The sequence below is a fragment of the Allorhodopirellula solitaria genome, from assembly GCF_007859855.1.
In the GTDB taxonomy this organism is placed as follows: domain Bacteria; phylum Planctomycetota; class Planctomycetia; order Pirellulales; family Pirellulaceae; genus Rhodopirellula; species Rhodopirellula solitaria.
In genome coordinates this window covers 173,015-230,685 of record NZ_SJPK01000009.1, presented here as the reverse complement: position 1 = coordinate 230,685, position 57,671 = coordinate 173,015, and the positions used below count along the sequence as shown (strand labels likewise).

Here is a 57,671-nt window from a genome sequence, read left to right as displayed (position 1 = left end):
AAGTAGCGTTACTGCATCAATCGGCCAGCCTCCCCATCGCTGATAACCGATTCCAGCGAAGAAATCGAAAAAACCGGCGCCGCTGCCATGATCCCACCAGCTTACCAAGACGTTTCCGCTCACCTGTCATTTCTCGCATCCTAGATGACTGCCGCTGCAGAGCGAGAAGAACCCGGCATGTCGTTGAGGCCTCGTGGCGGCACGCCAATTGCATGCCCGATGCCGTACCGCAGAGGACGTGTTTTCACGGCCCAGCCTGTGAAACGCCCTGCCGGAGAGAGCCGAGTGTGGCTCGGAAAATCGACGATGTGCATGACAATCCACCCTGAGAGCCCGTTCGAGAGGGCGATCTCTTGTTTGGGTAGGCTTTTACGATGAGGAGCGACGAGATGGACGAACTTCCAGCTGTGATCGTAACCGGCAGTTCTGGGCTGCTCGGTAGCGCCGTTTGCGACCGGCTCGCTGGAGCGGGCTATCAGGTCTTCGGGTTCGACCGGGTGGGATTGCCCGAACCGCCCAAGAATCACGAGCGGGTTCGGGATATCGAATGCGATGTCACCGATTCGAGTTCCGTTCGTGCGGCGATGAGCAAGGTCGCTGAATTGACTGGCTCGAAACTCGCCAGCGTCGTGCATATGGCGGCGTACTACGACTTCTCCGGAGAGGACAGCGATCTTTACGACAAGGTCACCGTCAACGGCACCGATCGGTTGCTCAACGAGCTTGAAGATTTTCAGTGCGATCAATTTGTCTTCACGAGCACCATGTTGGTTCACGCTCCCTGCTCGATCGGCGACCACATCCGCGAGGACGATCCGCTCGAAGCGAAATGGCCCTACCCTCAGAGCAAGGTCAAAACGGAACGGTTAATACGCGATGGTCACCCGGGCGTGCCGAGCGTGTTTCTCCGTATGGCGGGTGTGTACACCGACTATGGTCGCCAGCCCACCATCGTCCAACAGATGAAGCGCATTTACGAAAAAGATTTTCAAGGCCATTTCTTCCCCGGAGATAGCGATGCTGGCCAATCTGCGGTTCACCTTGACGACGCTGTCGAATCGATCGTGTTGACGGTGGAGCGGCGGCAATCGATTGAGCCGAAGACCGCTATCCTGATTGGGGAAGCGGATCCTCTTTCCTACGGCGACCTGCAAGACCTGATCGGCGAGGAACTCTATGGGAAAGAATGGGCCACGTTGTATGTGCCGCCCACCGTCGCCAAAGTCGGAGCGGCCGTGACCGATGTACTTCAGGGCGGTGACGCGTTCATCAAACCGTTCATGGTGAGCATGGCGGACGATCACTACGCCTTGGATATTACCAGAGCCAAGGAGCTACTGGCGTGGCAGCCCAAACACAGTCTACGAGAGACCATCCCCAAGATGACGGGGTTGCTGCAATCGGATTCGGAGGCATGGTTCCGTAAGAATGGGTTGAACTGATGTCGAATCAAATCTTAAGCACGCAAGACATCCACGCGAACGTTCCCCCGTACCGCTACAATCCGTCTGCGTGGAGTCAGCGGATTCCGATCTGCGTCTTGGCGCTCGTCGCCGCACTGATCTCGGTGCATCTTTCGCTGTTTCAGTGGGGGCTCATCGATAGCGTCTACGACCCGGTTTTCGGTGATGGCAGCGAAAATGTGCTGAAGTCTGACACCGCGACAACGATGTACGGTCTGCTGGGGATCCATGACGCATCGCTGGGGGTTCTCGCCTATCTTGGCGACGCGATCTTGGGGTTTGCTGGCTCAACCCGGCGATGGCAATACCGTCCGTGGCTGGTCATTCTCTTCGGCATTGATGTGATTCCACTCGGTGTCGTGAGCGTTGTGCTAGTCCTCTGCCAGGCATTTCTTGTTGGCTCATGGTGCTTTCTCTGTTTGGTCACAGCGGCGATTTCGCTGTTGCTGGTTTATTGGGCGTGGGACGAAGTGCGAGTCTCACTGACGTACTTGTGGTTGATCTGGAAGGAACATCATGACAAACGTTTGCTGTGGGACGCTTTCTGGGGCAGGCGGAACGAGCGGCTTGACGCGACAGCCGAACGACTTCTATCGCGAGAGGTGGACTGATGTGGGGACGAGTAGTTGAAATCATGACCGCGGTCTGGTTGGCCGTGAGCCCGTTTGTCTTCGGTGTGCAGGACAATGGGACACTATTGTGGGCGGACATCGGGATCGCTTCACTGATCTGGCTGTTTTCGGGGCTTTCCTACTGGCGGCCGACACGTCACGCGCATTTACTGATCCTATTAGTGAGTGCCGGATTGGTGCTTTGGGGACGCTTTGCGGAAATTCCTCCCACGCCCGCCCATCAAAACCATATCGTCGTCGGGTTGTTCTTGATGATGATCGCCGTGATCCCTAACCAGGCATCCCTACCGCCGCAAGCTTGGCGTCATGGGGAATCTCAAGCCTGATCGTGCCGCCTGCGAGACGTGGAGTATGTCCCTTGTCCGATATGATGCACCCCAATGATATCGCGAACCTGATCACCATCGCCATTGCGGCGGCATGCGGTGGCGTGTTGGGGTTGGAACGGGAGTTGGCCGACAAGCCAGCGGGCGTTCGCACCCACATTTTCGTCTGTGCTGGCTCGGCGTTGCTGATGATCTTGAGCCGCGAGATCGTTGATCAGTTTGAGGTTCGCTATCCCGACTCCATGCTTAGCCCCGATCCGATCCGGATTCTACAAGCGATCGTCGTCGGAATCAGTTTCTTAGGCGCCGGCACGATCGTCCATCAGAAAAACCAGGGCGTGGAAGGGCTGACGACCGCAGCGACGATCTACCTGACCGCGGGCATTGGCGTCGCGATTGCAGTGGAACGCACCTTTCTAGCGGTCTCGCTGACCGTCTTCGCAGCATCTGTGCTGTATATACTGAAGTGGCTGACCGATCGCGTGACCGACGATCTCGAAGAGGGAGAGGATTCGAAGGCGGATTAAGCCAGCTGATGCTGCTCGCGCTCGAGCAGTTTTCCGCTCCGCTCAGGCGTCGCCGGCATCTCAAGCCTCGTTTGCCGATCGCGATCGATGTTGAACCAGTCGGTAGACCCACCATGCGAACATGGCAGCTACGACGGCCGTGCTGATCCAACCCAGCGGCCCAGCGAGTTGGCTGTAGTTGTCCCCTAGCCACCAACCCAGTCCCGCCAACAGTGCGGTCCAAATCACGGTGCCCAGTGCCGTCATCACCGTGAACCGGCCGATGGGCATTTGAGCGAAACCGGCGGGGACGCTGATTAACGTTCGCAGTCCCGGGATCATTCGGCACACGAACACCGCCACGGTCCCCCACGCATCGAACCAATCTTCTACGCGATCGAGGTCCTGCGGGGTGATCGTTAACCAAACGCCATGACCTTCAATCCACCGCGCTAACCGATCCTTGCCGATCCATCGAGCGAGGAAATACCAGAGCATCGCCCCAATGAACGATCCGCAACTCCCCGCAGTGACGACGGCTGCGAAAGACATCTCGGACTGGCTGACCGAGTATCCTGCCCAGGGCATGACGAGTTCCGATGGAATCGGTGGGAAGATGTTCTCCAGCAGCATGAGCGCGGCGACACCCAGCGCGCCGTAGTGCTCGAGAAATTCACTAATCATAGAATGCATAGGGCCTCCGCGTATTGAGAGTCTCCCAGTGCAGCAGACGGCGCGCCAGTTGCGTCGGTCGTGCGCAGGATGGGAAGCGTCCAGAACGGTTCTTCCCACGGCGATCTCGGCTTCCTGCATCACGAAAGCTTCCTCATGCCCGATCTCACCGAAACCTCGCTGGCGATCAACGGACTGCTATTCGCTGGCGGTGCGCTGCTGGTATGGTTGGCGGGAACGAAGCTGAGTCAGTATGTCGACTTGTTCGCTGATCGCACGGGGCTCGGCAAGGCGTTCGCTGGAGCGCTGCTTCTCGGCGGCGCCACGAGTCTGCCTGAACTGGCAACGACCGTGACGGCAGCATCGAGCGGTGCGGCAGAACTCGCTGGCACGAATCTGCTTGGTGGCGTCGTGATGCAGATCGCTGTGCTCGCGCTGGTTGACGCATTCGTGCTCCGCGGTCGGCCGCTGACATTGTTTTCACCACAGTCCTCCTTGCTGATGGTCGGTGTGATGCTGATCGGATTGGTCGCTCTCGCCTCGGCCGCTGTCACCAGCCAAGAGCTCTTTTCGGTGGCGGGAATCGGCTTTTGGCCGGTCGCGCTTTTCGCAGCCTACGTGTTCTCGGTTTGGGTCATTTACCGCTACGAAGGCGATCCACGTTGGGAGCCGCGTGGAGAGGTGGCTCAGCCACCTGAGTCCGCTCGCGATCTCAAGGACGCTCACGAGCAATCATTCCAAAAGACGTCCACGGCAATGCTGGTTGGATATTTCTCGATGGCTTCGCTGGTCGTTTTGGTTGGCGGCGTGACCGTGGCGAAAACGGGTGAGGCCATCGCCGAGCAGAGTGGGCTGGGGCAAGGCATTGTCGGCGCGACCCTGGTCGCTTTCGCCACCAGCTTACCCGAGGTTAGCACCACCTATTCTGCTGTTCGCTTTGGCGCCTACAGTATGGCGGCAGCGAACATCTTGGGAACGAATAGCATGGAGATTGCCCTCTTTCTGCCTGCGGAACTCGCATATCGAGATGGCCCCATTTTTGACGCGATGCCGAACTCCGCAGCGTTCCTGGCGGCCTTGGGCATCGTCGTGACCAGCCTCTACCTGTGGGGGATTCTCGAACGACGGGACAAGACCATATTGGGGATGGGTGTGGATTCATTCGCCGTCCTCGTGGTCTACGCTTGCGGACTGCTCGTTTACTGGACACTCTGATTTTTCACAGAACGCCAACCTGGGAAGAACGCGTTGGTCCGCTCGACATACTCGCGATAGCCCGGCTTGGACTCTTCGAGCGATTTTTCCAGGAGCGTCACACCGGAGACGCGCATGAGGAATATTGACATCACGATCGGACCGATGATCGCCCAACCCACGTGGCTGGTGGCGTACGCCGTAAAAAACAATCCCCACCAGACGAGAAAGTCACCGAAGTAGTTGGGATGGCGCGTGTAGCGCCACAAGCCCTGATCCATGACTTGGCCGGCGTTCGTCGGATTCGCTTTGAATCGTGCCAGTTGCCAGTCGCCGACCGCTTCGAAGAACAATCCAACCGAGAAAAGGATGACGCCGAACACGCTCATCCCAACACGAGAATCGTCAGCGCCATCATAGAGAGATTGCAGCGGTAGGGAGACGACCCACATCACGGCGGCTTGCACACCAAAGACTGTCAACAAACTCACCCATGGGAATGCGTCTCCCCACTTCGAACGCATCTTCTGATAGCGTGGATCTTCGCCCTGACCGTGATTTCTCCAGCCGAGGTATGCGCTGAGCCGCAAACCCCAGATCGTCGTGAGTACCGGTACAAGCAGGCTGTCGCCGGGCTCCGATCTCATGGCGTAGGCGGTCCATGCAACCAAGACGAACCCCAGCCCCCACACGATATCGATGATGCTGACGTCGCGTCGGTAGAGACTGACCAGCCAAACGCTGACCATCAGGACGCCGATAACAGCGGCGCAGTAGGTGAAACTAACGATCACAACATTTACTTTTCGAACAGGTAATGATTGACATACCACTGCGTGCCGTTTTCAGTGGCAAACAGTTCTTCGCAGGCCATGAAAAATATTCGCCAACGATGCAGCCAGCGGTTGGCATTCGGACGGCCGTAGGTCTTCGCCATGATCGGCTGAAGCGATTGCATGTTCGCGTCGAGGTTCGCCAGCCAGTGGCGGCAGGTCTTCGCGTAATGTTCTCCATTCCACTGCCATTGGTCGGCAAGCCCGAGTGCACCGCTGGATTGGGGCAGCCAGCCATCGCTGGGCATCATGCCGCCGGTGAAGAAGTGGCGTCCCATCCAATTCCTCTCCCCGTCGGTATCAAACAGATAAGGCGTCGTGCGGTGGCAGAACAGGTGCACGAACAGTTTCCCTTTGGGCCGCAGCCAGGCATGAATATGGGACATCAGACGCTCATGGTTTCGCATATGCTCGAACATTTCTACTGAGACGATGCGGTCGAACGTCTCAAGCGACCGAAACGCATTGACGTCGGCTGTCACGACACTGAGGTTGGTCAATCCGCGTTCTCGAGCATGGGCTTCGATGAACCGCCGTTGTGAATGGGAGTTGGAAAGCGAAGTGATCCGGCTGCTGGGAAACCGCTCCGCCATCCACAGCGACAGCGAACCCCACCCGCATCCCAGTTCGAGTATGTCCATACCATCGGCGAGTTCTGCGTGGGACGCGGTGATCTCCAACGCGTTCGTCTCGGCTTCGGCCAATTCGGTTGTTCGAGTGTCCCAGTAGCAACAGCTATACTTGAGTTGCGGACCGAGCACGTGTTCATAGAACGACGCGGGGACTTCGTAGTGCTGATCATTGGCTTCATGGGTTGAGACTGCGATCGGTTGAGCGGCCACTTCGGTACGCAGACGCTGCGCCGCATCATCGGCGTGGACGGCATCGAGATCATCGAGCCGGTTCCTGAGCAACCGGCGGATCCCGCGCCTCACCAACCAATCGGGGACACGGCCTTGCTCGGCTGTCCCGGCGAGTCGGGCGAATAGGTAGTTGGGCACTACCGAGGCGAGGTTCCACGGTGGATTCATCGTGCTGGTTTGTCCCAAGCAATCTGAACAACTCTCACTGCGTGTTCTCGAAAGGCGGCTTCGCAGTAACATAAGTAAAACTCCCACATCCGAATAAAGCGATCATCAAAGCCGAGTGAGCGAACGTCAGCGAGACGATTTTGAAATCGCTCGCGCCAGTGCGATAGCGTCTGCGCGTAGTGCGGCGAAATATCCTCGATGGAGTCCAGCCGAAATGACGTCGACCGCCCCACCGAATCCTGGATTGCCGCAATCGAAGGCAGGAATCCACCGGGGAAAATGTATTTTTGAATGAAGTCCACGGAGCGACGGTACGATTGATAGCGCTGCTCAGGCATGACGATGGCCTGCATCACGCATCGTCCCCCGGGCTTGAGCAGACGGCTGGATTGACGAAAGAAATCGTCTAGATGCCGTTCGCCAATCGCTTCGACCACCTCGATCGAAACGAGCTTGTCGTAGCGGCCATTGAGGTCGCGATAGTCGCTTGCGAGTGTGTCGATACGCTCGCTCAGGCCAGCACGACGGACACGATCACGTGTCATCTCGAACTGCGCCTGCGAGATCGTCGTCGTCGTCACCTGGCAGCCATACTGCTGAGCCGCATGTAGGGCGAAACCGCCCCATCCCGTTCCGATTTCGAGCAGGTGATCGGTGGGTTGCAGTTTGAGCTTGCCGCAAACCCGATCGATTTTCGCTCGGGAGGCGTCGTGCAGCGGCGTGTCCGCACTCTCGAACCAGGCCGACGAATACATCATCGTGGGGTCGAGAAACATCTCAAAGAACTCATTGCTGAGGTCGTAGTGTGCTGCGATATGCCGGCGACTGCCCCGGCGAGAATTATTGTCGAGGCGAAACGCCAATCGCCGCAACTGCCCCGCCGCCGACGCCAAACGCGTGGTGATACCCGACGTCCGTCCAAGGTTGCGGCAGAGTATCCGCAGAAACGTCGTGAGATCGTCCACTTCCCAGTGACCGCAGAGGTAGGATTCCGCCAACCCGAGTGACCCCTGCGTCGCCAGCAGACTGTAGAAAGTTGGATCGTGAATTTGCCATGACACAGAATGCGGGGATTCCCAGGAACCAAAGACCTCGTTGGATTGAGGATCCGAAAATTGGACTTGCCCACCCTCGAGTGAGGAAAGCCAGTTCAACATCTTGTGTCTGGTCAATCGCTGCATCCAACCGAGTGTCGCAGCATTGCGTTCCGGGCGAACGCTAGGAATCGCGCCAGCATTCCAATCTGTTCGAGGTCGTTCCGTGGTGGTTCCGCTCGACATCGTGCTTGCTTTCGAAGGGTTGCTCAAGGAGTAAGATTGAAAAGTGCGTGGGTAGGCCATGACCTAGCCCTGGTGATCGTGCAGGGAGCCCGAGCGATCGTTTATCGACTGACGGGCTGCCGATGGCGGTCGACGACTGTCGCCGGAGGGGTGCGGGTAGAATGGAGTCCCCTTGAGCCACAACCGAAAGGCTTGCCAGTAGATACCTCCGACGACTTGGCTGGTCATCAATGGGAACCGCGTTAAGGTCTTGATCAGCTGTCGAGACGTGAGAGGTTTCCGTTTGAGCAGCATGGTTGCATCGAACAGACAGCCGTCTCGATCATGGTCTTCTAAGTGGATTGATAGCTGGCGCGATGGTTGGCTCAATCTCCATCGATACTCGAGCTGCATCGGAAGGAACGGCGACACGTGCAGTTTTTTGTTACAGCGATGTCTCTGGATGCGACCGACGCCGCGCCAGGGGATCACATAGCTGTGCCGTTCACGCCAGGGCGTGTTGGTGACTTCCGCGACGGTTGCAGCGAGCGTTTCTCCGTCTTCATGAAAGCAGTAGTAGAGAGAGATCGGGTTGAAGACCAAGCCGGCATACCGCAGGTGGGCGAGCATCCGCACCGGGCCTGCAAAGTCGATTCCCGTGTCGTGATTGACCCGTTCTCGGATCGCATCGGCGAGCGAAAGTGTGGGATCGCCGAGAAAATCAGCGCGGTGGTAGCGGACCAAGCTGAACCGGCGAGTCGACAGCCAGGGCGGCGCGCAGAACACTCGGTCGACTTCGTCAAGATCGAGGTAAAAGAAGAAAAGTGGGAAGCGAAATTCGTGCTCCCTATCACGGAAGCGTCGATGCCGAATGGTGCCCTCGTAAAGGCAACTATGCGTGATATTCATGATGCTGCGTCCCTGTTGGCCGCAACCGTCGCAGGGCGATGGAGGGTTGCCTGGTCGGATGACCAGCCGGGGATGCCGAACCGGCGACAGACAGCTAGACCGCTGACGACTCCGTCTTCGTGGAATCCGTTTCGCCAGTACGCGCCGCAGTACGATGTTCGTCGCCGACGAATGACGCTGCCATGTTGTTGTTGCACAGCGGCACGCTCCGTCGTGAACACGGGATGGGAATACCGGAATCGACGCAACACGTGAGCTGGATCGATCATGTCCTCCGCATTCAATGTGACGCAGAGGGAATGAGGGGATCGAACTCCCTGCAGGTGATTGAGGAGATAGGTCACGGTTGGTCGCGTCTCGGGACGTCGGAATATCCGGTAGTTCCAACTCGCCCACGCCCGTCGACGCTGCGGTAGGATCGATGAATCCGTATGCAGTACGGCGGTATTGTCACTGTACGGGAACGACGTCAGTAGCTCGGTTTCGAGTTCGTCGGGATCGTCCAGCAACCGCAACGCTTGATCGCTATGGCAGGCAAAGATGACTTCGTCAAATGCCTCGCTCCCGCCCACATGAGACACGATGACTTCGCTCTCCATGCGCCGGACCCGACTCACGGGGTGGTTGCAGCGAATTTTATCACGAAAGGGCGAGATGAGCTTGTCGACGTAGTGTTTGGATCCGCCCGCGACCGTTCTCCAGATCGGTCGGTCCGTCAGGCTGAGCAGACCGTGATGGTGGTAGAACTCGAGGATAAAGCGGATCGGGAATTGTAAGAACGCCTCTCGAGGGCACGACCAGATCGCGGCGCCCATTGGCAACAAGTACTGTTGCGCAAAGGCAGCCGAGTAACCGCCCGTCGTCAGATAGTCACCGACGGTCAGGTCGTCAGGCAGAGTGCTGAAGTCACGCGATCCGTTGCGGTTGAAACGGCCGATGTCTCGGAGCATCTTCCAAAATGTGGGCCGTAGCGAGTTCTGCCGCTGGGCAAAGATGCCGTTGAGGGAGGTGCCGTTGTATTCCAGACCGGATCGATCACACCGGACACTAAAACTCATCGAAGTGGGCACCGTATCGACGCACAAGTCCCGCAGCATCTGCGAGAACACGGGATAAGTCCGATCATTGTAGACGAGGAATCCCGTGTCGACGTCGTAGCTTTGGCCATCGAGATCGATGCTGACAGTGTGGGCGTGGCCACCGACATGCCCCGCCGATTCAAACACGGTTACATCGTGGTCCCGACTGAGCAGACGAGCGCACACGAGCCCTGAGATTCCGGATCCGATGATAGCGATGTGCAAAACTTCTCCCCAGCTACTGGTTTCTGATCGGGTCGGACTCTCTCTCAACAGTAGACGTGGCGTTGCGAATGACCACGTTTTTGAGATGATTTTGTCCTGCTTCGCTGCCTGAACTGGTCCAGGGGCGGAGCACGCAGGAAAAACTACGAGTTTCTCAGTGGTCATCGAGGAACGGGGTGATACAAAGAGGCCAGCTTTTAACAGCACATCATCTCTCCACCCGGAGGCACTCGTGGCCGACGCTAAAATCCCCTTCATCCCACACGCTGACTTCGAGTCGGCCTGTGAGCAGGATTTTGCCGAGATCGACTGCGCACTCTATGTGGAGGAGGAGGACCGAGCGCTTAGGGATGCGGGTGAGGCCGCCGCAACGTTTTTGACGGCGGTGGAGGAATGTCGCATCCTGACGTTTGAGGGGGAGCAGTTCCTATTCAAGCGATTGAACTTTCTGCGGTTCCGGGCCCATGCACTCACGTCAACACTGCGGAATCAGCGTCGGCCTCGGAAAACCAAGGTGGAGATCCAGCGGTTACTCGACGAAGCGAACGACACGAGAGAGGAGATCGCTCGCTCAAACCTGCGGCTGATCGCTTTTGTCTGTCGGAAACGGTCGACCTCGAGTGACGAGTTCGATGAGTTTGTCGCCGAGGCCAATACGATTCTGCTCAACGCGATCGACAAGTTTGACTTCAGTCGAGGCTATCGTTTCAGCACGTATCTGACGCATGCGGTCCAGCGGCATCTCGCTCGGCTGATTGGCCGTGCGAGCAAACGCCGCACTCGCGAGCTCAGCGACGGTAACGAAGCTCTTTCCTCGGCCGCTTCGGTACCCGACTCAGATCAGCCCTCCCAATCCGATGTTTTGGCAGCGGCGACCGTCGTGCTCGATGGGATGGAACAGATTCTCGACGAGCGTGAATGTTTCATCGTCCGTGGGCGGTTCGGCTTGGATGGTTCCGAGAAAGGAAAATCTTTGCGAGCGTTGGGGGATGAAGTCGGAATCAGCAAAGAGCGAGCGCGACAGATCCTCTACCAAAGTCTCGAAAAGTTAGCTCAAGTTGCCAAACCTTTTGAATCCATGTTCGCAGTGAAGTAGCCATGCATTATCAACCTCGCAGCTGGATGAAGGCAGTTTTGCTCTTCGCCGCGCTCTCCCATTTCGTTTGGGCTGGGCTGGCGATCTGCATGCCTGATGGGATGTTCGCTTGGTTCGGGCCCGATCAGTCCTCGACACCTTCGATCCTGTGGCAGTGCATTGGCGTGCTTGGGCTCGGCTTTCTAATTGCTGCACGAGATCCCTATCGTCATTGGCCGATCGTGCTGATGGGTTTGCTCGTGAACTCGTTGGGCGTGCTGGGTTTTACGATCGCTTTATCGACAGGTGAAATACCGGCACGGACCGGTTGGGTGGTTTTGGTGGCCGACCTTGTCTGGCTCGCTCCGTTTGTCGTTATCCTTTGGGGTGCGATCCAGCATCATCACGCGGTTGGGTCTGCGTACGAGACGCCGGAGGCGGACATTCCCCTCCAGGAGCTGCGCACCAATACCGGGCAAAGTCTCGATCATCTCGCCAACACTCAGCCTCAGATGGTTGTGTTCCTGCGGCATTTCGGATGCACGTTCTGCCGAGAGGCCTTGGCTGCTATTTCAGCGCGACGTCAGGAGATTGAGGCGACCGGCTGCGGCATTGTCCTGGTGCACTTGGATGAGAGCGACGGGCGGGAGTTTTTCGCCCAATATGATATGGAGGATGTCCCGCGAATCTCCGATCCTAATTGTCGTCTCTATCGCCAGTTCGGCCTCGACTTGGGCGAGTTTCGCCAGCTATTCGGGCTGCAGGTCTGGTTGCGAGGGATCTTCGCGGGGCTGTTCCAGGGTCACGGATTGGGCTGGCCGCACAGCAACTCGTTTCAAATGCCGGGCGTGTTCACCTACTACCGGGGTCAGGTGATTGAGGGGTTCCAGCACGACCGAGCCTCCGACCGTCCCGACTACGTGGAGCTTGCAAAGCGTGCCGCTTGAACAGACAAATCGCGAATGATCTCTGGCTCGTCCACACCCTCTCTAACCGATATCGAGCAGGTGGGCTTCCATGGTGACTCCACCTTGGATGAGCTTGGAGATCGGGCAATCTTTCTCCGCTTGCTTAGCCGCTTCGACGAATCGCTCGGGCGACGCTCCAGGAACAATTGCATGAACAATCAGATGTGATCTGGTAATGGCGAGTCCACCGGGAGTCTTCTCGAGCGTGACCGTCGCTTCGGTTTCGATCTTGCCCACAGCGAACTCGTCGCCGCTGAGAATCATCGACAGAGTCAGTGAAAAGCAGCTGGCGTGAGCAGCGGCGAGCAACTCCTCCGGATTCGTCGTGCCCGAGGTTTGGTTTCGAAAGTTCGAAGTGAACGGCATCCCCGCGAACGTCTCGTTGTCGCCTGACAGACTGCCATGGCCTTCATTGAGTCCTCCCCGCCAGACGGCGGCTGCCTTGCTTTGCATCTTCGGCTCCCAATTCTTTGCGCTCGGTCAACTGTGGTGAAGAATTCAATATAGCAGCTTAGCAACACACGACGAATGAGTGTCGGTTTTAGTAGTGGACGAGGCGACGAGTCCTGCCGCTTTGGACTCTCCGCCTCGTCCCCTACGACCGAAATTGATCACGCGATGCTTATTCGGTGACGACGGCGTAAGTCCGTTTCCCTTGTCGTCCGATCCACAACCCCATCGGGGTTTGGCCGCATGTTTTCAAGCGGCGGTTCAGCGCGGCTGGATCCACGTCCCCGCCGCGTACCTTGATCACCTCGGGATAACCGTCGTGGGCTCGAAACCACCTCCGCAGCTTGCGGTCGTCACAACCAACGACATCGATTACCCGGGCAGCGGTCGCCATCTCAGACCAAGGTGTCAACCCTGCCGGATCTTCACAACTTAGAAATCCACTCGGCCCACCCACCGCTTGCGTGCCCGTCGCTCCCGCGAACGCTTCGGTCAATCCTGCGGCCCGGATCGCTGCGTCGGGGTCGACCATCCACTGGCCAATGCCCGTACCGCCGACGCCCTGATTGCTGTGAGCCCCGCCATGTTCCGAGGTCCGGCTGATGGCGTCTCTGTCAGTGGCGAACACACTTGCGATGCCGTTTCGGATCGAGATTGCCGAGCGACCTCCGGCTGACATGTTTTGTTGGCGAATCCAGGCATCGTCGAGCACCGCGCCGGCGATCAGGGTTTGCTCCCGGACGCTGCCTCCCGCCGCGATCCAGGTCCGGTGAAACTCGCCGGCATCGTCCTCGGGCACCTGGGTAGCGGGCGCTAACTTGACCAGCCCGCCACGACACGACTGCAGCAGTTCCGTCACACGTCCCCAGTCCGGCACGAGACCATCGAGGGCGGTATGCCGTTTCCCATCGGCGCGACGATCGGGGTCAACGTGGATCCAGTCCTCGCTGTCGATCATGGATGTTGGTTCAGCGGAAGTGACATCGGTTTGCGACAGCGACGCCTCAACGTCTGCCGCTTGCAGATTGGTACTCGCAAACGCCAACACATCCGCGTGGAGGTCCATGCCCACGGCGGGGCCACGCCGCGCCAACGCGATCAGGTCGCTGCCGAGTCCGCAGCATAGGTCAGCCACGCGGCCACTCCCCATCCAGGATGCTTTCAGGGCTGCGACCGCGTGATGAGTCGATTGCTGCAAGGAGTGTCGCGTCACCCACCAAGCGGTTCCGGCGTGCGGGGGTGGACCGAAGGTGCGAATAGCTTTGACCTGCAGCGAGGCGATATCAAACAGCACCGCACGAGTGGCGGATGTGAGGGAATCCGGTTTTGATTTCGAGCTCGGATCCTGGCTCAGTTCGGCCAACCGGGAGCACATCTCCGGTGTGATCTCGCCCAGCACGCTATGGCAGAAGGAAGGAGTTGACATTACGAGCACTCCGCCCCGCTGCGAAGAGCCTGCAGTCGCTCACTCGCTGAGGCAGCGTCGGGAGAATCCGCGATCAGACTCATCCAGCGAGCTTGCCGAACGTTGATCGGCAGCGGTGCACGGGCTGGCAATCGGCGGGGCCGCAATCGGTTGACGATCGCCGACGCCAACTCAATCAAGCCATCGCCAGCGTCGTCGCCAGTGGCTGCGTCGACGGTTCCATTCGCTGCACCAGAGTCCTGCGGCGTGGCGATCGTTTTTATCGACCGCTGCGGACGGTCGGCGGAGAACATGCCGTCCTCGATGCAGTCGGCTTTGTTGAGGACCGGGATGACTTCGCCCGAGCTGTTCAGGCTGTCGATCGTCTGTTCGATGGCATCAACGCTGTCGGCGGTGGAGGGATCGATGACGAGTAGGACGAGATCGGCAGCTGCGATGGCGAGGGCTCCGCGGCGGATGCCCTCCTGTTCGATCACGCCGCCTCCCGAGCGGATGCCGGCTGTGTCTCCCAAGCGGATTGGAAGGCCGCCGATCACGGTATCACAGTCCACGACATCGCGCGTCGTCCCAGCTTCGTCGTGGGTGATGCTACGTCCATACCCAACCAATCGGTTGACCAAACTGCTCTTGCCGACATTGGGCGGTCCCGCCAACACCACACGGTAGGGTTCCGTCAGGTGCCGGCCGAGCGATTGCCGCTGAGCGATTTCAGCAGCGGATGTTCTGAGCTCGTCGATCGAATGGGGCTCGCTGCCGATGCGATTGATCCAGCCCACCGTCCAGTCCAACAGGGCTCCCCGGTACTGCTGCAACGCGATCGCGGCGTTGGCCCGCGTCGTGCACTGGCTGAGCACCTGTTCGGCTTCGACGATCAGTGTCTCATCAGGTTCACCCTGGCATCGAAGCACGTGCTGCTTCCATGCAGCTGTATCGACGGGGGTGGCGCCGAGTTGGACGAGCGAATCCATGATCCGCGATACTGCGGCGGCACCGCCGTGTCCGTGGATCTCAAAATGGTCCGCGGCCAGTGGTGTTACGACCACGGATTCACCATCACGCTGCTGGGGTGTTTCGTTCTCGGCCGCGTCAGGCTGGGGACGCCACGTCCCGTAGCGGATCTGACCGGCGCGTCTCGGGGTCTGCGTGGCTGCGCAGTAGCAGGCCGAGATGAAGACTGCGGCGCGAGGTCCACACACTCCAATCACAGCAACAGCAGAGCGACCAGCAGCCGTTAAACGGCTGACACAGGTCTCGCTCATGAAGAGGAGCCTGTGTCGGTCGGCGAAGCTGCGGCCGGCAGCATCGCCCACAACCGATCATCCCCGAGCGATTCCGCGATCAGTTCAACGCCATCGAAGGGTTGGTCATGAGAGTGTTCATTCGGAACGGCGACGGTGACCGCTCCCGCCGCCATCCCGGCGGCAGCACCATTGCCACTGTCCTCGAGCACGAGCATTTTGGCAGGGGCAATCGACAGCAATTCAGCAGCCCGCAAATACATCTCGGGGTGTGGCTTGCCGTGAGTGACGTCATCACCGGTTAATACAAAGGTGAGCCGGTCCTGCCACGTGGTCGTTGGCAAGATCATCTCAACAAATTGCCGCTGGCTGCTTGTGGCCACGCCGAAGGGGATGCCTGAGCGACAGAGGTGATCGATGAATCGGTCGAGGTTGGGCATCGGCCTGATATGATCGAGCAACAGCTCGGCGTAGACCGTATTGGATTCCGCTAACAAAGTGGCGGGCTCGTCATCGAGCTGATGAAATGCGATCATTTCGCCGATCGCGCTGAGGCCCACGCGGCCCATCATCTGTTTCTGCAGATCACTACTGAATCGAAAGCCGCGACGCTGCAATATAACATCGCCGACCTGCCAATAAATTCGCTCTGTGTCGAAGAGCAAACCGTCCATGTCGAGAGCCACCCCTTGAATATCGCGAGGGGTCGCTTGGGACTTGGTATCGTCGGGGGTGGCTGCCGCGGGCGTTTGGAGTGGTTGATGCTTATTCAAAGTTCCATCTCATCGAGTGTATCGACGAGCCGATCGAGTTCATCTTTGGGTTGAGAATTGCGTGCGTCCTGACGTTTTTTCAGGACTGAGTCCACGCCGACGGTGCCGCGTCCAGCGAGCAGCAACTGTTCATCACGCTCACGGGCCGCGGTAGCAATCGGATCACCCGACCCAGCGGGGGCGCCAAACAATTGCGAGAGATCGATCTTGAATCCCTCGTCCCCTTCGGTCTCGGCACCCGCGATCGCTGGCGCCTTGTGTTGGGGAAAGATAATTGCGTTCTCCGGGCACACCCGGCTGCAGGCCGGGCATCCCTTGCGACAGTTATCAGGCTGTTCGACCAGGATGCTCTCCGCCCCGTCGAGCCCGTAGACGCCGAACAGACAGAAATCGACGCATTCCATGCAGTTCGTACAGCGACTGTAGTCGATCACAGGATACCAACGTCGGCCCGTCGTTTCTTCGACCGATTCGATATTCCCGCCCACGATCGGCAGCGTGTGGGCTTGGGCAGGCTGGACGCCGAGGATGCGCTGTATTTCGGCGACAAAATCCGATGTGTCCTCGGAGGCTCTCAGGTCGATGGAAAAAATATTTCGTTCGGCGCGAGGATAGAGCTCCGTCATGCGGAGCACCCTATCGGGCTCGCTCGACGCGGGGGCGGCCGGATCGCTCGCTGGCGGAGATTGATCCGCAGTCTCGGCGGCCGCGTCCGTATCCGAGTCGTCCGCTGAATCGTCGCTGCCGAGCACGACGTCACCAACACGCCCATCGACGCCGTTGCGGTCGAGTACCCAGTGTGCGGCGCGGGGGAATATCCAGCTCGCCAAGATGATGTCGCCTTCAATTTCTCGCAGACGGGTCACTGCCTCACCGTTCTTCGGCAAGTCGTAGAGGTGGGGGACAACGATGACGTCCATCTCAGCGATCTTGCCACCCGCATCAGCGATCGCTTCCTCTAATGCCCGTTTCGCGGGATTTCGGGACTGGCCCTTGGAAACGACCAAGGTAAAGGAGCGGGTTTTCTCAGCAAGAATCATGATGAAATCAACGGAGGAAGGGCGGCCAACACCACCGCTCTATCGTGACCGCTCCCGAGTCAATGTTCAAGCCACCCCCGATTGCCGAGTTTCCACCAAGCTGGCCAGTGGCTCTATCAACGCAAAAAAACCTATCCGAGAACCGTGAACAGATCCGCCGCAAGCGGCGTGAGCTGTTCTCGGTTTCCGGATAGGCTGTTGAACAGTCTTCCGCTGCTACTTAGAACGTGAAGATCGCATCCATGCCGAAGATGGCTTTGTTGCGTGCAAAATCTTCGTTCACGCCGGTCCTGTCATAATCGACGATCCAGCGTACTTCTGGACGAATCTTTACATTGGCGGTGAGGTTGTAGTTGATGCCAATGGTTTGATTGAACAGGTCGGCATTGTTGAGGCCGGGGTTCGCGGCACGCACTTGCGGTGTCGCCCAGTTGAAGTACTCCGTCCGACTGCCCAAGGCGAGACGATCATTCACCTGATAGATGAAGTCGACATTCAACCCATACGCCCGCCGCACCAACGCGTCCGCCGCATCGTTTGTATCGAGGTAGTCGAACTGAATCATGTTCATCAGTTTATCCGTCAACTGCGTCGTTGCGATGAAGCAGTGGTCCGTGCCGCGTTCGCCAAAGTTAGGACTGGCAACATCGTCGTTGAAGCGTCCCATACAGGTGGTGTAGAGCAAGCTGAAGTTGTCGGTGAACTGATGGCCGATCCCGCCCAAGAATGCATCACCATTGTCTTCAAAGCCGCTGTCCCAACCCGTCACCCAGCCGCCGTACAAGGTGGTCTTGTCATCGTTCATCGTGTGCGTTGCCAGGACACCGGTATGGGTGAATGGTTCGGCGTTGTAGAACGTGAACTCGCGGCTGTAGAAGAAGTTCCCGGTCGCTGCGACGACTTCGTAACCCTCGATGGTAAAGAAGTGACCGACCTTCACCGTCGTGTTGCCGTAAGCGACTTCGCCATAGACCTGTGGAAGTGCGTGGCCGTATGCGCCGCCATTGTCCCAGGAGTTGTCGTAGCTATTGTTGGCCACGCCGAATGCCTGCGTGTCAGGACCATCGGTGCCGTAGACGTAGTCGATCCGACCGCCGAAACTCAATCCGTCGGTGCCATCGGTAACCTTTTCTGCATATAGCCATTGCTGTTGCAGTTGCACCCGGTCGGCATAGTTGTTGAAGTTCGCTGGTGCGCCGCCAGTTCCAAGGATACCGGCACCCGCGTTATTGCTGGTGTGGTAGCCGATGTTCGTCCACCCGCCGGCTACCCAGCCGTCGTGTTCGCCGAACAGCGTCCAGGGATCGTCGAGTTCGCTGTCGCCACAGAAGCTGCCTCCATAGCAGGCCGCCGAATCGCAGGCGGAATCACACCCGCCGTCGCAGGCGGGGTCGTCACAACCGGCCAAGGCGAAATCGCCAAGCTGGTAGGCCGGTTCAACGGATTCGCATCCGCAGACGGGTTGTCCGCAGTCGCACTGGGCGGCATGCGAAACAGGTTGAATGTCAGTTGGCTGTTCAGCCCGAGCGTGGCCGGCGGGAATGCCACAGGCGACGGCGGCGATGATCGCTAGTTTACGAAGCTTCATTGCTATTTATTAACTCCCCAAAGTCCATAATGGATAGTAGTACAAGGTTCGATAGCATGGATCTAAATCGCTATCTGATGCCGCCTACAACAGAGAGAAATAACCGCCATGGGTTGCCATTGCCCCAGCTCTCGTGTTCGCAACGACGTTCGTTTCGCCGCTGCAAAGAGGCTGGGTAGCTCAGCTCCATGCATCGGTGCTGCTGCGGTAGGTTATCGGTGACGAGACCACTCGACTCGCGATGGAAGTGCAGGAGAACTGCTGATTTAGCGTCTTTTCGACCGCCATGCGCGAATTGAGAAAAAGACGGCGATTGGGCCGACTTTGCCGATTAAGGAGAATGGTTGGGAGGATATCTGTGGCACGGGAGGCAGCATCCCCGTCGATGCTCGTTTTGAGGTGCGATCAGCTGCATTGCAGCTCACCCACGCGCCGAGAGTGCGGCGACATGGTGGCCCATCGAAGTAGCTCCCCGAGCCGACGAACCGGGCCGCCGGCGTTGAGAAATTTCGCGTTGGGCTTGCGGTCTTGCCTGCATTTTTGATACCGCAGGTTGTGAATTGATCATATTGCGGATTTCTGGGGTGTTTTCTCCCCAGCGCAGTTTTCAAGGGAAGTCTGATTTCTCGCCATGGAAGGCCAGTCAGTAATGTTTGCAGGACGTCATTTATCGCTGTTTGCCGTAATCGCGATCGGCATCGCCTCCTCGTTGGGGCTGGGCCTCCCTCTATTGCCTGGGCTGTCGACAGGTTCCGTGGCAACGGCGACGGAAGCCCAATGGATTTGGGCTGGCGGAACGACGCCGGACCAAGCCATCGAGGTCGGGGAAACCTGCTGGTTCCGCAAAGTTTTGAACCTGCGAGAACGGGGCGAGGGCTTTGTGGAGATCGCCGCCGATGACGACTACGAAGTTCGTGTCAATGGACGCGTGATCGGAAAGGGCCAGTCCTACCGCGAGATGCAGGAAATCGAGATTACGGACTATCTCGAGGCAGGTCGAAATGTGGTCGCCATTCGCGTTGAGAATACCAAGGGCTCCACCGCAGCCCTGGTCGCACGCGTTTCGATCCGTCCGGAGACCGAAGACAAGTGGTACACGTTCAGTTCCGACCCCAGTTGGCGGACGAGCCTGGATGAGCAGGGAATGTGGGACCACCCCACCTTCAATGATCGGACGTGGGTATCGGCGTCTTCGTTCGGCGTGCTGGGCGAAACAGTACCCTGGGATCGCGAACAGAAAGTTGCCGTGGCCTCGGAAACGGAACACAGCGAGCGATTTCAAATCCAGCGCGGCTTTGGTGTCCAGCGGGTGCTCAACGACGAACAAGTTGGCTCGGTGATCGCCATGGCATTCGACGAGTTCGGGCACGTGGTGCTGTCTCAAGAGCAGGGGCCGCTGTTGATCGCGGTGGACCGCGACGACGACGGCGTTCCCGAAGACGTTCGCACCTACTGTGATAAAGTCGAATCGATCCAGGGGATCCTACCACTCAATGGCGAGGTCTTCGTTACCGGCGAAGGTCCCGATGGGACGGCACTGTACCGGCTCAGCGATAGCAATCGCGACGGCAGCCTGGAAACGGTCAAGACGTTGATGAAGTTCCGGGGCGAGGGTGGCGAACATGGTCCGCACGGTCTACGTCTCGGCCCCGATGGGATGATCTACGTGTCTTTAGGAAGCTACGTGCAACCGATCGGCAAAACGGGCAAAGGCGAAACCTTACGCGACATTTATGAAGGCGATCTGCTGGCGCGATTCGAAGACCCAGGCGGACATGGCCGTGGGATCGAGGCCCCTGGCGGTACCATCATTCGCACCGATATTGAAGGGAAAGTTATCGAACGCGTCGCCGGTGGACTGCGCAACACCTACGACCTCGCGTTCCATCCCTCGGGCAGCCTGTTCGTGCATGATGCGGACATGGAAGCGGATATCGAGACCCCTTGGTATCGACCGACCGCGCTGATGGAAATCACCGAGGCGGGAGAGTTTGGATGGAGAACCGGTTGGGCCAAATGGCCTGAGTACTACTTTGACCGCTTGCCGAACCTGCTCGATACCGGTCGTGGCAGCCCCACGGGGATCGAATGCTATGAACATCACATGTTCCCCGTCCGCTATCACGACAGTCTCTTCCTGGCGGATTGGTCGGAGGGACGGATTCTCAATGTGCGGTTGAAACCGAATGGTGGCGGCTACTCCGCTGACAGTGAAGTCTTCCTCAGGGGCACACCGCTCAACGTGACGGATCTCGCAGTGGGTGCTGACGGTGCGTTGTATTTCTGCACCGGAGGTCGCGGGACCGCCGGCGGTGTTTACCGTGTGGTCTATCAGGGCAAGGTGCCCGATGCGATGAAAGAGATGGGCAGCGGAATCGCCGCCGCTGTTCGCCAACCCCAACTCGATGCAGCCTGGGGTCGGCAAGCGATCGCGACGGTTCGTCATGAACTCGGTGATGACTGGGACCGTCAAGTCGCAGGCGTTGCCTATAGCGATGAGAATCCTGCGGCCTACCGTGTTCGAGCGATCAACCTGATGCAAATGTACGGGCCCGTGCCGAGCGAAGAGTTGCTTCTCGAACTCTCGCAAACCGAAAACGAAGCGGTCCGTCGCCGTGCCACCATGCAATTGGGACTGTCTCCTTCTCCCGGAGCGGCCCGGCGCCTCGAAGAATTGCTCAGCGACAGCGACGCGCGAGTGATTCGTACCGCATGTGAAGCGATTCTTCGTAGCGAGCAGTTCCCCGAAGACGCCAGTGCGTTGCTGCCTCTGCTCGCGAGCCGTGACCGGTCTGTCTCGTACGTCGCTAGGCAGGTGCTGCAGCGGATGCCCGTGAACACTTGGAAGGAATCCGTTCTGAGCACCGAGGACACACGCATCGCTCTGGTCGGCATGTTGGCCCTCGTGGCTGCGGATCCTTCCACCGAGACCGGTGACGTCGTACTGCAGCGAGCAGGCGAACTGATGAAAGGGTTCCTCAGTGACAAGGATTTTGTCGATACGCTACGGTTGTGCCAAGTCACTTTGAGCCGTTGTCAAATCGAGCCGACCGAGGTGACTTGGCTGCGAGATCGCATTGCCGCTGAGTTTCCTTCAGGCGATTCCCGTATCAATCATGAACTGATTCGCCTGGCTGCGTACCTGCAAGCCGAAGCGATCGTTCCCCGAGCGATGGAGTACATTGAATCGGACGCTCCCAAACTCGATCGCGTTTTGACCGCGATGTGTCTGCAGATGATCCAACGAGATTGGACTGCCCAAGAGCGTTTCGCGATGCTGAAGATGTACGAACGCATCGCCAGCGAAGACTCCGAAGGGTCGTTGCCGATGTACATGGTGAGCGTCACGCGAGACTTTGCCCAGCATCTCTCCGATGACGACGTGCAGGCGATCCTGGACGAAGGAGCTCGTTGGCGAAACGCGGCGCTCAGTGCCATCTTCCGTCTGCAAAGACCGATCGACGACGCGACAGCTGAAAAGCTTCGCAGCCTCGACACCCAGCTGATGGCGGAACCCAAGATTGACGATGTGCATCGTCGCTTGCGGACTGGCATCATTGCGATGTTATCGACCGCCGCCGATGAGGAATCGGGCGAACACCTACGCAAAATCTGGCGCACCGAACCGGAACGCCGCGCCGTTGTCGCGTTGGCACTCGCCCAGAAACCGGGCGGAGAAAACTGGGACTACCTGGTTCGTAGCCTGAATATTCTCGATGGCCCGGCTGCCGAGGAGGTCGTCTCGAAGTTGCGGGGCGTTCCCATCGCAACCGATGACCCCATGGCCCTTCGCGCTCTCGTGCTGATGGGACTGCGGGCTGAAAAGCAACACACAAGCTTTGAGAAGGTGGAGCGACTGCTCGAGCACTGGACGGGCATGCAGCGTCCCGAGGAGGCAGCTCCCACCATGAGACTATGGCAACGTTGGTACGCGAAAACATTCCCCGATCGGCCCGCCGCAGAACTGCCGAGTGTGGATGAATCGAAATGGGATCTCGACCAACTGCTCACTTACCTCGATTCGGACGATGGGGAAGCCGGCGACGTGCATGCGGGCACAACCGTTTTTGAAAGTGCCCAGTGTGCTACCTGTCACCGCCACCAAGGAATCGGTGAGTCGATCGGGCCCGATCTGACCAATCTCGCTAAACGTTTCACACGTCGTGAGATTCTGGAGTCGATTTTGCATCCCTCCCATGTGGTCAGTAACCAATATGCGAGCAAGCAAGTCCTGACTGTTTCAGGCCAGGTCCACGTGGGCATGGTCAGCGACGTTAGCGATGGGGTGCAGGTTCGTGACGCCAGGAATGAAGTCACGTTCATCCCCGATGGCGAGGTTGATTCGGTGACCCCCAACGGCACCAGCATCATGCCTAGCGGTCTGATCGATGACCTAACCCAGACTCAGGTGCGAGACCTGATGGCCTATCTCGGCTTGGTGCGTCCGATCGAGATCGCGACGCGTCCGTAAACGCGTCAACGCGATTGAAATCTTCGCGAGCCGACCGGTTCAGTTGCCGTGGGTCTGCAGCGTTTGCATCCACGCGTGGACCCGATCGGCATCCAATTGGCCAGCACGCCGCTCGGCCGGATTAACGCTCGGGACACGATCAACGCTGGGGACGCAGACATCACCGCGGACACCCCAGCACCCTGCAACCACGGGCTGCTCGGCGAACTCGGCAACCTGATCGAGCCGGACGGATCCCGCCAGGGCAACCCACACCCCGGCCGCGTTGGCTCGCCTCAAGAGCCTCACCAGATGATCGTGGGTGAGATGATCGAATAGCGACCGACCGTCTTTGCTGAACGTGTCAATCAGCATTCGCGTTCGACCTGCCGCAATCACGAGCTCGAGCACCTGTTCCACTTCGACGCAGGCAGCGGTGTCAGCATCGGCATAGGCGACGGGGACCAGCTCAACACTGGCGGGGAGCGGAAGTTCGCTCCAGAGATCCGTCAGGTCTGATGCTGCCCGCAATCCGCTGGGGCCGACTTTGGCAAACCGGAAAGTCGCAGGCACGCGGCTGGCCAATCGCAATGCGGAATCGGACTCACCGAGGGCGGCCGATAGGGACGCGTCGGGCAAGGCTTGCGCTGCGGCCTCCCACACGGCCGCGTCGACCGGAGCAAGCGGTCCCCGCCGTGGCTCTTTGAAATCGATGATGTCGACGCCGAGCGCCGCCGCAGTCTTGGCTTCGTCCAGATTACGCACGCTGACCAACAGTTGCCAGCGGCGAGGTGGGGCGGCGAGGGTGGAGTCGGCAGGCATCGCAGCAGTCTAGGCTGCCCCGCTCCCCACGTGAATCCACCCCGTAGTGGACGAGGCGACGAGTCCTCCCTTCCAAACATCCCGAAGGGATGGCAGAAAATAGCCGCAGGTCAGCGCAGCGCCACCTACGGGGGCTCGTTGGTCGTAGAACGTCGACCCCGAAGTGGGTCGCAGACCTCGTCTTGGATGATCTTCAACCCCGTTCGGGGTTGGCTCCTGCGTCTCGCGACTTTTCCGGTGGTGTTCGCTTGCGCTCGACCACCGGCTATTTTCTTGAACGCCTTCGGCGTACAAAGTCTTGTGGGTAATCAACAGGAGGCGCCGGGGCCTCTCGTCCACTACCGAAGGCCGATGCTTATCGCCGGCCGGGACGATTGTTCGTGTCGATTTGGCCCCAGTATCCTCCGATGATGTGAGGGTACTCGCCGGGGGTCACATGATAGTGAGGGCCACGATCAGGGTCTTCGTGAAGATTGAAATCGTTCAGCGGGTTGTTCGTCGCATCCTTGGCGAGCAAGCCTTTGGACTCGTAAGGCCCGTAGACGGGGAAGCCATCGAACGCGAACCCGATCACACTCGAATGCGATTGCCCTTCGTCACTCCAAGGCGTTTTCACACACACGGGGTACTTGTGATAGTGGTACTGCTGCCGTGGACTCGGGTGGCCGCAGCAACGATCGAGACGCCACACCGCATCGGTTTCGAAGATATGGTCAAAGGGATTGAAGAAGATGACACCGTTGGTGGCGACACCGATCGCACCCATTGGCAGCGCCTGGTTTGCGTTTTTCGCGTCCATGGCAATCGCATCTGGATCACGTTTGGGGTTTAACGGGATGTGCCATGTGTTTGCCTGCTCTTGGATGTACGACGGATTGCCGTCGAGCATTCGCCAGCGGTCAGGGAAGGTTGCCGTCGGATGGTTCGGCAGGTTTCGACTTCGCATGACAAGGTGGTCGTCGGTGAAGGTAATGACAACCGCATAAGGTTTGTGCTTGTCTTCGGTGACTTCGTCGCCATTGAAATCGAGGTATCCGGTACGCAACCAAGAACTCATGTTGCCAGCAAAGGGAGCATGGTAGCGATCCGTTTTATAGAGAAGCTGTTCGGCATTGGTGTGGTCGAACTGCTGCGGCGCCTCTTGTTCTCCATTGTGCGGGTGGAAGTACCAGCGACCGCCGAGTGCGATCAGTTTGGATTCATCTGGCTGAGGAAACTCGTGGATCGCCGGCTTGGTGGCCTGATAGTTAGCGGGAACATTGATGGGTTCGATGTCCATCGAGTTGATCCAGAACTCGCTCTTGCCGCCTTGGTTCTTCCCCTGTGCAAAACCGACACTCAGTCTCAGCGTATCGACTTTGGCGAACGGTGTGCGGAAGTCCATCGCGTAGGTTCGCCACATCGCGTGACCAAGACTCTCGTTGGTCGCGTGATCGAAAAAATCTTCGCGTTCTTGCATAACCTGTGGGTAGATTCGCTCGGTGATGGAGTCCAGCGAGTTGGTGCCGTTCTTTTGCAGAAACTCGACTTTGAGATACAGGTCGTCTTGATCGACAGCGAAATTGTCTTGAGCGAGTCCTGAAATGTAGAAGCGATACCAGCGTTGGCTGGGCGAAACCTGATTGCTCTGTAGGTAGGCAACGCCCGCGAATTTGCCGTTGCCATCGACGTCTTCGCTGGAGAGCAAGCGGATTCCGCGTCCGTTGGCCTCGACCCGATGATCTCCGAGTACGCCGTACCTGGCGTCGCCGATGAGTGTTGCCGCGGCCAGCGATTCACCTTCCTGCAGGTCGTCGGACGTTGGATTCGACCGGTTCCGCTCAGCCACGAGTGTCTCGATCGCATCCTCGGCGGGGCCATCTGTTTGGACAACTACGCGGTACTGTGTCAGTTGAGATAACAGTCGCGAGGCAACCTCGGGCTTTGCATCGGCCAAGTTTTGAGCTTCCGTTGGGTCCACACGCAAGTTGTAGAGTTCCGTGTCCCCGTTGGCAAACTGAATCAATTTCCAGTCGTCGCGGATGATGGCATGATCGTTTTCGGCGAGCACGATGGTTCGCGAACTCGGCTTGCCACTGACCAACTGCGACCAGAGACTGAATCCGTCGAGCGGTTTCGCCGCTGGGATCGTGGTACCGGTGGCTGCAGCGAGTGTTGGGAAGAGGTCGTGGATGGCACAGAGCTGTTCGTTTTCGGTTCCAGCTCGGAGTCCGGGAGCGCGGATCACGCAGGGGACGTGGATTCCGCCCTCGTAGACCTGGCGTTTCTGCCCGCGAAAGGGATCGTTCGTTCCAGCTCTTGCCGCACCATTGTCCGATGCAAACACGACGATGGTGTTGTCGCGTAGTTGTTGGTCGTCAATCGCGTCAAGAATGCGGCCGATGCCTTGATCCATCGAGTCGACCATCGCCGCGTAGGTTGCTTCGGTTTCGCTGAGGTTGTTGCGATACTTTGCGACGAGGTTCGCAGGCGCTTGAAAAGGTGAATGAGGAGCACTGAAGGAAACGACAATGCAAAATGGTGATTCGGAGTCGGAGGTGCGGATCTGGCGTACGGCTTCATCGGCGAGCAGATCGGTTGCGTAGCCCGATTCAATGACATCTTTTCCATCGCGTTGCCAATCGACCTGGCCCCGTCCAGTGGTGTGCTTGTAGTAGTCGATCGATGCGTCGAGGAAGCCGTAGAAGTGATCGAATCCTCGTCGGATGGGATGCGCTTGATCGCCGGCGAGCCCCAGGTGCCACTTGCCGATCAGGCTAGTTTGGTAACCGGCGTTTTGAAACGCGGCGGGTAGCAAGGTTTCGCTCATCGGCAAGCCCTCATCGCGAGGTCGCACGGGGCCAGAAATTCCGTAGCGTTGCGGGAACCGGCCCGTCAACAGCGCTGCACGCGAAGGGCTGCAGGCCGGGTAGGCATAGAAACGGCTCAGCCGCACGCCGTCCCGGCACAGGGAATCAATGTGAGGAGTTTCAGGAACGCCTCCGTTGTATCCAACATCTCCCCAGCCGAGGTCATCGGCGAGCAGGACAAGGATGTTCGCGTTCGTGGTGGAAGCCTCCGCTCCGAGCACGACATGAGGGGTCAGTAGTGTCGCTACAAACAACACCAACGCGGGGATTTTGTGACTCGGTTTCATTCGGGTTGGCCTCAGATACAATGGGATGAGCGTTTGGCATCCGTTCTGAAACCCCAGCGTTGTCGACAATCTACACACCAACCGAATCTTTTTTGTGAATACCAGCGTTGGAGATATCGAGCAGCAACTCAAACAGGGCGATTTGTCGCTGTTTGCCGATGCCTTCTCGTACCATCGACCCCGGTTGTGGCAGATCGTCCATTTTCGGCTCAGCGATCAGGTGCGGGCTCGCGTGGATGCTGATGACGTTTTGCAGGAGGTCTATTTGGATGCCGAGAAGCGGCTAACTCACTATGTGGAAGGCGATTTCCCGTCATTGTTTCTTTGGTTACGGCTGGTCACCGGGCAAACACTCAGCCGGGTTCACCGCCGACACTTGGCCACCGAATCGCGGTCGGCACGCCGTGAATCGAGTCCCCGTGAGGGGACACTCGGGGGTGACACTTCGTTGTGCCTATCCCGACGTTTCGTTGCGCATCTGACGTCGCCCAGCCAAGTGGCGGTGAAGGGAGAGTTGATCGCCGAGATCCAGCGGGCGCTGCAGGGAATGAGCGAGATCGACCGCGAAGTCGTCGCTTTGCGTCACTTCGAAGAACTCACCAACAGCGAAGTGGCGACGGAGCTTGGGATCACGTCCAAGGCCGCCAGCATTCGCTACGTGCGGGCGCTCGAACGCCTGCGATCGGTCCTGGAAAAGATTGAGACCCCGTGATTTGAAAACAATTCGTGATTTATCTGTAGATCCTCGCCAGCGGCGGGGTTTCACCAAGGCAACCCCTCTCATTCAAACGCCTATGGAACCGATCATGAAGCGTCTATCGTTACTCACTGTTTTCTGCGCATTGTTTTGGTTGTCGAACCATTCTCTCGCCAACGCACAGCCCCCGGGCGGGCGAGGCGGTCAAGGGGCAGGCCGGCAGGGCGGCGGGCCGGGTGGACCGGGCGGTCGTGGTGGCCCGCGCGGGCAAGGTTCGGGTGAAACACGAACACAACCGATGTCCCCGCTCCTTCGATTTTTTGATGCCGACGGCGATGGCGAAGTTTCTTCTAGCGAGATGGATGAGGCCGCCACAACGCTGCGAAATCTCGATCGCAATCGCGATGGGAAGCTGACCGGAGAAGAGTTGCGACCCGCCGGAGCGGGCGGATCGGCTGAGCGACAAGAACGCGGACGCGGAGCACAGCAAGGCGGGATGCAACGTGGCCAACCCGGTGGAGGTGGACGTCCCGGCGGTGGCGGTGCCGCCCGCGGTGGGCGTCCTGGAGCTGGCGATGTCGCCGGTGGTGGGCGTCCCGGTGGCGGTGGCCCACGCGGTGGTGGAGCTGGCGGCGGTGCACGCGGCGGTGGAGGCGTTGGTGGACGCCCCGGCGGCGGTGGTGGAGGCGGTGGCCGTGGCGGCGATCCGGCTCAAGAGGACGCGGCCTTTGCCGAGCAGCTGATGTCCTTCGACGAGAATCAGGACGGCATGCTGGCGAAGTCTGAACTCCCTGAGCACATGCACAAAGCCTTCGCGATTGCGGACGCCGACAAGAATGGCATGCTCGACGAAGCCGAGCGACTCGCGCTGGCGAAGCAGTTTCGACGCAATCAATTGAATCCGACCGACGATGTTCCCGTCAACGCGCCCGCTCAACGGGGAACTCAGGAGGGGCAAGCCTCACGGGGTGGTCGGCCCCGTGATCGCGAGCGTCCTCGTGACACAGAATTCAAAGAGAAATTCCCCATCGGATCCGAGTTGCCGGCCGATCTCCAGGTCTACAACGTCGATCAGGAACTCGTGCCCATCAATAGCATCTTCGAGTCGAAGTACACGGTGATCGTCGGTGGCTGCTTAACATGCCCCGAATACCGAAATTCCTATCCCGAGATTGAAGCGGTCGCTCGTGACTTCCAGGATCGAGGTGTTGATTTCTACTTTCTATATCAATCCCTCACCCACCCAGAGAATTGGGGGTTCGTGCAGCCGTCTTCGATCGAGGATCGCTTTGCTCAAGTCGAACATGCCGAGGAGCTGCTGCAGACCGAAATCCCGTGGCTGACTGATACGATGGAAAATAAGCTGAAGACCTATTTTGTCTTGACTCCGAACTCTCAGTTCGTGTTCGACCGGGAGGGCAAGGTGGTGCATCGGGAGTCATGGGGACGTGGCTCGAGTCTTCGCGAATCGCTGGAGACCTTGGTCGGCAAGCCAGCAACGCTAACGACCACCGATGACTTGAACCTGCCCCGTTTCGAACGCCACCTCACGTCCCGTAATGACATGCTCATGGAGCGAGTGAGCGTGGAAGGGAAAGCGGTTCCATTGCGTGTCGAGTCGGGCGGGGAAAGTAGTCCCGTCGCCGCACTGCGCTCCGATAATTTTACGCAGACCAATCGTTATGCCAAACTACGACCCGAGGCAGACCAACAATTGATCGAGACCGGAACTGGCAAACTGTATCTTGGGTTCCGCCAAGACCCTGTGCTGGGAGCAAGCTGGAACAATTTGGCCAGCCCTCCGGAGTACAAGATCGTTGCCGAAGGTGCGACGGTCTCACCCGCAACAGGTCAGTCAAAGCGTTTGGAGGTGGAATCGGATAACGAGCCACGCGAGTTCCTGGTCGACGTGCAGAATTGGGAAGCGGGCAAACCGATCTCGGTGAAGCTCCAGTACTTCGCGTGCAATAAAGAGAAGGGTTGGTGCCAATCGGTGCAACAGGAGTTCACGGTCTGGTTGGACGAAGACGAATCGGCTGGCATGGTCAATGGGCGCAGCCATTTTCCCGGTGGCCGCGGTAGCGCCCGTCAGGGAGGCCAAGGCCGCTTGGGAGCGGGCCAGAGGTCGGGCGGACGCGCCGACCAGCGGCCCGCGGGCCGGTAGAAATCGTCCAAACACGATGAACTTCACTACACTTACGAGAACTTGGACCCGTTGACGAGCCTCTCCCGGTCGGCCGGTTTTGCTTTCAGGTTCCTTCACTCTCCTGTGACGCGGCATGCAATTACCCGACGCAATCGACGACGACACCTATTCATCAGTGGATGTTTTGGCCAGCGATTTTGTGGCCCGTTATCGCAACGGCGAACGCCCTACCGTGGAAGAATACGCCAATCGTCATCCCGATTGGAGCGAGCCGATTCGGCGGATTTTCCCGCTGGTGTTATCGGTCGAAAAGGTCAAGGTGGACCAGCAATCTGGCAGTGACGGCAGGGCAACACTCGCTGGACGAACACTGGAAAGGCTCGGTGATTTCCGGCTGGTGCGCGAAATTGGCCGGGGTGGCATGGGGATCGTTTACGAAGCCGAGCAAGAGTCGCTTGGCCGCAGCGTCGCGATCAAGGTCTTGCCGAAACAGTCTCTGTTGGAAGAGGACGCTCTGCAGCGATTCCAGCACGAAGCCAGCACGGCGGCGGCGATGCACCATTCCAACATCGTGCCGATCTTCGGCATTGGCCAATGCGATGGTACGCACTACTTGGTGATGCAACTCGTTCGAGGCGTTTCGCTCGAGAAGCAGATCGCAGCTGAGGAATCGCCACTGGATGGTCGCACCGCTGCTAGGACCGCTGCCGAGATTGCTGACGGACTTGCCTACGCGCACGCCAACGGCGTGCTTCATCGCGACGTGAAGCCCGCGAATATTCTGATCGATGGAGAAGGCCTCGCGCAATTGACCGATTTCGGACTTGCCCGGAACACGCAAGACGACCCGACCATGACGCAAACGCTCAGCGGAAGCCCTCGCTACATGGCCCCGGAGCGGTTCCAAGGTCGGTCCAACGAGCAATGCGACGTCTATGGACTGGGGGTGACGCTCTATGAAATGTTGGCAGGTTCTCCCGCGTTCGAGAACCTTACCCCACAACAGTTGCCCGAAGCCATCAAGCATCAGCTCGTCAAACCGCTCAAGAGCGTTCGCCCGGACGTTTCTACCGATTTGCAGACGATCGTCGCCAAAGCGATGAGTCCTGACCCGGTCCATCGATATCAATCCGCATCCGATCTACGAGATGACCTGCATCGCTTCTTGTCCGATGAGCCGATTCTCGCTCGCCGTACGACTGCGTTTCAGCGGTTCGTTCGTTGGTGTCGCCGCAACCCAAAGCTCGCTGGAGTCTCGGGCATCGCCATTGCCTCGATGTTGGCAGCAACCACCGCATCGTCGGTCGGGTTTGCAATGACATCTGCGGCCAACGAGCGGACCACCGACGCCCTCACGCAGGCTGAGCAAACCGTCGATCTCGCTCTGCGATCACTCGATGGCGTCGTGGACGTGGTTTCCGTGCCAGCGTCGGCGATGGGGGATATGGATATGGGAGAGCTCGATGCGACGCAATTTCTACTGAATCCGTCGCCGCATGCCGCCCGGGTGCTCGAGAGCATCCAGCCGCTCTACGAGCGGCTTGCCAACCAGTCTCCTACGCGTCCGGATATTGTCGAGCAGATGACCCAAGCGAGCCTTCGGCTGGCACAGATTCAACAACAACTCGGACGGACCGATATCGCGATCAAAACGCTCAAAGAGAGTGTCGCTCTTTTGGAGAGACGTGGTGATCTGGCAGGTTTGCCGATCGGCGAGAAACAACTCCTCCTCGTTCGTCTGCACAACGAGCTCGGCAAGGTCTACGCGTCGGAACTGGAGTACGAAAAATCGGATGAAGCCTACGGCATGGCGATCGAAGTCGGCGAAGCGGTCTCCGATCCAGACGAGCGAGTCACGCTCCAGCTCGCCAATGCCTACGTTTCACTCGGTGATCCGCCTGCCCAACGCCGTCGCCATCAGATCGATTCGCCAGTTTCATCACGAATCCAGCGGGATCGATTGGCAGCGGGCAAGGCGATTCTCGACGAATGGAATCCATCAACCCAGGACGCTGGTGAGGTCGCCGTGCTGCGGGCTCGGATTCACCTGATCGAGTCGCGACGAGCAAAACGGCCTGTGGTTCGAAGGTCCGAGTTGCTCTCGGCAATCGAAATCCTACAGGAACGACTTGCCCAAACACCGGACGACTCTCGCATTCGCTTTGCCCTGGTGGAAACTCTCGCTAGCGTCAACTTGAGACGACAGATCGGTTCGCAACGATCGATCCAAGAAGCTCAAGAGCGACTGCATCACGCACTGAGGGAGTTGCGACCGCTTCGATCCAGCAATCCCGAGACAGCACTCTTTGCAGTCTCCGAAGTTCACATCCTGCACAAGCTATCCAACCTTGCTCGCATGCAGGGGAATGACTCAATCTCGCTAGAACGGCTCGAGAAGGCGATCTCGATTCAATCGTCCCTGATCGATGCGTCACCCAACAGCATGCCCCATCGATGCTGGCGAGCGCTGCTGTACCGCAGTCTCGCCGAGGTGCATCGACGCGAGCACCACACGGAACTTGAGCGGGAAGCCATCGCGACCGCGCTGGCAGATCTGGACGCGATCGACTCCGAGTTGGCGTCGCATCCGTTCGTCGTTCAGACTCGCCAGGCGATTGAGGAATTCGCCAGCGAAGAAAAGTCCCCCTAAGTATCCCGAAAGGGATGATAGAAAATAGCCGTAGGTCAGCGTTGTCGACCGAGTCAATGCTGGCTTGACTGAACTAACGGCAGATGGCGGCCGAGTCGATGAGTTGTTCATTCACTACAAAACCAGATCTCCTGTCAGCTTGCCTGACAGGAATCTACGTTTTGCGATTAGAAGACGGGAGCGTTCACCCCGCTCCCATGTGGGCTTGCCCCGCATGATAGCAAAGTTTGTCGAATTGGTTTCCTGCCAGACATGCTGACAGGGGAACTTGTGGCGATGCCGCGGCTTTCTAATTTCAAAACGTCGCTTCGGCGTGTGACAAGTACACGGGGGGAGCAAGCCCGTGGGTAATCAACAGGAGGCAACCAGTTCTTTCGCTCTGCGTGATTGATTGGCTTTTAGCGAAATCGAACGGTCAGTTCGGAGCCATGGGTCGCGAGCATGACGATGGCAGCCATTGAGTTCTTCGCGACGGCGAACGACGATGCGACATACGCGATCGAGAGGCGATAAACGTCGAGTCTATCGTGGTCGCAGAAATTGGTTCGGTCACGGATGTTCCCCGACTCGAGTAGGAGTACGAGTACCGGCTGACGCCTGAGTACGAGCACGAAGATGTCACTTCGTGCCAGAACGTCGCCGATCAGCCGGCGGCGAAGAGGAATATTGAATTTTCAAAAAACGAGACTTCGCCGCTCCCGTTCATCGGAATGGTAATCCCACAGGCGCCGTTGGTCGTGGCCGCCGAAGACGCTCGATCAGATCACGGAGAATCACGCGATCCTCCGGCAAGTAGTACCGGTAGTGTGCCATCACCTCGTTGCCAGTGGAGTCGTGTACAAGGGACAGGGGGACAGAGCACTTTGTCGACCGAGTCAATGCTGGCTTGACTGAACTAACGGCCAATGGCGGCTGAGTCGACGAGTTGTCAGCTCTCTCGCGTGCAACAAGTGCCGCTCGGATCAACTTGTCTAGCCGACGTCAGTGCGCACCTTTCCTATTTCGGTTCTCCGCCGACGATTTCTGCATGGGAAGAAGAGTGGGAGCCGCTAGTCGGTTGTCAGCAGTTCACGGGCGCGGCGGCGGAGGTGATAGCGGCGATGCGTTCGATGGCAGCGCATCGAGTCGACACATTCAGGACGTCCCGCCACTCAGCAGAACAAACGCCCAAAGTCGCTCACCAACTCACACCGAGTCGCCCGGTCCAGTCCCAGACGAATCAATATCGGTGGGATACTCGCTGGAGTGCGGCCACGCTTACCGGGCGCGGTCTGCCGGGCCGTCCAGTCCAGCAGTTCAAGTAATCCTCGATCGGCATCGCCAAGAGTCCTTTGTCGCAAATGGGCTCGGCCCGTCGTAAGCAACCAATGCGTATCAGCTCAGACGGACGGAGCCGTCTGGCTACAATTGTCGACCGATGGCTCCGCCCGTCGTGAGCCTCCCCACCGCCGTCGCTGGCATCACCGCCCGCATCGCGTGATAGGCAGGCTTCATCGACCAACCCCTCGATCCGTCTTTGCACCGATGTATGATCACGGTCCTCGAGGGTTTCGGCCATCGCCGCCCGAAATGGATTCAGGTCCACCTAGGCAGCACACGCCAGCAACGAGGCTTCGTCGGCGAGACGTGTGGCGCGGTATCGATCTTGAAAGAATCGACCTGCTTGCTCATCTTCGCGATTGGCACGCATCGCCATACGCTGGCACAACAACCGCATCCACCAACTGAAACTACTCAGCCGTTTGCGGATTTCCTACCGTTTGATGGGACAACCTGCGATGGTTCAACACGTCAACGAATCGAAGGACGCGATCGCTGAGCAATTTGCTAGTCTCGTTGGTGAACGTCTGACGATCGTCCTCGCTGGGAACTCGTTCGATGTCTACTTCACCGAAACGCATCGGAAAGATCTTCAGGCTGTCATGAAAGCGACCACGCAGGCCGAAGCGAGCGTAGACCTATGATAGTCTCGCACGTTGATAGTTCGCCGAAGCGGTTAAACGAAAGGTTCAATCCCACGTCGTTATCCGAGGTCGTCGGATGACACATCAGACTGCGATAGATGGCGGACTGCGAAAACCAGCACGCGAGCATCGTCGAATGAAAACAAAACTCGATGCGTTGATTTGCTCGACACGCCAAAGTTCATTTGATGAAGCGGAAAATCGAAAGCGGCTGACTCCGGTGCGAGTGGGTGCCGGGGTGCGGTATCAGCGAGGGCCCGTATCGCTGACTCAATTCCAGACAGCCACCGAGCGGCTTGAGCAACACTGTGGTTCTCCGCCCACCAAGACGCCGACTCGTAAAGTTGAGATGTGGCTCGCGGCAGAATCTCAACTAAGCGACTCAAGGGGTCATGCCCAAATCGTTGCGTATCTCAGCAAAGGCTTCGTCAACAGGCTTCGCTTGGCCAACGGCATCAGCTTCAGTCCCGTGCCGTACATCTGCCACCGCTGCAGTGTACTCACTGTCACTGCGCCATTGTTGAACGAGTTCCTCCAACGAAGAACACTCTTCACCGCGCGTCACTCGCTGAGAAGCAAACTGAACGAATTCGCGAAGTTCGGTCTGAATTGATTGTGTTGACATAAGTTTTCTCCGAACACAGTTTAGCTCTAACAGCGTAATTGTGTCAAACTCGCGGTTCCTTCGATCTACCCGTTCAACTGCGCAATGTTGAGAGCAGAAGAGTGAGAGCCGCTAGTCGGTTGTCAGCAGTTCACGGGCGCTGCGGCGGAGGTGATAGCGGCGATGCGTGCGATGGCAGCGCATCGAGTCGACACATTCAGGACGTCCTGCCACGCAGCAGAACAGACGCCCAAAGTCGCTCACCAATTCACACCAAGTCGCCCGGTCCAGTCCCAGACGAATCAATATCGGTGGGATACCTGCAGGCGTGCGGGCGCGGTCTGCCGGGACGTCCAGTCCAGCAGTTCCAAATAATCCTCGATCGGCATGGCCAAACAACCTCGTCGCAAATGGGCTCGGCCCGTCGTAAGCAACCAGCACGTATCAGCTCAGACGGACGGAGCCGTCTGGCTACAATTGTCGACCGATGGCTCCGCCCGTCGTAAGCAACCAGCGCGTATCAGCTCAGACGGACGGAGCCGTCTGGCTACAATTGTCGACCGACGGCTCCGCCCGTCGTGAGCCTCCCCATCGCCGTCGCTGGCATCACCGCCCGCATCGCTCGATACGCAGTCTTCATCGACCAACCCCTCGATCCGTCTTTGCACCGAGGTATGATCACTGTCCTCGACGGTTTCGGCCACCGCCGCCCGAATTGGATTCAGGTCCACCTAGGCAGCACACGCCAGCAACGAGGCTTCGTCGGCGAGACGTGTGGCGCGGTATCGATCTTGGAAGAATCGACCTGTTTGCTCATCTTCGCGATTGGCTCGCATCGCTACCCGCTGGCACAGCAACCGCATCCACCAACTGAAACTACTCAGCCGTTTGCGGATTTCCTACCGTTTGATGGGACAACCTGCGATGGATTGGATCTCAGGATCGGTCGGAGTCATGGGGAATCCATCCGCTTTGCGGCGATGCGGGCACAGCATCAACCACCGCCGCGCCACTTCCTTATCCGTCCATGTCGCGACCACATCAGGGCGTGACCGGAGGATTCAATGGAAGTGATTTGACAGAATCGAAAAGCCGATCAGGTCGATTCCAAAACAGGCAGCGAATTGCTGCAAATACTCCTCAATCCAGACTTTCCGGTGATCGAAGTTCGTCCCGGAGACAGGATCGTCGCCCAGCAGAAAACACCTGCGACAGACGCGGGTGTAAACGTGGGCGATCGCTACTTCCTCGGGGTCAAAGACCTCACAACGTGCCATCCGACTCATCACTCACCTCGCTTTTTCAGGCTCATCCGACGCAAGCGTGCGCCCGAGGTTTTCAAGGCATGGCTCCAGTATCGAAGGATTTATTTGTGGGATGTGATTATCAATGTTAGACTGGCACTGCCGGGAGAAACGGAGCCGAGCTCTGCAGAGGTGCTGGCTTGGCAAGGGATATCTCGGTCGCCAGCGTTTCCCTGCAAAAGCGGTACGCCAATGGTGTTGTCGGTCCCTGGCGAGCGTTTGTTCGTCAGGGACGCATTTTTGAACGATCATTGAATACTAGAGCCATGCCTCAAAAAACCTTCCGCTGTGCTCTGCGCACGATTCCGTCGGATGAACCCTTTTTCAGGAGTTTGCCGGAAGCGTCAAATCCAACCTATCCCCTCGTCTAGGCGAAGTCAAACTCGTTAGAAAGGTGCTGTGTCCCTCCGGCTTTCTACTTTGCAATGGCTGTACTGGATCTGCGGGACGTCCTGTCATGTCGGCGGAAATCTACTTGCTCGTTCAGTGAAATAGCGTTGAACGAAGTGTTCGTGGACCCATGTCATATCGGTAACTTCGTCCATCAAATATACCGACCCCTCGATTTCCGAAGGGTTGCGATCGATCTCTTGCAACAATTTCTTCAAAGCGGATGCAAGTCGATCCGTATCGTAGCCATTGGGTTGTAGGCAATCCACCGCACTTCTTATAGCGGTGTAACGTTCGCGATCCATCGTCAAGTAGTTTCCGCTGCCGTCTAGAACATCGAGTGCCATGGCATAGAGCATGACCAAGCATCCGTCGCAAATGAAACGCCGCTGATCGGGTTCCAATTCTTCTACCTGCAGATACTCCCAGTAAGGAAGCGAGAATACCTCGCCGTAACAGAGGTCTCCCATGATGTACGAGTAATCGGCCAACTGATGGTACAGCAGGCAAATATCGCGTTCCACTCGCTGGATTTCGGTCCAGTCCACTTCCGAACCGCAGGTCACGCGAGACTCCTGTGTTCGCTTGGAAGTGTCACTCATGAAAGCTTTTAGCAGCAGAACGAATTGCGATCTAAACGAAAACGAATTGCCATCTATCCGCATGTCAGGCGTAGAAAAAGCTCAACTTAGTCGGTTGAGCTGATCGCCTGACGTGCGGATAGATCGTGCGTTGAACTTTGTCGCCACACTGAGGGGGCAATCACTGTGGGGGCCACACACCGTGTGGTGAGGAAGCGGCGACTATCGTCTCTATTCTATTGCATAGTAGCCACCGGATTCCAGTCCGGGGAGCATCAGCTGACTACTTTCGGTACTCAGTGGCACCGGCATCGCCGCCGAGCCTGCATATGCACCTTCTACCTGATGTTTCAGGTACCAATCGTAAAATCCCTCACCATTGGCACTGTCCCAGAACACTCGATCCGAATCCTGCAGCGAACCGGCGTACCATGGCGGCGCCGTTGTGCTGCCTCGCGAGAAGATCTCGCGCCAGGATGGTCGTGGATACGTCGACACCACTCGCAGAGTAGACTGCTCACAGTGCGGACACGTGGGCTGAGTCGATCGTGGTTCGGTGGCCTCGGGGTATTGCGGTGGGAACTCGATTGCATCGGCGGCATACGGAAACTCGGCGGTGTTGATATCGTCGGCGCAGCGTTGTTGGTAGCTCGCCAATTGACTATTGCTCCAACCGCCGAAATACCGTGTCTTGGTTAACTGATCGGGCTGGATGTGGAGACACCAACTACGCATGAAGTCAAGGGTTGTGAGCGTCACCGGAACTTGCTGCGACTCACCACCCTGCTTCTTCCCCTGGCGAGCCATGAATGTCACTTCATGTTCGTCCGCAGCGACGATGCGTGAATTGCTGATCGGACCGCCAGTCAAGTACCGAGTCAAGTAGCGTACTAAATCCTGTGGCCCGCTCGATCCCGATGGCGGCGGCTGGATGTAGCTGACCCAATCCAGCGACGAAAGATGTTCGACTAGCGATTCCCAGGCAGCGTCTTCTCGCAAGTCGCCAAACTCACTGTCCGTGTCGAGCTTGAGTTCGCCGCGCTCTCGCAGTCGCTTCAAGTGCGAAATCGCAGACTTGCGAAACGAATCGCGAAGGTTGATCGCATCGACTAGGTAGTGACGGTCGCTGTTGTTGGAATCTGGCGGCGCCATACTGACTTGCCAACCGCTGTTGTCTACGCCCGGTCCCGATCCAGGAACGAGTGCATGGACGTGCCAGTGGGCTTCTAGTGGTCTGTCACGACTTATTCTTAGGGTAGTGGACGAGGCGACGAGTCCTGAACTGGCGTCAAATCCAAGGACTCGTCGCCTCCTGTTGATTACCCATTAGTTTGCTCCCCCGTGTGCTTGTCACACGGGAAGCGACGTTTTTAAATTAGAAAACCGCGGTATCGACACACGTTCCCCTGTCAGCTTGTCTGACAGGAAACCAAGTCGATAAACTTTGCTGTCATGCGGGGCAAGCCCGCATGGGAGCGGGGTGAATGCTCCATCTTGATCTAATCACAAAACGGTGATTCCTGTCAGACAAGCTGACAGGGGATCTGGTTTTGTGGGTAATGACCAGCTCGTCGCCTCGTCCACTACGATCAACCCTAACTTTTAACTGTGACAGACCACTAGTTTTTGATTCCACGTGTGCAACACCATGATCGCTGCGGGATCATACCCCTGTTCACTCCGAATGGTTTTTCGAAGACTCTTCCAAGCCGACCGGAACAGCAAGTCAGCGAGCGACTCGCGGTTGCTCAGAGCTAACCGCGACAGTTGGCTCGGTAATGTGAATACGACTTGATAGTAGTCCACTTCATCGAGCAGCAGTTTGCCAGCCCGCTCGGCAAAGTCGTATCGTTTGCTGCCGCTGCACTGATTGCAGTGGCGATCACCACACGAATTATAAACATGGCATGTCGACTCACATGTGTCGCACTGATACTTGTGCCCGCCCAGAGCAGAGGTACGGCGCAGCGACAGCTTGGCCAACACACTCTGCACGTTGTAGCAGGCTCCGCGATCCCGGTACTCGGCGACGTACTGAGCCGCACCGAGTCGAACGATTTGAGCGACGCTGAGCTTCTCGGCCGATGACGCTATTCGGCTGGGTTGCCGGGCGGATTCGGCTCCTCCGTTTCGGCCCTCTCTGTCTCTCTGCTTTCCAGCCTGCCGTTCTCGGCCGGCGGTTGATAAGTCGGCAGTTGCTGCACCGGTAGCCAATCCAGTGGGCTGGGGGTCGAGATCATGTGTTCCCTGCGGCAGTGCAGATAGATCATCGTCGTGACGAAACTGGCGTGACCGAGCAACTTGCTGATTGTCAGCAAGTCCACGCCCGCTTCGAGAAGTCCGGTCGCGTAGGAGTCGCGTAGAGTGTCGTCAGAAACGTTCACTGTTTGAGATTCTTGGTGCATGTGAGCAGCTCGTTGACTTCATTGCGGCTGAGGACAACGGGCAGCGTCTTAGGGCTTTTCCCAAACGGAACCATGGAGACCGGCCACGGGACACGGATCGAATGGGTATAGAGGAACCGTAAGGCACAAACAGCTTGGTTGAAGCTGCTATACGCGAGATTCTTGTTTTCGATCAGGTAGAGCTGGAAGGATCTAACGTCTTCCGGGGGTGCGATCCGCGTAGTGCGCCTGTGATCTGGCGAGATTGGTATTCACGAAAAGAGGCTTCCTCCTGCAAAATGTTGGTGCTCAAACTAACACCGCAGGAAAGGAAGCCTCATGGATGTCAAAGGTATCGTCGGAAGCCTCACTCAAGCAATCGCAGATTCTGAAATTCAATCCCGCAGCTTCTCGCTGGCAAGAAGCGTCGAGGCCCTCAATCGATCGGCGACTTGCTGATCGGCTTACTAATTCGTCTTGGAGTGAACCAGGAAAACACTGTAGAATCGAAACCGTCCGAAGCTCTGAAGCCTTAGGCTGAATTGTCGTGCTGCCAAGCACACTAACAACGTCGTCGCATGCCGAGGGTATCGGTGGAGCGTAGCTCTGCTGAGCAAGCCCGTGCTAGAGTGAGATGCTCTGTTAGCGGTTCAAACGCCGGATGAGACAGTGTGGGGCTCTCAGAGCTTCGGATATCTACCAGGGTGGCGAGACTGAACCACCAAAGCTAACCGAGCCGTGCTGGCTGGCCGACAAACAGTGGACTTTGAGTGTCGAAAAAGCTACCCTATTGGTGGTGCCGCTGAGCGTACGCGCGCACTGCAAATTTTCGTTCTGGATATGACAGTACTCAAAAAACCTTCCGCTGTGCTCTGCGCACGCTTCCGTTGGATGGACCTTAGTTAATTCAACAACGCCGCCCACCCGGCCACGGACGCGTCTCGGCTCACTGAACCGACAGCCCTCTTCCCGATAGGAAACTAAGCAACACACGCAGACCGCAAAGAAGATTAGATAGATCAAAGCTGTCAGACACCGCAAAGGCAGATTGGGTAACTGGCCCGCATCTGCACCGGTGCGAAGCGACGTTCAGGCTGATGTTTCCGGTGGTTTTTGCCACGTTCCGACCGCCGGCTCAAAAGTGTTCTGCGAAGCGGCTTTTCTTGACGTGTCTATCAGTACCCGAATCCACCTCGGAACATGAACGCGTTGGACAGCGACTGGTCATCGGGAGAGATCTCATATTCGAGTTCGCGGTTGAACACGCCGCCGATCTCGAAGAAGGCGGTTCGCTGCCCCATGCGGATCAGATCGCTGCGTCCCCATTCCCATCCGAAGACGGCTTCGATTTGGTTGATGTCGACGCGTTCCTCGATTTGACCTGCGTTGGCGCGAGTGATCGTCCAAGATCCGCCGCCGTAGTTGCCCGCGATGTACCACCAGACGTCTTGCGTCCCGAGCGTTCGCCAGTATTTCGCAAATTTGGGCTCGGGGAAGAAGATGTCGTAGCGTGTGTACGGGTTGGGTTGGCAGAGGACCCCACCGGCGGGCAGCATTTTGATGCTTTCCCGATCGAGATAGTAAAGTCCCGCTTTGATCGTCGACGAGGGCGTCAATCGGAAAGCAAACAGGCCTCGGCCTAAGATCCGGATGCTATCCTCATTGAAGGTGTCAAAGTCGGAGAACGCACCGACTCGGACGCCAAATTCCCCTCCCACGATTTGGTTGGGATCGGATTGCCAGCCGAAATCGAGGAAACCGGCGTAGGCATTTCCCGGCAGATCGGCTTGGTGAGAGGGAATGGAGATCGGTCCATCAAAAAGGTACAGCGAAAACGACGGCGCGATACTGAGCGGACGGTTGCTGTAGAGGAAGTTGTCGCAGGTCAAGCCGATCGACACATCGGTCTGGCTGACTCCGAGGTCGTCCTGGCTGTTGCCGCCGGTGACAAAGGTTTGTCGGAATCGCGGCCCACGCAATAAATCATAGGCCGTCATGCCGCTTCCCACCGGCAGCATCGTGTTGCTGTAGACGTCGCCGAAACCCTGAGGGAACAGCGACGTGGGGGCTCCCGACGGATACGCCGAGGGTGGGAAGGTCGGTGTGCCGTAGTTGGCCGGGGGTGGAGTGGAGAAAGTCGAACCGGATCCGTAGGGCATGCTGCCGTTAGTACCTCCACCATAGTAGGGAGATCCGTCGGTGGACGGCCCGTAGATGGGAGGAGCATTGTAGGGCGCGGCGCTGGACGTCGTGCCTCCGAAGGGGGGAACGCTCGTCGCCGGGTAGCCCGCTCCCGAATACACGTTGCTCTGACCACTAAACATACTGCCCGAGAATATTCCACCGAGCAGGCCGCCGTTGGGATACGAAGAGTTTGTTCCCGGCGGAGGCGTCGCAGCAGGGGAGCTGGGGTATGCTGGGGGGCCGAAGGTGGATGACGAGCCCTGCGACGTTGCGTAGGGATCGTATTGTGGGGTCGCCGGTCCGAGACTCCCCGTGGCCGGTGGCAGTGTTTGACCGCTATAACCGTTCGACGGATAGGCATTTCCCGTCGAAGGCGGGCTGATCGGACCCATATTGGTTTGGGGCGCTGTCGAGAATCCGTTCTGAGCGTGGCCGGTTATCGGCACAATCATTGCACCCAATGCTATCGCCACAGCGGGGGCAAGGTCGCGCCAGCGTGACGATTTTCGGTAGCTCGATGCGGTTGGCAAACAAAAACTCTCCCAGTGGGCACGTCGACGTCGGGTCGACATTGCAATAACTTGAGTCGATTTAGCTATTTTCCCAAACATCCGTCAAGAGAAATGTTCAGTTTGCTATGGAAGACCTCGATATCCCCCAACTCGCCGAATATCTTCATGTGACCCCTGACCAGATCACCAAGATGGTCACCCGTGGAAATCTCCCAGGCCGCAAGATCGGCGGCCAGTGGCGGTTCAACGAAGCCGAGATTCATCACTGGCTCGAAGAACGCATCGGTTTGAGCGACCCAGATGAGCTCGACCGCGTCCGCCGTGTGCTGCATCGCCGGGCGGATGCGCCCCCACAGAAACTCAGCGAATTGTGTACGGTCGACACGATCGCCAACCCGCTGTCGGCCCGCACCCGCGGCAGCGTGATCCGCACGATGAGCAGCCTGGCGGCGACGACGGGTATGTTGTGGGACGCACCAGCGATGGCGTCGGCAGTGGCCGAGCGAGAAAAACTGCATCCGACGGCGCTCGATAACGGCGTTGCCCTGCTGCACCCAAGACGACCGCAAACCTCGATTCTGGCCGATTCCGTGATCGGTCTGGGGATCTGCCAGGCGGGACTGCCCTTCTCCGACCGCGGGCAGCTGACCGATATTTTCTTTCTGATCTGCTCTTACGACGACTCCAGCCACCTTCGTATCTTGGCCAAGCTGAGCCGTATTGTCGCCGACGATGCGTTTCTCGAAGGGCTTCGGACAAGCGAGTCGCCCGGGGAAGCGTGGTTGATCCTGAAAGAAGCCGAAGCCGCAGTCGATGAAAACCTCTCACTCTAGCAACCCTTCGCAGCCGGGAGGTTCTCCATCGGGGACGCCTCGTTTTGCTTGCGAATCATTGCTGTGGATCGGCGATCCGGGGCACCCGGACGTCGCGCCCGCTTGGCGTGTCTGTCAGCGCGGGTGCGATTCGATTTCCATGCGGCAGTCCATCGCAGAGTCGCTCGCCGCGCCGCCGCGGCAACCGCCCACGCACGTGTTGGTCGCCCAGACAACGCGGCACGAGCGAGGGATGCAAGCGATCGACGGCCCGGAAATCGCAGCACTGCGATCTCAATTCGCAGACGCCACGACGTTGGTCATCCGCGGTGAACTGGTCGCCCCCACGGTGCGTCTGCCGCCGCAGTCGGGGGCCACCGCACAGTCGGGTGCTCCCCCGTGGGTGGAATCCATTCCACTGAGTGCGGCCCCGGACTACCTCCCACATTGGTTGGCGCCGGAGGCAATTGTCGCGCGGCGTCTGCTACCGGTCGTCGTCGTGGCAGCCCGCTACGCCTTCGCTGAGAGTTTGATCGATTCACTCGCCATGCTGTGCTCTGGCCTTGGAACGGACGAGCCGTTGGTGCAGTGGCAGCGAGATCTGACACCCCGTTCGGCTCGTGGGTTTGCCACTGTCCTATGGGATGAGTCGACGGCCGCTCCGCAGTCGACCGAGCAGTGGCGACAACGCCGGGGGATCGCTCCGCAGTCACGTCACGTTTGGGTCACCGGAATGGCCACAACCCAACAGCGCAGCCGTGCAGTGGATCAGGGTGCTGACCAGGTTCTCGACAAGCCAGGGCGGCTCGAATGTCTGCAAACGAGCGTTCGCTGGGCATAACCTTCCAGGCAAAACGGATTGCTTTGGCCGCCCGCTACGGCTTGGTCGTGGGAATCGGTGAGAGGAACCAACCGGTCAATTCCCGTTGGCGTGGCGGGAACTGGGGTACCGGATCTCCGGTTATCTTTTCGATGGCCCAGTCACAAGCACGGGAGGCGGGGGCTTCGGTGCCTGCTTGTTCTCGCAGATCAGGCAGAGCGGATTCAGCTTCCATACGCCCCAAACTGACCGCGCACATTCGTCGGACCGCTCCCGATTCTGGTTCGAGCGAGTAAACATCGTTGATCCGGCCGACCATGATGGTTACCAGGTCGGCTGGGGGATCATCTTCATGAATCAAGCCGAGTGCCCATGCCGCCGCAGCCCGGGCGTGAAGGCCCAGTGAATAGTTCTTCGGCAGGTACTGCCGCATCAACGGTGCCGCCGGCGCATAGCTCTGATCGCCCATCGCGATGAAGAGGTGGGCGACGTGGTCGGAGAGTCCCGGCATCTCGTCGTTGTATCGATCCGATTGAAAGCCCGCGTGGATCTGTTGTGCATGTTCGAGCATCGCCGGCAGAAGTTCCTCGATCCGCAACTGCGTCAATCCCCACGCCGATGCCACTTTCACTTCCCCGCGTTGGTGAGTCAACAACTCGACCATCCGCGGTCCCGACGCTTTGAAGTCCAGTTTCGCCAGCACCACGGCAGCCTGCTCACAGCCCTGCCACGAATCCTGCCGGAGGACTTCAAACACACGCTGCTGGATTTCGTCCTTCAAATCCTGCTGATCGGCGAGAGCTACCAACCCAGCGGCCACTTCACGCCGTAGCGACGGGTTCTGATCATCGAGCATCACGGCGAGTCGTTCGATGTTTTTTTGTTTCCGTGTTGCGATCATCGAGCGAGCGCAAACCGAGCGTACGGCCGCATCTCGGCTGTCGACGAAACGCGGTACATACTGATCAACTTGTTCCGGGTCGATTCGATAGAGTTGCGAGAGTGCTCCACCCTGAACAGCGAGGTTGGGACTCTCGAGCAGGCTTTTGAATAGCTCAATGGCGTCATCGTCATTGTGACGTTTCAAGAGCTCAATCGACATGATCGCTGCCAAGGGTTGCCGGTAGGTGTCTTCACGCAACAGGGACTGCGCGAGGCCGACAACTTCGGAAGAATCAAGCTGCGACAACACTCGTGCCGCAGCCATGCGGACTCGCGGTGCAGCATGACGCTGCCGGACGATCTCGACGAGTGTAGGTGCGGCTTCCTCTGCCCCGAGCGCACCGAGGCCTTCGATTGCCATCAGCAGTCGATTGCCGCTCGCGGCGGGCGAGCCGATGCGTTGCAGCCAGTGGCTCTTCATCGCGTCGGAGTTCCATGCGCCCAGTGCCGGTTCGATCACTTGCGCGACTGTCCCGCCATACTCGACCGCGGCGTCAGCGAGTCGGTCGGCATCCGACTTGGAATCGATTGCAATCAACGCCTGGGCCGCTGCGCGAACGAGATCGCGGTTCTGATCAGAGGCGTCTAGGATCTGCCGCAACTCGGGGCGCAGTGTCTCCACACCAGCGAGGCCCTGTTGGTGTGCAATCGCCATACTATCGATTGCCATTCGTTGGAGCTCCACCTCGGGTCGCGCCAGTGCCCGCGACCAAAGATCGAGCAAGCCATCAGGAAACACGTCCTCGATTAGTACCGAAGGGAAGCCCGGACGCTCGTACATCACCATGTCATAGTCGGCAAAGGGATCCACCGCTCGGCTCGGCTGAGCCCAAAGCGTCAAAAGGACACCGAGAGCCAGGGCGGAAATCGATCGAAACATCATTGTCAAATTCATGCCGTTCATACCGCGCGTGTCAGCCGCCATACCTTTGCCCCGAGAATGCTAAACATCAAGATCGAAACCCCACCGGCGATCCACCACGCGAGCGGCAAGAGGTCGTAGTTTTCAAACCCGGGGGCACCGATCACGTTCAGCGCCGCCCCGACGGGTGTCAACAGCAGTGCCGTTTCGACGGTTTCATGGCCAAATGGTGCGTCTCGGCCGAGCCACACCAACATCGGCGTCAGGAACAGCGTTATGACCGCGATGTACGATGCGGTCGTGGAGACGGCCGTGGTGCGAAACAGACTGCCGATGGCGGCGCTCACCGCCAAGGCTTCGATAGCAATCGCGACCAAGCAAATCAGTACGATGTTGACCTGCAGCCACATCACCGGTTGAATCAGAATCATGATCAGATAACCAGGCAGCGTCGCCATCAAAACCAACCCGAGCGTCCACAATACGCTGAGCACTTTCCCGTGAATAATCTGCAACGGCGAGAGCGGGGTCAATCGCAACAGTTCCCATCCGCTGCCATCACGCTCGCCACTGATGAGACCGGAGGCCAGGCTCGGGGTGAGCACGACGACCAAGATCACTTGCAGCAACACCATCAGACCGCCAATCGCCTCGACGCCCCACGACGTGGCGCTGGTGGCTGCGGCGAACGTGACCATCACAGAGGCGACGGCGCAGACGGAAATCAGTCGGAGTAGCCACTGGGATCGACCGAATTTTCGGCAGCGAAATTCTTTCACCATGACCGGGTTGAGGTACCATGGAATCCCGCGTTTCCGCCGTTGGGGGTCGACCAGGTAAAACAGCCGCCTGGCAGTCTTGGCAGCCCGCCCGCGATCGTCAGTGATCAATCCCTTAGCCCGGGAGCGATCGAAGATCCGGTAGTTGAATCGCGATAGAGTGAGGGCCGCGAACACACCGCTGCTCACCAGCGTGATGATGATGAATTCACCGATGGCGGATTCCTGCTTCAGCCCGGCTGCCCCGACCCCGCTGTGCCTCATGATCTCCATCACCGCTGGGATCGGAGAAATATTCCGGAGCCAACTCGTTAAGGACGAGACCAGGCCGCCCGCACCGGGAAAGAACGCCGCTGGAATCAGGGTGAGAAAACACAGCGCCAACACAATCGTGTACGTGACCCGCACCCCGGCGTCCGCCGACTGAACGTGGCTGCTGACTAACATCCCGAGCGTCACGTACTGGATCACGAGCAGCGAGAGGATCACGTAGAGCAACCCGAGTTGGCTGGTGAGATGGATGCCACCCATCGCATAACAAGCCGCCGAGGCGGGGAGGCTGCATAACAGCACCAATCCGCTGAATAGTAGGACTCCCGATGTCTTTCCAAAGTAGATCGAAAGGGCGCTCATCGGCGAGTTCAACAGCAGCGCGAGCGTCCCGTCATTCTTTTCGTTGACGACCGACGTCGCCGGGAAAGCAGGGACCAGGAACACAATGCCTGCGAGCAGGCCATACCCGAACACGCGAAACACTTCGAGCGATTGGGTGCCCGTCAGATCGACCGAGGCATCTGCGGGCCAACGCATCAGCACCAAGACAGAAAAGGCGAGCGTCAGGCATACCAACACAACCATTGCCCGAGGCGAGCGCAGGATGCCGTAGAACTCTCGCTGGATCACGGGATTGATCACGCGTCGGCTCCTGTGGCAGATACCCCCGAAGATACCTCGGATGACGCCGGTTTGTCGGCAACTCCACCGTCGCTGCGATCCCCCGCATTGGCGACCGAGAGAAAAGCGTCCTCCAAATCGGTCGCCACCTCGCGGAACTGCGTTATCGTCTCGCCTTGGCTGATCAAGTGTGACAGCAGCGGGGCCACTTCACGATCGTTGAGGTGCGTCGAAAAGCGCACCATCATTTCGGTCTGCGCGCACGTCACGGCTGTGTCGTCATCGTCGACCGTGTGTTCCTGCAGCCAGCGACGGACCGTTTGGCCCACCCGCTCGACTTGATCGCCCGAGATCAACATGATTTCGAACGTGCGTTTTTGCTGGACGTCACGCATGATCTCGTCGAGCGTCCCAAACGCCCGCAATTTGCCTCGGGTGATCATCGCCACCACGTTACAGATCCGAGCCAGTTCGGGCAGGATATGGCTGGTCACGATCAGCGTCTTTCCCATCTCGGAGAGTCGCAAGAGCATCACTCGCATATCGATCCGGGCCTGGGGGTCGAGACCATTGGCGGGTTCGTCGAGGATCAGGACTTGAGGATCGTGCATCAGCGTTCGCGCGATCGCCACCCGCTGCTGCATGCCGCGACTGAGTGCATCGACATACAGATCGTGCATGTAGGTCGCTCCGGTAATGTCGAGCACCTCGTCGATGCGTTTGATCCGATGGCTGCGGCCGATGCCATAGGCGGCACCGAAGAAATCCAAGTATTCACTCACCCGCATGTTGTGGTAGCTGCCAAAGTCGTCGGGCATGTAGCCGACGAGCCGCTTGATCTTGTGAGCGTCATTCAAGCAATCCGCTCCCGCGATCGTTGCCGTGCCGCTGGTCGGTTTCGACAGCCCCACGAGAATGCGGATGGTCGTGGTTTTGCCGGCTCCGTTGGGGCCGATGAAACCGAGGATCTCTCCCTTGCCGACGCGCATCGTCAGCGCATCGAGCGCTGTGAAATCGTCATAGCGTTTGGTCAACGCCTTCGTTTCGACTACCGTTTCTGAGCTGCTCACGGCAATGGGGTTCCTCTGGGCGGATGGGCGGATGGGCGGATGGGCGGATGGGCTCGCTCGGGGCTCCGAGTCGATAGGAAATCGGTCACTGCATCGTGGCATCAAAATCAACCTGGACGTAATCGATCGTCCAGGTGCTGCGATTCGGGGCGTTGGCGGCCGCGGTGGGAGAGGATGTCTCCTGCTGTTGGCGAGCCAGTTCCTCTTCGCTTTCGGAAATGGCCAAAGAGAGAACGAGTCCCCCTCGATCATTCAACGTCAAATGAGCGGGATCGACGATGTCAAAGCGGAGGATCCCGGTGGGGTTGGATTGCTGATACACCGACTGGAACTCGTCGCCGACAAGAGCCTTGATATCGAGTGTGCGAGAAGGAGCATTGATTTTAATCGTGACCGATGCCCGGCGAAGTTGGCAGGGCAACATCTCGGCCGGCATCATGCACTGCAGTTCCGGTTCGCTGGCTTGGTTCATCTCCAACCATTGCCCGGTCCGGGCATTGTAGATTGCCGTCATGCCCCGCGAACCCGCGTAAGGTTCAATCTGCACGAATGTCGCTGGGACGTGGAATTCCGTTCCCGACGGAGCCGGCGCCAGCTCGATCGGCAAGGACGCTAGCGCCGAGCCACGCTGTTGAAAATCAGCAGCGAACTGGGCACCGGAATCGACTGGCTCGGTCCATGCCAATAGCACGGGATCGTTACCAAACGGAGTCGCGTGCTCAGCGAACATTTCACGCAGGAGTTGCTGGCGAGCACGCTGGACATCGGACACGATCGCCGCATCGATGTATTGGTCCGGTGCGAGCACAGCATCATGACCGCTTGGCCGCACGGCGCCGGTTTCGGGATCGACCGTGATCGCGAGTGCAGAGCGTGGTTCGGCCGCAACGATTGCATCTGCAATTTGGTTGGCAGGCAAGCCCTGCACGGTGCCCTCAAACCCCTGGTCTGAAAATGTCCCCTGTACCGACCAAGGTGGTGAGAACTCGACGGACGTGCGAGTCTCGGCGTGCCGCACGGCACCGGGCGGCTGATCAACGAACAGCCATTTCGAACGACCGCTGTCGTCCCACAACAATCGTTGGATCTGGCCGCTTGCTTGTTCCTGTTTAAGAGTCGTCGTGCTGTCTGGAGAGGACACAAGCTCGAGGGGCTGCGCGTCTTGACTGTACACGGCCGCGACCGAATGGAGATTAACCAACGGATTGCCCGGTAGGTTGCGAATGACCTGGCTGACTGCGACTGTCGAGGGAACAGCATTGGATTGGCGTTGCCCCATTACCACCAAGGCACCCGCAGCCAACAACGAAACGACCGGGACGATCGCAGCGAGATACTGCAGACGCTGGCGTCGTGCCAACCAAACTCCTGCGGCGGCAATCATCAGTAAATGCAGCCCCAGCAATATTGCGATCCGGTGGCGTTGGGGGATCGAGTACCCAATTTCATCATCAGCGAAGGAGGTCAGCCTCGCGGTTGGTTGCGGCTTGTTCTCGCGGCCTGCAAAGAAAAAACTCGAGATGTTCGCGTAGGGTAACAAGGGAGCGCCATCTTGCATCCATCCCCGAGCACCAACTGTGGTGAACAACACGCTGCCGCGACCGACTTTTTTGATAAAGGCGGCGGGCCAATCGTCGACCGTGCAGAGCACGTCGGCACTGTCGGTGAAGACACGCACGAATTCAACGGGGCGTTCAGAACTCCATGCGTCGATGGTTGGCCCCGCGCCGCTGTGGGTAACGTCAACGGTTTCAAACTCGATCTCATTGAGTTCTACGCGATCGACAACGCTGTAGCACATCGCGTCGCCCAGGAGCATGCGGGCCGCCTCGGGGCTGACCTGGTCCGTCATCAACCAAACCTGGCCCCCTGCCTGCAACCAACTCTGCAGCCGCGAGAGCGCCAGTGTATCGTTCAAGATCCGATCGCTGGCGATGACGATTTGATCGATCGCATCGAGGCCGACGGGCGAAGCGGGTAAGAAATGACCCTGGACATGGACCATCCCTTCGACACGGTTGTCTTGGACCTCGATGTCGCGTCCTGCATTGACTACATCAGCGATCTCTTCATTCCGCTCGTTGCCGGCCTGATCAGTCGCGGCAACCTGATCAAGAATGATCGCTGCGCGAGACTGTTCCTTTGACAACAGCAACGATCGGCTGGTTTTCGGCATGCCGACCGGGTTGTCTTGGAACTGCTCGACTCCATCCGCCGAGTGCCGAATCTGCATCGATGTGAGATCGAGAAGAGTTTGATCCGGAGCGATGTCGCTGGGGATCGGAACCGGCATCCATGCGATGCGACTCGCCCCTGCGGGCAGCCACACGCGCCGGGCGTACTGCACGCTGGCATCTCCGTCGACGCTCACCGTCACGGTTTCTTCGCGGTCCTGATCGGTGGGATTCGAGCCGCCGACCGCCAACATGGCCCAGCGTCCCGGCACGTGGCGCTGCATTCCCCCCGGCCCCACTCCAAGTTGGATCGTGGGGGCGGATGCCTCGCCGGACTGTTTTTCCGTGCTCGCTTGTGCCGACGATGGAGGGGCCTGAGCGTGAGTCGGTGTCGCTCCAAAGAGCAACACGCAACCGATGATCGCGGCGAGTGAATGAACCGGATGCATAGGTGAGTGGGTCGGCAATAAAAGGCTTCACGGGAACAATCGGAGCCGCCAAGGTAGCCGAGATCACGCCGCAGAAAAAGCAGGGCCCAGCGGGTAGCGAGGCGATGACCGTAGCTGGCGCGGCGCCGACCTACGGTTATTCTTGCAGAACCCTTGCCTCTTCGAATCTTTGCGAGGTACTGATGTATAACTGACTGCGCGAACGGTTCACGCTCAGCTTCTGCCCCTCCTCCCAATTTCCATTCGGCCAATGGAAGGCATCATGAACGATCCAACCCCGAGTAAATCGCAAAAACCCGAAACGCGGCAACCGCGTTGGAGCTTCGGTTGGGGTGTAGCGGCTATCGTCGTGGCCGTGTTGTTGGCGATCACCGCCTGGATCCTGCTCCGCCGTGGCGAGGACGAGGCAAGGCAAGCGCCAGCGGATGCCTCCGCGACCGTCGCGCAATTGGAAGTGCTGCGTTCGGCCCTCGCGGCGACCGAGAACCTCGACTTGCGTTCGGCGGACGAATCCTGGTCGACGCTGCACCAGCAGTCTCCCGAAGATGCCTCGATTGCGCTCGACCGGGCAATCAACCGGGTGTTGCTCGTCGATGACTTGGCCGCGCAAGCCAACAACCCTGCTCTCGACGCCGAGGCCAAAACGTCGGTTCGATCTCAACTGCCCAAGGCGATTGCGGCGGCCCGCGATAGCGTCGACGATGCCGCTCGAGTTACCGAAGACCAGGTCACGCCCTTGTGGCTGCAAACACGCGTGGATCTGCACGAAGCAGCGTTGCTACCCGCCTCGATGACGAAGAGTTTGCGGCGTGAAATCATGCAACGCCTCGTCGCAGCGGTGCAGGGAGAGATGGGGGAAGACCCTCGCAGCATGATCCTGGGCGGCTCCTTGATTGAAGTCCTCCTGCAGATGGAAGACCCGATCGATGGGTTGCCCGAAGATGTCCGCAGTACAGCGAGTCGTACACTGGCGACTCTCTCGGATCAGCATCCCGACAATCTCTTCTTTGCTCTGCGTGCGGCTCGCTTGAATATCGAATCCCAGCAGCAGCAGGCGGCGAAATACGCGCAGCGAAGTGCTGAGTTAACGCGTGCCATCGAGCCTTCGCTGGCGCGGGATATTCGCGCCCTCGGTGTGACGCCCACGGAACTCGTCGGCCAGATCACGTCTGCCATCGATGCTGGGCAGTGGCCCGATGCCGATGCGAGCATGATGCAGTGGTTCAATGTGCTCAATGGGACCGAGTTGGTGAAAACGGACCGCCGCCGCGCCTCACCGCATCCGCTCGATCGGCTCAGTTTCGACACACTCCGACGGCTGTCGGCGGACCTCGAGGCTGTCTCGCCCATTCAAGAGGGATCGGAGCAAGCGACGTTTTCGGTGCGTCCACTGGGGAGCGAGGATGTCTCGATTATCCAGTCGATCGATTTCGATCTCGATATGGACGCCGATATCATCACACTTACTTCCGCTGGGCGGCTACAGCTCTGGCAGAATGACGGCGGCGACTCCTGGTCCGCGGCAGGTGAACTGGCGCTGGACATGGAGGCCACCGGGATGATCGCGGCGGATATGTTCGTCGTCGACAGCAGCAGCCCTCAGCGGCTGCGCAGCGGAGAATCGACTGCGGGTCGCCACGATACTTTTTTGAATCTGGTCGTCTACGGAGACGCCGGTGTGAGGATCGTGCGAATCGACGGACGTGAGAATCTTGACGACCAAGAAGATCGCCTGGCCGTGGTGAGCGAGGAAACAGGGCTCGAAGAGGTGCGGTCGGTGACCGCGGCCGTCGCGGGCGATTTGGAGGCGGATGGGGATTTGGATCTCGTCCTGGCGACGGAAGAGGATGGGGTGAGAATGTTTTGCAATCGCGGCAATCGAACCTTCTTTGAGCTGCCAGGGAGCTCCGATCGCTTCGCCGGCGGTGACCCGGTCACGGCGATGGCGATCGCTGACATCGACCGCGATCTGGATTTGGATATCATCACGACCCAGGCCGCCTCGGGACAGGTCGGGATACTGGAGAATCTGTTGCACCTGCAGTTTCGCGCCCGAGCGATCCCCGAGATTCCCCCGGTGCCGGGCGCGTTCTTCGTCGCTGTCGAGGATGTCGATGCCAACGTCTCGTGGGACCTGATCGTCTCCGGCCCGACCGACAATACGATCGTCTATTCCCAGACCGCGGACGCGGGAGCATGGACAGTCGATCGGGTGGAGAGCTCCGCGACGCAGTCGCCTGCGGAAGCGATCGCGGTAGCCGATATCGATAATGACTCGTGGCTCGAGATCATTCGCTGCACGGCGGGCGAGCTGATGATGTCACGAATCGGACCCTGGGGGTTTGGAGATTGGACGCCCGTGGTCAGCGATTCCGATCAGGCCGATGTCTCAACGATCGCGACGGGTGATTTCAGCGGCGATGGGACCATCGACCTTGCCGTGGTCAACAATGCTCAGGCTGAGGTGTGGGAGAACCGCATCGAAAACGCCGCTCATTTCCTGGACGTGCGATTCAAAGGGATCGACGACAACGCTAGCGGGCGGGTCAACCACTTCGCAATCGGCAGCGTCCTGGAGGCTCGGTTTGGGCCACACTACCGCGCCCGTATCGTCACCACCCCGTCGACGCACTTCGGCATCGACGGCTTCGAACAGGCCGACAGTATCCGGGCCATCTTGCCCAATGGACTTACCCAGACGATCCGCAATCCGCCGGTCGATATGCTCGTCGAAGAAGAGCAAACCCTCAAGGGTTCTTGCCCCTACCTGTATGCGTTCGATGGCGAGCGGTTCCGCTTTGTAACCGATTGTCTGTGGGCGGCGCCGTTGGGATTGCAGGTCGCCGATGGAATCGTTGCCAAGGATCGACCGTGGGAATACCTCAAGATTGACGGTCGCGAGATCCGGCCTCGAGACGGGCGTTATGAATTCCGCATCACCGAGGAACTCTGGGAGGTCGCGTATTTCGACGAAGTCAAACTGACCGCGATCGATCACCCCGCGAACGTAGAGGTTTGGACCAATGAAAAGGTCGGTCCTGGTCAAATTGCCACGCCTACCATTTTTGCCTTCGCCGACACTCAGCGGATCGCACCAACCCTAGCGGTCGATACTGAGGGTCGTGACGTTACCGAGAAACTTGGGGCAGCCGACCGGGAGTTCGTTCAAGGTTTTGACCGGCGTCTGCGGCAAGGTTTATGCCCACCGCACTGGATCGATCTCGACTTCGGTGACCTCCCCGGCGACGCGGCCGAACCGGCGTCTCAAGACAAGGTCTATTTGGTTCTCACCGGTTGGATCATGCCGACTGATACGTCCCTGAATATCCAAATCGACCAAAACCCCGAACTGTCTGCGATCGAGTTCCCCTCCCTCTGGGTTCCCGACACCGAGTCGCCTGAAGGCTGGCGAAACGCGATTCCCTTTATCGGCTTCCCGGGAGGGAAAACGAAAACGATCGTCGTCGACGTCAGCGATGTGATCTCCCGGGATGATTCCCGGGTGCGAATTCGAACTTCGGCGCAGATCTATTGGGACGCCGCCGAACTCGTCGTCCAAGAGACCGCTGCGGAGTACATCGAACAGCCGCTCGCCTTGGAATCGGCCTCCGTCGGTTTTCATGGTTTTTCCAGTGCAGTGCGGGCCGACCCAACGCATCCGGAGACCTATCGGTATGACGACGTGTCGGAGCAACCACGCTGGCCACCGCTGCGAGGCAAGGTGACCCGGTTTGGGGATTGTCTGGAACTCCTGCGCGACTGGGATGACGAGATGGTCGTCATTGGGGCGGGCGATGAGATTCGCCTGAAGTTTGCAGAACCCGACCAGGCTCTTCCCGAAGGTTGGGTTCGTGACTTTGTGATGCACAATGTCGGTTGGGATAAAGACGCCGACCTCAACACCCTTGCTGGACAACAGATTGGCCCGCTGCCCTACCGGGAAATGAAATCCTATCCGCCGGGGCCCGATGGGGCTGCTCAGAGCGAGGCCCGCTATCAGATCAATGCGGATCACCTGCAGCGAACCCAGTCCTTTCGCGAGTTCTGGGCTCGTGAATGATCGAGCACTTTCTGTAGCAGATCGAACCCATCCCAGTACGATCGCAGCAACTTTGAGGTAGGATAGGCGATTCTAAACCGTGAGCCGCTCGCTCACCGATCCGACCTCCAACCGAGAGCTCTCCATGAAGATGATTTCAGCGTGGATGCACACACGCGCCAGCATGCTTGCTGCCCTGGTATTCGTCTGCGGCGTCGTCCAGACCGCTCAAGGCAACGACTCCACGCTCGTTTTTACGCCGCCGGCGAAGCCGATCGGGGACATCGTGCTGGTGTCGGGCGACGAAGAATATCGCAGCGAAGAGTCGATGCCCATGCTGGCCAAGATCCTCAGCCAACATCATGGATTCCGTTGTACCGTCGTGTTCTCGCATTCCGAAGACGGCAGTTATATCGACCCCAATAATCCAACCGGCTTGCGAGGTTTGGAAGCACTCGATGACGCTGACTTGATGATCATCGCCACGCGGTTTCGGACTCCCGGTGAAGACGAAGCAGAGCACATCACCCAGTTTCTCAACGACGGCAAGCCTGTCATTGGCATGCGTACCGCCACGCATGCCTTTACGGGAAAGGGCAGCTTCGGCGACAAAATCCCGTTTGGAAAATGGGGGCGCCAAATCTTAGGTGAACAATGGGTCAATCATCATGGCGGCCATAAGCGTCAGGGTGCCCGCGGGGTCATTGAGGATGCCAATGCGGAACATCCCATCCTAAATTCGGTCGCAGACGTCTTCGCCCCCAGTGACGTATACGGAGTGACTCACCTGACCGACAAGGATCAGATTCTCTTGCGAGCGGCGGTCACCGAATCTCTCGACCCCGATTCCGAAAACGTGGACGGCGAGAAGAATGATCCCATGCAGCCATTCGCCTGGTTGCATCCCTACGAAGCTCCCAACGGTAGCGAAGGTCGGTCCTTCGCGACCACGGCAGGTGCATCGGTCGACTTGGTCAGCGAAGATTTGCGAAGGATGATCGTCAACGCGGCATTCTATCTCACCGGGCACGATGTCCCAGCGAAGGCGAATGTTGATTTCGTCGATCCCTATCACCCAGCTTTCTACGGGTTCATCCGCGAAAAGAACTTTTGGAAGAACGCCGATCTCCAGCCGAGTGATTTTGGTTTAGGTCAATCGACCGACATGCCTGATCCACCGGGCAGTCCCGAGTGGCCCTACAGGGATTGAACGCCTGTCCGTCCGAGAACACCTCTCTCGGGAGTGGTGTTGAGAGCGACGAGCGAGCGATTGCTGAGGTAGTGAACTCAAGGAAGATCCCGTGTTAGGCGGGATCTTTCTCACGCGGCCAGCTACCTACATGTTCCTCTTCGTAAGCGGCGTTTTCGAAAATAGCCGGACGCTCTTTTGAACGCGGGGAGCAACGCCGGAAACGTCTGCCAGTTCTGAGAAGGTCGCTTTGCTAGGTGGTCGCGACCTTGTGCATCGCCGCTTGGGCGACCTTGACGCATTGGCGGATGTCGGCCAGCGGATTGCTGGGGTTTTCTTCGTACTCCAACGAGAGGGCACCGTTGGCGGGGAAGCCGACTTCCTGCATCGCGAAAAAGACACCTTCGACATCGAGGTGTCCCTTGCCCAAGACAACGCCTTCGGTGCGTTCTTTCATCTCGGCAAAGTCTTTGAGGTGGACTCCGTAGAGACGCCCCTTGAGCGAGCGGATGACATCGGTCGGTTGCTCGCCGGAGCGAATGTAGTGGCCGAGATCAGCACAGGCACCGATCCGTTCGTCCCGCCCCTCGATCGCTCGCAGCACATCGATGACACGGTTGTAGCGGGCGGCGGGACCATGATTGTGAATCGCAATCCGAATGTCGAACTCCTTGACGAGTTCGTCTAAATTGTCAAAGGAGTCTGTGGTTGGGTCAGCCGTGATCGTGGGGATGCCGAGCGCCTTGGCGAATTCAAATATCTTGCGATTCTTATCCGAGTTGCCCCCGAGTCCATTCACGCCATGGGCCGAGATCGACAGACCGAGGTCGGCGACCTGTTTTTTCATCGCTGCGATCTGTTCGGGTGTCGAATCGACTGGAAGCATTCCGCTGTAAAACTCGACCTGCTCAAACCCGAGGTCAGCGGCATGTTGCAATGCCTCATTGACGTCATAGCCACGCAGTGAATAGAGCTGGATGCCGAGCTTTGGCTGCGCGGCATCGGCAGCGAAAACACGGCGAGGCAAGGAGGCTGCGGCAGCCGTCGCGGCAGCTGCTGCGAGCCATTGACGCCGCGAGAGTGACATAGAATTCATAAAAAGTATCCTGGGGGGGAACTGGGTTCCATCT

General features: G+C 58.5%; 46 protein-coding genes. 17 read left to right on the top strand and 29 right to left on the bottom strand.

All coding sequences use genetic code 11. The features are described 5' to 3' along the window. Positions 1 to 389 precede the first annotated feature (389 nt). The 4 genes from CA85_RS17185 to CA85_RS17170 are packed head-to-tail and all read left to right on the top strand — an operon-like array spanning position 390 to position 2,948. Positions 390 to 1,442 (top strand): NAD-dependent epimerase/dehydratase family protein, encoded by a 1,053-nt coding sequence (locus CA85_RS17185; protein ID WP_246112899.1) that lies wholly within the window; start codon positions 390 to 392, stop codon positions 1,440 to 1,442. Continuing rightward, positions 1,442 to 2,074, top strand: a complete 633-nt coding sequence (locus tag CA85_RS17180) for a vitamin K epoxide reductase family protein (RefSeq protein ID WP_146392581.1) — start codon at positions 1,442 to 1,444, stop codon at positions 2,072 to 2,074. The genes CA85_RS17185 and CA85_RS17180 overlap by 1 nt, the downstream gene beginning before the upstream one ends. After that, positions 2,074 to 2,421 carry an SPW repeat domain-containing protein gene (locus CA85_RS17175; RefSeq protein ID WP_146392580.1) on the top strand — a complete coding sequence of 116 codons (348 nt, stop codon included), beginning with the start codon at positions 2,074 to 2,076 and terminating at the stop codon, positions 2,419 to 2,421. Before CA85_RS17180 ends, CA85_RS17175 begins: the two co-directional genes overlap by 1 nt. A 41-nt stretch (positions 2,422 to 2,462) precedes the next feature. Then, positions 2,463 to 2,948, top strand: coding sequence for an MgtC/SapB family protein (locus CA85_RS17170; protein WP_146392615.1), 486 nt, complete (start codon positions 2,463 to 2,465; stop codon positions 2,946 to 2,948). Between the two features lie 60 nt (positions 2,949 to 3,008). Here CA85_RS17170 and CA85_RS17165 read toward each other — a convergent pair whose 3' ends face one another. Beyond that, the gene (locus tag CA85_RS17165; RefSeq protein ID WP_246112897.1) at positions 3,009 to 3,620 is read right to left on the bottom strand and encodes a DedA family protein; all 612 of its coding nucleotides are present in this window, start codon (positions 3,618 to 3,620) and stop codon (positions 3,009 to 3,011) included. A 135-nt stretch (positions 3,621 to 3,755) separates the two neighbouring features. Here CA85_RS17165 and CA85_RS17160 point away from each other — a divergent pair, with 135 nt between their 5' ends. Next, positions 3,756 to 4,814 (top strand): sodium:calcium antiporter, encoded by a 1,059-nt coding sequence (locus CA85_RS17160; RefSeq protein WP_146392579.1) that lies wholly within the window; start codon positions 3,756 to 3,758, stop codon positions 4,812 to 4,814. On the opposite strand, the gene CA85_RS17155 is transcribed toward CA85_RS17160, so the two are convergent. The 5 genes from CA85_RS17155 to CA85_RS17135 all read right to left on the bottom strand — a co-directional run bounded on the left by CA85_RS17155 (position 4,799) and on the right by CA85_RS17135 (position 10,294). Beyond that, positions 4,799 to 5,587, bottom strand: coding sequence for a DUF1295 domain-containing protein (locus CA85_RS17155; RefSeq protein ID WP_246112896.1), 789 nt, complete (start codon positions 5,585 to 5,587; stop codon positions 4,799 to 4,801). The two genes, CA85_RS17160 and CA85_RS17155, sit on opposite strands and share 16 nt — an antisense overlap. Before the next feature lie 5 nt (positions 5,588 to 5,592). Continuing rightward, entirely contained in the window at positions 5,593 to 6,657 is a 1,065-nt protein-coding gene (locus CA85_RS17150; RefSeq protein WP_146392578.1) for an SAM-dependent methyltransferase, read from the bottom strand. After that, a complete protein-coding gene (locus CA85_RS17145) occupies positions 6,654 to 7,937 on the bottom strand; it encodes an SAM-dependent methyltransferase (protein WP_146392577.1) in 1,284 nt (427 codons plus the stop codon). The genes CA85_RS17150 and CA85_RS17145 overlap by 4 nt, the downstream gene beginning before the upstream one ends. A 63-nt stretch (positions 7,938 to 8,000) precedes the next feature. Beyond that, the gene (locus CA85_RS17140) at positions 8,001 to 8,825 is read right to left on the bottom strand and encodes a DUF1365 domain-containing protein (RefSeq protein ID WP_146392576.1); all 825 of its coding nucleotides are present in this window, start codon (positions 8,823 to 8,825) and stop codon (positions 8,001 to 8,003) included. Further along, complete coding sequence (locus tag CA85_RS17135; RefSeq protein WP_222435471.1) at positions 8,822 to 10,294, bottom strand: NAD(P)/FAD-dependent oxidoreductase; 1,473 nt, start codon at positions 10,292 to 10,294, stop codon at positions 8,822 to 8,824. The genes CA85_RS17140 and CA85_RS17135 overlap by 4 nt, the downstream gene beginning before the upstream one ends. 67 nt (positions 10,295 to 10,361) lie before the next feature. On the opposite strand from CA85_RS17135, the gene CA85_RS17130 reads away from it, so the two are divergent. Both CA85_RS17130 and CA85_RS17125 read left to right on the top strand, forming a co-directional pair. Next, positions 10,362 to 11,225 carry a sigma-70 family RNA polymerase sigma factor gene (locus CA85_RS17130; RefSeq protein WP_186775010.1) on the top strand — a complete coding sequence of 288 codons (864 nt, stop codon included), beginning with the start codon at positions 10,362 to 10,364 and terminating at the stop codon, positions 11,223 to 11,225. 2 nt (positions 11,226 to 11,227) lie between these two features. After that, positions 11,228 to 12,151 (top strand): SelL-related redox protein, encoded by a 924-nt coding sequence (locus tag CA85_RS17125; RefSeq protein ID WP_222435470.1) that lies wholly within the window; start codon positions 11,228 to 11,230, stop codon positions 12,149 to 12,151. A gap of 42 nt (positions 12,152 to 12,193) precedes the next feature. Here CA85_RS17125 and CA85_RS17120 read toward each other — a convergent pair whose 3' ends face one another. The 6 genes from CA85_RS17120 to CA85_RS17095 form a co-directional block, all read right to left on the bottom strand. Further along, positions 12,194 to 12,625: an OsmC family peroxiredoxin gene (locus CA85_RS17120; protein WP_146392573.1), complete on the bottom strand. Its 432-nt coding sequence runs from the start codon at positions 12,623 to 12,625 to the stop codon at positions 12,194 to 12,196. A 169-nt stretch (positions 12,626 to 12,794) separates the two neighbouring features. Further along, positions 12,795 to 14,048: a THUMP-like domain-containing protein gene (locus tag CA85_RS17115; RefSeq protein ID WP_146392572.1), complete on the bottom strand. Its 1,254-nt coding sequence runs from the start codon at positions 14,046 to 14,048 to the stop codon at positions 12,795 to 12,797. Continuing rightward, on the bottom strand, positions 14,048 to 15,307 hold the full coding sequence (locus CA85_RS17110; protein WP_146392571.1) for a GTPase: 1,260 nt from the start codon (positions 15,305 to 15,307) through the stop codon (positions 14,048 to 14,050). Before CA85_RS17110 ends, CA85_RS17115 begins: the two co-directional genes overlap by 1 nt. Next, positions 15,304 to 15,981, bottom strand: a complete 678-nt coding sequence (locus CA85_RS17105; RefSeq protein WP_391564892.1) for an HAD family hydrolase — start codon at positions 15,979 to 15,981, stop codon at positions 15,304 to 15,306. The genes CA85_RS17110 and CA85_RS17105 overlap by 4 nt, the downstream gene beginning before the upstream one ends. Positions 15,982 to 16,055: 74 nt before the next feature. Next, positions 16,056 to 17,099: an ATP-binding protein gene (locus CA85_RS17100; protein ID WP_146392570.1), complete on the bottom strand. Its 1,044-nt coding sequence runs from the start codon at positions 17,097 to 17,099 to the stop codon at positions 16,056 to 16,058. 220 nt (positions 17,100 to 17,319) lie between these two features. Then, entirely contained in the window at positions 17,320 to 18,687 is a 1,368-nt protein-coding gene (locus tag CA85_RS17095) for an outer membrane beta-barrel protein (protein ID WP_146392569.1), read from the bottom strand. Positions 18,688 to 19,336: 649 nt separating this feature from the next. On the opposite strand from CA85_RS17095, the gene CA85_RS17090 reads away from it, so the two are divergent. Further along, a complete protein-coding gene (locus CA85_RS17090; RefSeq protein ID WP_246112894.1) occupies positions 19,337 to 23,158 on the top strand; it encodes a DUF7133 domain-containing protein in 3,822 nt (1,273 codons plus the stop codon). Between the two features lie 39 nt (positions 23,159 to 23,197). On the opposite strand, the gene CA85_RS17085 is transcribed toward CA85_RS17090, so the two are convergent. Next, positions 23,198 to 23,959, bottom strand: a complete 762-nt coding sequence (locus tag CA85_RS17085) for a (5-formylfuran-3-yl)methyl phosphate synthase (RefSeq protein ID WP_146392567.1) — start codon at positions 23,957 to 23,959, stop codon at positions 23,198 to 23,200. 355 nt (positions 23,960 to 24,314) lie between these two features. Further along, complete coding sequence (locus CA85_RS17080; RefSeq protein ID WP_146392566.1) at positions 24,315 to 27,095, bottom strand: sulfatase-like hydrolase/transferase; 2,781 nt, start codon at positions 27,093 to 27,095, stop codon at positions 24,315 to 24,317. 94 nt (positions 27,096 to 27,189) lie between these two features. Between CA85_RS17080 and CA85_RS17075 the strand changes: the two genes are divergently transcribed. The 4 genes from CA85_RS17075 (at position 27,190) to CA85_RS17055 (ending at position 34,552) form a co-directional block, all read left to right on the top strand. Next, on the top strand, positions 27,190 to 27,807 hold the full coding sequence (locus tag CA85_RS17075; protein WP_146392565.1) for a sigma-70 family RNA polymerase sigma factor: 618 nt from the start codon (positions 27,190 to 27,192) through the stop codon (positions 27,805 to 27,807). A 94-nt stretch (positions 27,808 to 27,901) separates the two neighbouring features. Continuing rightward, entirely contained in the window at positions 27,902 to 29,956 is a 2,055-nt protein-coding gene (locus CA85_RS17070; RefSeq protein ID WP_146392564.1) for an EF-hand domain-containing protein, read from the top strand. A gap of 115 nt (positions 29,957 to 30,071) precedes the next feature. Continuing rightward, positions 30,072 to 32,588, top strand: coding sequence for a serine/threonine-protein kinase (locus tag CA85_RS17065; RefSeq protein ID WP_146392563.1), 2,517 nt, complete (start codon positions 30,072 to 30,074; stop codon positions 32,586 to 32,588). A 1,679-nt stretch (positions 32,589 to 34,267) separates the two neighbouring features. Next, positions 34,268 to 34,552 (top strand): hypothetical protein, encoded by a 285-nt coding sequence (locus CA85_RS17055; protein ID WP_186775009.1) that lies wholly within the window; start codon positions 34,268 to 34,270, stop codon positions 34,550 to 34,552. A gap of 59 nt (positions 34,553 to 34,611) precedes the next feature. Here the strand turns inward: CA85_RS17055 and CA85_RS26165 are convergent, their stop codons facing one another. From CA85_RS26165 to CA85_RS25770, 3 genes are all read right to left on the bottom strand, one after another. Further along, entirely contained in the window at positions 34,612 to 34,938 is a 327-nt protein-coding gene (locus tag CA85_RS26165) for a type II toxin-antitoxin system RelE/ParE family toxin (protein ID WP_146392561.1), read from the bottom strand. Next, complete coding sequence (locus tag CA85_RS17045) at positions 34,935 to 35,177, bottom strand: hypothetical protein (RefSeq protein WP_146392560.1); 243 nt, start codon at positions 35,175 to 35,177, stop codon at positions 34,935 to 34,937. The genes CA85_RS26165 and CA85_RS17045 overlap by 4 nt, the downstream gene beginning before the upstream one ends. Before the next feature lie 111 nt (positions 35,178 to 35,288). After that, on the bottom strand, positions 35,289 to 35,597 hold the full coding sequence (locus CA85_RS25770; protein WP_246112893.1) for a hypothetical protein: 309 nt from the start codon (positions 35,595 to 35,597) through the stop codon (positions 35,289 to 35,291). 137 nt (positions 35,598 to 35,734) lie between these two features. Here CA85_RS25770 and CA85_RS25765 point away from each other — a divergent pair, with 137 nt between their 5' ends. Then, a complete protein-coding gene (locus CA85_RS25765) occupies positions 35,735 to 36,208 on the top strand; it encodes a hypothetical protein (protein ID WP_246112892.1) in 474 nt (157 codons plus the stop codon). 9 nt (positions 36,209 to 36,217) lie between these two features. Here the strand turns inward: CA85_RS25765 and CA85_RS25760 are convergent, their stop codons facing one another. From CA85_RS25760 to CA85_RS17015, 7 genes are all read right to left on the bottom strand, one after another. Next, on the bottom strand, positions 36,218 to 36,433 hold the full coding sequence (locus CA85_RS25760; RefSeq protein ID WP_246112891.1) for a hypothetical protein: 216 nt from the start codon (positions 36,431 to 36,433) through the stop codon (positions 36,218 to 36,220). A 482-nt stretch (positions 36,434 to 36,915) separates the two neighbouring features. After that, positions 36,916 to 37,452 (bottom strand): hypothetical protein, encoded by a 537-nt coding sequence (locus tag CA85_RS17035; protein ID WP_146392559.1) that lies wholly within the window; start codon positions 37,450 to 37,452, stop codon positions 36,916 to 36,918. A 210-nt stretch (positions 37,453 to 37,662) separates the two neighbouring features. Further along, on the bottom strand, positions 37,663 to 38,679 hold the full coding sequence (locus CA85_RS17030; RefSeq protein WP_246112905.1) for a transposase: 1,017 nt from the start codon (positions 38,677 to 38,679) through the stop codon (positions 37,663 to 37,665). Between the two features lie 354 nt (positions 38,680 to 39,033). Beyond that, positions 39,034 to 39,489: a transposase zinc-binding domain-containing protein gene (locus tag CA85_RS25020; protein WP_261344715.1), complete on the bottom strand. Its 456-nt coding sequence runs from the start codon at positions 39,487 to 39,489 to the stop codon at positions 39,034 to 39,036. 32 nt (positions 39,490 to 39,521) lie between these two features. Continuing rightward, positions 39,522 to 39,836: a tyrosine-type recombinase/integrase gene (locus CA85_RS25755; protein WP_246112890.1), complete on the bottom strand. Its 315-nt coding sequence runs from the start codon at positions 39,834 to 39,836 to the stop codon at positions 39,522 to 39,524. Beyond that, positions 39,812 to 40,009, bottom strand: a complete 198-nt coding sequence (locus tag CA85_RS25750; RefSeq protein WP_246112904.1) for a site-specific integrase — start codon at positions 40,007 to 40,009, stop codon at positions 39,812 to 39,814. The genes CA85_RS25755 and CA85_RS25750 overlap by 25 nt, the downstream gene beginning before the upstream one ends. Positions 40,010 to 40,990: 981 nt before the next feature. Further along, positions 40,991 to 42,451, bottom strand: a complete 1,461-nt coding sequence (locus tag CA85_RS17015; RefSeq protein ID WP_146392557.1) for a hypothetical protein — start codon at positions 42,449 to 42,451, stop codon at positions 40,991 to 40,993. A gap of 185 nt (positions 42,452 to 42,636) precedes the next feature. Between CA85_RS17015 and CA85_RS17010 the strand changes: the two genes are divergently transcribed. Beyond that, a complete protein-coding gene (locus CA85_RS17010; protein ID WP_146392556.1) occupies positions 42,637 to 43,344 on the top strand; it encodes a PTS sugar transporter subunit IIA in 708 nt (235 codons plus the stop codon). Then, positions 43,325 to 44,164 (top strand): hypothetical protein, encoded by an 840-nt coding sequence (locus CA85_RS17005; RefSeq protein WP_146392555.1) that lies wholly within the window; start codon positions 43,325 to 43,327, stop codon positions 44,162 to 44,164. Before CA85_RS17010 ends, CA85_RS17005 begins: the two co-directional genes overlap by 20 nt. Positions 44,165 to 44,198: 34 nt before the next feature. Here the strand turns inward: CA85_RS17005 and CA85_RS17000 are convergent, their stop codons facing one another. The 4 genes from CA85_RS17000 to CA85_RS16985 form a co-directional block, all read right to left on the bottom strand. Further along, positions 44,199 to 45,980, bottom strand: a complete 1,782-nt coding sequence (locus CA85_RS17000) for a HEAT repeat domain-containing protein (protein WP_186775008.1) — start codon at positions 45,978 to 45,980, stop codon at positions 44,199 to 44,201. A gap of 5 nt (positions 45,981 to 45,985) precedes the next feature. Continuing rightward, a complete protein-coding gene (locus CA85_RS16995) occupies positions 45,986 to 47,641 on the bottom strand; it encodes an ABC transporter permease (RefSeq protein ID WP_146392553.1) in 1,656 nt (551 codons plus the stop codon). Next, entirely contained in the window at positions 47,638 to 48,690 is a 1,053-nt protein-coding gene (locus CA85_RS16990) for an ABC transporter ATP-binding protein (RefSeq protein ID WP_222435469.1), read from the bottom strand. Before CA85_RS16990 ends, CA85_RS16995 begins: the two co-directional genes overlap by 4 nt. Before the next feature lie 85 nt (positions 48,691 to 48,775). Next, the gene (locus tag CA85_RS16985; protein WP_146392551.1) at positions 48,776 to 51,313 is read right to left on the bottom strand and encodes a hypothetical protein; all 2,538 of its coding nucleotides are present in this window, start codon (positions 51,311 to 51,313) and stop codon (positions 48,776 to 48,778) included. 262 nt (positions 51,314 to 51,575) lie between these two features. Here CA85_RS16985 and CA85_RS16980 point away from each other — a divergent pair, with 262 nt between their 5' ends. Further along, the gene (locus CA85_RS16980) at positions 51,576 to 55,373 is read left to right on the top strand and encodes a CRTAC1 family protein (protein ID WP_246112889.1); all 3,798 of its coding nucleotides are present in this window, start codon (positions 51,576 to 51,578) and stop codon (positions 55,371 to 55,373) included. A gap of 124 nt (positions 55,374 to 55,497) precedes the next feature. Further along, positions 55,498 to 56,562: a ThuA domain-containing protein gene (locus CA85_RS16975; RefSeq protein ID WP_222435468.1), complete on the top strand. Its 1,065-nt coding sequence runs from the start codon at positions 55,498 to 55,500 to the stop codon at positions 56,560 to 56,562. Positions 56,563 to 56,794: 232 nt separating this feature from the next. Here CA85_RS16975 and CA85_RS16970 read toward each other — a convergent pair whose 3' ends face one another. Next, positions 56,795 to 57,637 carry a sugar phosphate isomerase/epimerase family protein gene (locus CA85_RS16970; protein WP_146392549.1) on the bottom strand — a complete coding sequence of 281 codons (843 nt, stop codon included), beginning with the start codon at positions 57,635 to 57,637 and terminating at the stop codon, positions 56,795 to 56,797. Between the last annotated feature and the right edge of the window lie 34 nt (positions 57,638 to 57,671).

Bases quoted from the DNA above. Each gene is read 5' to 3' on its own strand.
- CA85_RS17185 (WP_246112899.1), top strand. From the start codon at position 390: ATGGACGAACTTCCAGCTGTGATCGTAACCGGCAGTTCTGGGCTGCTC.
- CA85_RS17180 (WP_146392581.1), top strand. From the start codon at position 1,442: ATGTCGAATCAAATCTTAAGCACGCAAGACATCCACGCGAACGTTCCC.
- CA85_RS17175 (WP_146392580.1), top strand. From the start codon at position 2,074: ATGTGGGGACGAGTAGTTGAAATCATGACCGCGGTCTGGTTGGCCGTG.
- CA85_RS17170 (WP_146392615.1), top strand. From the start codon at position 2,463: ATGATGCACCCCAATGATATCGCGAACCTGATCACCATCGCCATTGCG.
- CA85_RS17165 (WP_246112897.1), bottom strand. From the start codon at position 3,620: ATGCATTCTATGATTAGTGAATTTCTCGAGCACTACGGCGCGCTGGGT.
- CA85_RS17160 (WP_146392579.1), top strand. From the start codon at position 3,756: ATGCCCGATCTCACCGAAACCTCGCTGGCGATCAACGGACTGCTATTC.
- CA85_RS17150 (WP_146392578.1), bottom strand. From the start codon at position 6,657: ATGAATCCACCGTGGAACCTCGCCTCGGTAGTGCCCAACTACCTATTC.
- CA85_RS17145 (WP_146392577.1), bottom strand. From the start codon at position 7,937: ATGTCGAGCGGAACCACCACGGAACGACCTCGAACAGATTGGAATGCT.
- CA85_RS17140 (WP_146392576.1), bottom strand. From the start codon at position 8,825: ATGAATATCACGCATAGTTGCCTTTACGAGGGCACCATTCGGCATCGA.
- CA85_RS17135 (WP_222435471.1), bottom strand. From the start codon at position 10,294: ATGACCACTGAGAAACTCGTAGTTTTTCCTGCGTGCTCCGCCCCTGGA.
- CA85_RS17125 (WP_222435470.1), top strand. From the start codon at position 11,228: ATGCATTATCAACCTCGCAGCTGGATGAAGGCAGTTTTGCTCTTCGCC.
- CA85_RS17120 (WP_146392573.1), bottom strand. From the start codon at position 12,625: ATGCAAAGCAAGGCAGCCGCCGTCTGGCGGGGAGGACTCAATGAAGGC.
- CA85_RS17115 (WP_146392572.1), bottom strand. From the start codon at position 14,048: ATGTCAACTCCTTCCTTCTGCCATAGCGTGCTGGGCGAGATCACACCG.
- CA85_RS17110 (WP_146392571.1), bottom strand. From the start codon at position 15,307: ATGAGCGAGACCTGTGTCAGCCGTTTAACGGCTGCTGGTCGCTCTGCT.
- CA85_RS17100 (WP_146392570.1), bottom strand. From the start codon at position 17,099: ATGATTCTTGCTGAGAAAACCCGCTCCTTTACCTTGGTCGTTTCCAAG.
- CA85_RS17095 (WP_146392569.1), bottom strand. From the start codon at position 18,687: ATGAAGCTTCGTAAACTAGCGATCATCGCCGCCGTCGCCTGTGGCATT.
- CA85_RS17090 (WP_246112894.1), top strand. From the start codon at position 19,337: ATGTTTGCAGGACGTCATTTATCGCTGTTTGCCGTAATCGCGATCGGC.
- CA85_RS17085 (WP_146392567.1), bottom strand. From the start codon at position 23,959: ATGCCTGCCGACTCCACCCTCGCCGCCCCACCTCGCCGCTGGCAACTG.
- CA85_RS17080 (WP_146392566.1), bottom strand. From the start codon at position 27,095: ATGAAACCGAGTCACAAAATCCCCGCGTTGGTGTTGTTTGTAGCGACA.
- CA85_RS17070 (WP_146392564.1), top strand. From the start codon at position 27,902: ATGAAGCGTCTATCGTTACTCACTGTTTTCTGCGCATTGTTTTGGTTG.
- CA85_RS17065 (WP_146392563.1), top strand. From the start codon at position 30,072: ATGCAATTACCCGACGCAATCGACGACGACACCTATTCATCAGTGGAT.
- CA85_RS17045 (WP_146392560.1), bottom strand. From the start codon at position 35,177: ATGTCAACACAATCAATTCAGACCGAACTTCGCGAATTCGTTCAGTTT.
- CA85_RS25760 (WP_246112891.1), bottom strand. From the start codon at position 36,433: ATGGCACGTTGTGAGGTCTTTGACCCCGAGGAAGTAGCGATCGCCCAC.
- CA85_RS17035 (WP_146392559.1), bottom strand. From the start codon at position 37,452: ATGAGTGACACTTCCAAGCGAACACAGGAGTCTCGCGTGACCTGCGGT.
- CA85_RS25755 (WP_246112890.1), bottom strand. From the start codon at position 39,836: ATGCACCAAGAATCTCAAACAGTGAACGTTTCTGACGACACTCTACGC.
- CA85_RS17015 (WP_146392557.1), bottom strand. From the start codon at position 42,451: ATGATTGTGCCGATAACCGGCCACGCTCAGAACGGATTCTCGACAGCG.
- CA85_RS17010 (WP_146392556.1), top strand. From the start codon at position 42,637: ATGGAAGACCTCGATATCCCCCAACTCGCCGAATATCTTCATGTGACC.
- CA85_RS17005 (WP_146392555.1), top strand. From the start codon at position 43,325: ATGAAAACCTCTCACTCTAGCAACCCTTCGCAGCCGGGAGGTTCTCCA.
- CA85_RS17000 (WP_186775008.1), bottom strand. From the start codon at position 45,980: ATGAATTTGACAATGATGTTTCGATCGATTTCCGCCCTGGCTCTCGGT.
- CA85_RS16985 (WP_146392551.1), bottom strand. From the start codon at position 51,313: ATGCATCCGGTTCATTCACTCGCCGCGATCATCGGTTGCGTGTTGCTC.
- CA85_RS16980 (WP_246112889.1), top strand. From the start codon at position 51,576: ATGAACGATCCAACCCCGAGTAAATCGCAAAAACCCGAAACGCGGCAA.
- CA85_RS16975 (WP_222435468.1), top strand. From the start codon at position 55,498: ATGAAGATGATTTCAGCGTGGATGCACACACGCGCCAGCATGCTTGCT.
- CA85_RS16970 (WP_146392549.1), bottom strand. From the start codon at position 57,637: ATGAATTCTATGTCACTCTCGCGGCGTCAATGGCTCGCAGCAGCTGCC.